The organism is Planctopirus limnophila DSM 3776, assembly GCF_000092105.1.
Lineage (GTDB): Bacteria > Planctomycetota > Planctomycetia > Planctomycetales > Planctomycetaceae > Planctopirus > Planctopirus limnophila.
In genome coordinates this window covers 757,843-815,513 of the sequence record NC_014148.1, presented here as the reverse complement: position 1 = coordinate 815,513, position 57,671 = coordinate 757,843, and the positions used below count along the sequence as shown (strand labels likewise).

40 protein-coding genes and 1 tRNA gene (1 of these 41 running past the window's edge) are annotated in these 57,671 nt (G+C 53.8%); 26 read left to right on the top strand and 15 right to left on the bottom strand.

Translation table 11 applies throughout. The features are described 5' to 3' along the window. A protein-coding gene (locus PLIM_RS03350) for a MarR family winged helix-turn-helix transcriptional regulator (protein WP_013108906.1) crosses the window boundary here: on the bottom strand, nucleotides 1-324 show its 5' portion. Its footprint begins 150 nt before the window's first position; only the first 324 of its 474 coding nucleotides appear in the window; its start codon is at nucleotides 322-324; its stop codon lies off the left edge, out of view. Here PLIM_RS03350 and PLIM_RS24340 point away from each other — a divergent pair. Then, nucleotides 323-484 (top strand): hypothetical protein, encoded by a 162-nt coding sequence (locus PLIM_RS24340; RefSeq protein WP_155523240.1) that lies wholly within the window; start codon nucleotides 323-325, stop codon nucleotides 482-484. The two genes, PLIM_RS03350 and PLIM_RS24340, sit on opposite strands and share 2 nt — an antisense overlap. 259 nt (nucleotides 485-743) lie before the next feature. On the opposite strand, the gene PLIM_RS03345 is transcribed toward PLIM_RS24340, so the two are convergent. Beyond that, entirely contained in the window at nucleotides 744-2,420 is a 1,677-nt protein-coding gene (locus PLIM_RS03345; protein WP_013108905.1) for a family 16 glycoside hydrolase, read from the bottom strand. 311 nt (nucleotides 2,421-2,731) lie between these two features. On the opposite strand from PLIM_RS03345, the gene PLIM_RS03340 reads away from it, so the two are divergent. After that, on the top strand, nucleotides 2,732-5,617 hold the full coding sequence (locus PLIM_RS03340; protein ID WP_013108903.1) for an Hsp70 family protein: 2,886 nt from the start codon (nucleotides 2,732-2,734) through the stop codon (nucleotides 5,615-5,617). Nucleotides 5,618-5,684: 67 nt separating this feature from the next. Here PLIM_RS03340 and PLIM_RS03335 read toward each other — a convergent pair whose 3' ends face one another. Together PLIM_RS03335 and PLIM_RS03330 are read right to left on the bottom strand one after the other, a co-directional pair. Next, nucleotides 5,685-6,101, bottom strand: a complete 417-nt coding sequence (locus PLIM_RS03335; RefSeq protein ID WP_013108902.1) for a PilZ domain-containing protein — start codon at nucleotides 6,099-6,101, stop codon at nucleotides 5,685-5,687. Nucleotides 6,102-6,422: 321 nt separating this feature from the next. Continuing rightward, nucleotides 6,423-7,508, bottom strand: a complete 1,086-nt coding sequence (locus PLIM_RS03330) for a ComEC/Rec2 family competence protein (RefSeq protein WP_230849385.1) — start codon at nucleotides 7,506-7,508, stop codon at nucleotides 6,423-6,425. 871 nt (nucleotides 7,509-8,379) lie between these two features. On the opposite strand from PLIM_RS03330, the gene PLIM_RS03320 reads away from it, so the two are divergent. The 3 genes from PLIM_RS03320 (at nucleotide 8,380) to PLIM_RS03310 (ending at nucleotide 13,522) form a co-directional block, all read left to right on the top strand. Further along, the gene (locus tag PLIM_RS03320) at nucleotides 8,380-11,166 is read left to right on the top strand and encodes a 2-oxoglutarate dehydrogenase E1 component (protein ID WP_013108900.1); all 2,787 of its coding nucleotides are present in this window, start codon (nucleotides 8,380-8,382) and stop codon (nucleotides 11,164-11,166) included. Between the two features lie 201 nt (nucleotides 11,167-11,367). Further along, complete coding sequence (gene odhB, locus PLIM_RS03315; RefSeq protein WP_013108899.1) at nucleotides 11,368-12,621, top strand: 2-oxoglutarate dehydrogenase complex dihydrolipoyllysine-residue succinyltransferase; 1,254 nt, start codon at nucleotides 11,368-11,370, stop codon at nucleotides 12,619-12,621. A 241-nt stretch (nucleotides 12,622-12,862) separates the two neighbouring features. Then, on the top strand, nucleotides 12,863-13,522 hold the full coding sequence (locus PLIM_RS03310) for a leucine-rich repeat domain-containing protein (protein ID WP_013108898.1): 660 nt from the start codon (nucleotides 12,863-12,865) through the stop codon (nucleotides 13,520-13,522). Between the two features lie 302 nt (nucleotides 13,523-13,824). On the opposite strand, the gene PLIM_RS03305 is transcribed toward PLIM_RS03310, so the two are convergent. The 4 genes from PLIM_RS03305 to PLIM_RS03290 all read right to left on the bottom strand — a co-directional run bounded on the left by PLIM_RS03305 (nucleotide 13,825) and on the right by PLIM_RS03290 (nucleotide 18,635). Next, nucleotides 13,825-15,006 (bottom strand): hypothetical protein, encoded by a 1,182-nt coding sequence (locus PLIM_RS03305; protein ID WP_013108897.1) that lies wholly within the window; start codon nucleotides 15,004-15,006, stop codon nucleotides 13,825-13,827. A gap of 283 nt (nucleotides 15,007-15,289) precedes the next feature. Further along, nucleotides 15,290-16,267: a DUF1570 domain-containing protein gene (locus PLIM_RS03300; RefSeq protein ID WP_013108896.1), complete on the bottom strand. Its 978-nt coding sequence runs from the start codon at nucleotides 16,265-16,267 to the stop codon at nucleotides 15,290-15,292. Then, on the bottom strand, nucleotides 16,264-18,078 hold the full coding sequence (locus PLIM_RS03295) for a lipopolysaccharide kinase InaA family protein (RefSeq protein WP_196349521.1): 1,815 nt from the start codon (nucleotides 18,076-18,078) through the stop codon (nucleotides 16,264-16,266). Before PLIM_RS03295 ends, PLIM_RS03300 begins: the two co-directional genes overlap by 4 nt. A 197-nt stretch (nucleotides 18,079-18,275) precedes the next feature. Then, nucleotides 18,276-18,635 carry a hypothetical protein gene (locus PLIM_RS03290; RefSeq protein ID WP_013108894.1) on the bottom strand — a complete coding sequence of 120 codons (360 nt, stop codon included), beginning with the start codon at nucleotides 18,633-18,635 and terminating at the stop codon, nucleotides 18,276-18,278. Nucleotides 18,636-19,031: 396 nt separating this feature from the next. Here PLIM_RS03290 and PLIM_RS03285 point away from each other — a divergent pair, with 396 nt between their 5' ends. The 6 genes from PLIM_RS03285 (at nucleotide 19,032) to ispG (ending at nucleotide 25,657) form a co-directional block, all read left to right on the top strand. Then, complete coding sequence (locus tag PLIM_RS03285; RefSeq protein ID WP_013108893.1) at nucleotides 19,032-19,991, top strand: AAA family ATPase; 960 nt, start codon at nucleotides 19,032-19,034, stop codon at nucleotides 19,989-19,991. After that, a complete protein-coding gene (locus tag PLIM_RS03280; RefSeq protein WP_013108892.1) occupies nucleotides 19,988-21,298 on the top strand; it encodes a DUF58 domain-containing protein in 1,311 nt (436 codons plus the stop codon). Before PLIM_RS03285 ends, PLIM_RS03280 begins: the two co-directional genes overlap by 4 nt. Before the next feature lie 80 nt (nucleotides 21,299-21,378). Then, entirely contained in the window at nucleotides 21,379-22,239 is an 861-nt protein-coding gene (gene nth, locus PLIM_RS03275; protein ID WP_013108891.1) for an endonuclease III, read from the top strand. A gap of 139 nt (nucleotides 22,240-22,378) precedes the next feature. Beyond that, on the top strand, nucleotides 22,379-22,990 hold the full coding sequence (gene dcd, locus PLIM_RS03270; RefSeq protein WP_013108890.1) for a dCTP deaminase: 612 nt from the start codon (nucleotides 22,379-22,381) through the stop codon (nucleotides 22,988-22,990). 256 nt (nucleotides 22,991-23,246) lie between these two features. Continuing rightward, nucleotides 23,247-24,395, top strand: coding sequence for a trans-sulfuration enzyme family protein (locus tag PLIM_RS03265; protein WP_013108889.1), 1,149 nt, complete (start codon nucleotides 23,247-23,249; stop codon nucleotides 24,393-24,395). Nucleotides 24,396-24,499: 104 nt separating this feature from the next. Further along, complete coding sequence (gene ispG, locus PLIM_RS03260; protein ID WP_013108888.1) at nucleotides 24,500-25,657, top strand: (E)-4-hydroxy-3-methylbut-2-enyl-diphosphate synthase; 1,158 nt, start codon at nucleotides 24,500-24,502, stop codon at nucleotides 25,655-25,657. Between the two features lie 450 nt (nucleotides 25,658-26,107). Here ispG and PLIM_RS03255 read toward each other — a convergent pair whose 3' ends face one another. Beyond that, a complete protein-coding gene (locus PLIM_RS03255; protein ID WP_013108887.1) occupies nucleotides 26,108-27,013 on the bottom strand; it encodes a DMT family transporter in 906 nt (301 codons plus the stop codon). A 406-nt stretch (nucleotides 27,014-27,419) separates the two neighbouring features. Here PLIM_RS03255 and PLIM_RS03250 point away from each other — a divergent pair, with 406 nt between their 5' ends. From PLIM_RS03250 to PLIM_RS03230, 3 genes are all read left to right on the top strand, one after another. Next, a complete protein-coding gene (locus PLIM_RS03250; RefSeq protein WP_013108886.1) occupies nucleotides 27,420-28,376 on the top strand; it encodes a YybH family protein in 957 nt (318 codons plus the stop codon). A gap of 82 nt (nucleotides 28,377-28,458) precedes the next feature. Continuing rightward, nucleotides 28,459-30,105, top strand: a complete 1,647-nt coding sequence (locus PLIM_RS03245; protein ID WP_013108885.1) for a hypothetical protein — start codon at nucleotides 28,459-28,461, stop codon at nucleotides 30,103-30,105. 987 nt (nucleotides 30,106-31,092) lie between these two features. Next, nucleotides 31,093-31,163: transfer RNA gene (locus tag PLIM_RS03230), tRNA-Gln, on the top strand. Here PLIM_RS03230 and PLIM_RS22320 read toward each other — a convergent pair. The 3 genes from PLIM_RS22320 to PLIM_RS03215 form a co-directional block, all read right to left on the bottom strand. Further along, nucleotides 31,134-32,075 carry an SGNH/GDSL hydrolase family protein gene (locus PLIM_RS22320; RefSeq protein WP_081440183.1) on the bottom strand — a complete coding sequence of 314 codons (942 nt, stop codon included), beginning with the start codon at nucleotides 32,073-32,075 and terminating at the stop codon, nucleotides 31,134-31,136. The two genes, PLIM_RS03230 and PLIM_RS22320, sit on opposite strands and share 30 nt — an antisense overlap. A 278-nt stretch (nucleotides 32,076-32,353) precedes the next feature. Next, on the bottom strand, nucleotides 32,354-32,950 hold the full coding sequence (locus PLIM_RS03220) for a hypothetical protein (protein WP_041401031.1): 597 nt from the start codon (nucleotides 32,948-32,950) through the stop codon (nucleotides 32,354-32,356). A 213-nt stretch (nucleotides 32,951-33,163) separates the two neighbouring features. Then, complete coding sequence (locus PLIM_RS03215; RefSeq protein ID WP_013108883.1) at nucleotides 33,164-34,774, bottom strand: thiamine phosphate synthase; 1,611 nt, start codon at nucleotides 34,772-34,774, stop codon at nucleotides 33,164-33,166. A 413-nt stretch (nucleotides 34,775-35,187) separates the two neighbouring features. Between PLIM_RS03215 and PLIM_RS03205 the strand changes: the two genes are divergently transcribed. From PLIM_RS03205 to epmA, 6 genes are all read left to right on the top strand, one after another. Then, the gene (locus PLIM_RS03205) at nucleotides 35,188-37,746 is read left to right on the top strand and encodes an ATP-dependent Clp protease ATP-binding subunit (protein ID WP_013108882.1); all 2,559 of its coding nucleotides are present in this window, start codon (nucleotides 35,188-35,190) and stop codon (nucleotides 37,744-37,746) included. Between the two features lie 785 nt (nucleotides 37,747-38,531). After that, the gene (locus tag PLIM_RS03195; RefSeq protein ID WP_013108881.1) at nucleotides 38,532-39,887 is read left to right on the top strand and encodes a DNA-directed RNA polymerase subunit alpha C-terminal domain-containing protein; all 1,356 of its coding nucleotides are present in this window, start codon (nucleotides 38,532-38,534) and stop codon (nucleotides 39,885-39,887) included. A 257-nt stretch (nucleotides 39,888-40,144) separates the two neighbouring features. Further along, nucleotides 40,145-41,563: a SpoIID/LytB domain-containing protein gene (locus tag PLIM_RS03185; protein WP_013108879.1), complete on the top strand. Its 1,419-nt coding sequence runs from the start codon at nucleotides 40,145-40,147 to the stop codon at nucleotides 41,561-41,563. 56 nt (nucleotides 41,564-41,619) lie between these two features. After that, a complete protein-coding gene (locus PLIM_RS03180) occupies nucleotides 41,620-42,801 on the top strand; it encodes an iron-containing alcohol dehydrogenase (RefSeq protein WP_013108878.1) in 1,182 nt (393 codons plus the stop codon). Nucleotides 42,802-42,966: 165 nt separating this feature from the next. Beyond that, complete coding sequence (locus PLIM_RS03175) at nucleotides 42,967-44,292, top strand: PQQ-binding-like beta-propeller repeat protein (protein ID WP_013108877.1); 1,326 nt, start codon at nucleotides 42,967-42,969, stop codon at nucleotides 44,290-44,292. A gap of 32 nt (nucleotides 44,293-44,324) precedes the next feature. After that, complete coding sequence (epmA, locus tag PLIM_RS03170; protein WP_196349520.1) at nucleotides 44,325-45,377, top strand: EF-P lysine aminoacylase EpmA; 1,053 nt, start codon at nucleotides 44,325-44,327, stop codon at nucleotides 45,375-45,377. A gap of 2 nt (nucleotides 45,378-45,379) precedes the next feature. On the opposite strand, the gene PLIM_RS03165 is transcribed toward epmA, so the two are convergent. Both PLIM_RS03165 and PLIM_RS03160 read right to left on the bottom strand, forming a co-directional pair. Continuing rightward, entirely contained in the window at nucleotides 45,380-45,901 is a 522-nt protein-coding gene (locus PLIM_RS03165) for a TlpA family protein disulfide reductase (protein WP_013108875.1), read from the bottom strand. A 90-nt stretch (nucleotides 45,902-45,991) separates the two neighbouring features. Continuing rightward, nucleotides 45,992-47,515: a carboxypeptidase M32 gene (locus PLIM_RS03160; protein WP_013108874.1), complete on the bottom strand. Its 1,524-nt coding sequence runs from the start codon at nucleotides 47,513-47,515 to the stop codon at nucleotides 45,992-45,994. 316 nt (nucleotides 47,516-47,831) lie between these two features. Between PLIM_RS03160 and PLIM_RS03155 the strand changes: the two genes are divergently transcribed. The 3 genes from PLIM_RS03155 (at nucleotide 47,832) to PLIM_RS03145 (ending at nucleotide 50,589) form a co-directional block, all read left to right on the top strand. Then, nucleotides 47,832-48,863 (top strand): alpha/beta hydrolase, encoded by a 1,032-nt coding sequence (locus tag PLIM_RS03155; RefSeq protein ID WP_013108873.1) that lies wholly within the window; start codon nucleotides 47,832-47,834, stop codon nucleotides 48,861-48,863. Between the two features lie 85 nt (nucleotides 48,864-48,948). Further along, complete coding sequence (locus PLIM_RS22315; protein WP_013108872.1) at nucleotides 48,949-49,899, top strand: GGDEF domain-containing protein; 951 nt, start codon at nucleotides 48,949-48,951, stop codon at nucleotides 49,897-49,899. Nucleotides 49,900-50,013: 114 nt separating this feature from the next. Next, a complete protein-coding gene (locus tag PLIM_RS03145; RefSeq protein ID WP_013108871.1) occupies nucleotides 50,014-50,589 on the top strand; it encodes a hypothetical protein in 576 nt (191 codons plus the stop codon). Nucleotides 50,590-50,709: 120 nt separating this feature from the next. Here the strand turns inward: PLIM_RS03145 and PLIM_RS03140 are convergent, their stop codons facing one another. Beyond that, the gene (locus PLIM_RS03140; RefSeq protein ID WP_013108870.1) at nucleotides 50,710-52,134 is read right to left on the bottom strand and encodes a bifunctional folylpolyglutamate synthase/dihydrofolate synthase; all 1,425 of its coding nucleotides are present in this window, start codon (nucleotides 52,132-52,134) and stop codon (nucleotides 50,710-50,712) included. A gap of 154 nt (nucleotides 52,135-52,288) precedes the next feature. Between PLIM_RS03140 and PLIM_RS03135 the strand changes: the two genes are divergently transcribed. From PLIM_RS03135 to PLIM_RS23560, 3 genes are all read left to right on the top strand, one after another. After that, nucleotides 52,289-52,789 carry a DinB family protein gene (locus tag PLIM_RS03135; RefSeq protein ID WP_013108869.1) on the top strand — a complete coding sequence of 167 codons (501 nt, stop codon included), beginning with the start codon at nucleotides 52,289-52,291 and terminating at the stop codon, nucleotides 52,787-52,789. 58 nt (nucleotides 52,790-52,847) lie between these two features. After that, a complete protein-coding gene (locus PLIM_RS24005; protein WP_013108868.1) occupies nucleotides 52,848-53,327 on the top strand; it encodes a hypothetical protein in 480 nt (159 codons plus the stop codon). A 429-nt stretch (nucleotides 53,328-53,756) separates the two neighbouring features. Then, nucleotides 53,757-57,608, top strand: a complete 3,852-nt coding sequence (locus PLIM_RS23560) for a DUF885 family protein (protein ID WP_013108867.1) — start codon at nucleotides 53,757-53,759, stop codon at nucleotides 57,606-57,608. Nucleotides 57,609-57,671: the final 63 nt, after the last annotated feature.

Here is a 57,671-nt window from a genome sequence, read left to right as displayed (position 1 = left end):
GAGGCCCACCAGAATCTGACGTCGATCCATCGGGATCTTCTGGCGATCAACCAGACCCAGTTTTTGCAAACGGTCAATTAATCCTGTCATGGCAGGGACCGGCTGCAACATACGGCGGCCAATCTCCAGGCTGGGCAAGGGTTCACCTTCACCGCGCAGAATCCGCAGCACATTGTATTGAGAATTTGTGAGACCATGCTCTCGAAAAAGTTGTCCGCAGCGGTATTCGAGTCGATCCGCCGTTCGAAGTAAGGTCAAAGCCGCTTCTTCCGCCGGATCTGTGAAGGGCCTACGCTTTCCCAGGAGTTTCTGGAAAGTATTCATGAGTCAGACTTTCGTATCAGCGAATGCTGGAGTCAGTTCAAGACCTGCAAACCCTTTTCCAGTTGATGTGCTGGCAGCATTTCTGCATGAGCCAGCCGACTGGAAAAATGAGTTCGCTGCTTCCGGGAAGAAGCAAACTGACCAGTATCAGAATAGTTAAACATCAGAACAGAAAAGTGAGACAGGACGTCGAAGTGAAGAACCGTTAATCAGTAACCAGAGTGATGAGATCTGAGCAAGAAAATGATGAGCATCGATAACCAAAAGGTTCCATCATCAAGTCGTGATGTCGATAGAAATGGGCGACCCGAAAATCATGTCACCAGTACATAGAAAAATAGAAAACTTAGTCGTTCATCGACCAACCAAAACCAGCAGTCTTGCCAGCGAGGAATCGCTGGCAAGACCAGTAAAATCGATCAATTCCATTCTTTCAGCATGGCTTCAACACGAGCTTTGTTGAAGTTTTCTGGAATCTGCTCATCATGACCGACCAGTAACTCTTCCACGCCGACCTGACCAATCGGGACGCCACCTGCGGGAACATCGACCTGGGCGGTCCAGGCAATCCCATTCAGGAACAGTCGGCGAAACTCGGGATGTCCCCAGTTCCAGTGAACGTGCCCACCGCTGCATCCAAACCCGCGAGCACCATTCGCCCGTTGATGAGCCCACGCCATATGCTGTGGCTCACCTTTGGCAATCGCTTCACGAACTGCCGGGTTACCACTGTGAGGACCATCAGGCCGCTTGAGTGTCTCAGGCCCGGGGAGATCGGTCAGAATTGGTGTGACCCCTTCCATCCCTTCGCGAAATCTCATGTGGTAGTACCACTCGTCGTTAATTCGAAATGGCTTGACCCCTGAAGTAATCGGATGCGCTGGGAAAGCCTTGTAATCCGCTGTCCAGTGAGGATTGACTGACCAGTGAGGCTCGAAGTAGCCACCAGTCCAATCCAGAAAAGCCTGCCCGGGCTTGCCGGCAACAGTTTCAACTCCGTAGTGAATGCAGACAATCCCAGTCCCTCGATCGACCAGTTTCTGCAATTCATCGAGATGGGAATTAAAGGGATGACCGCCCCCGCCGTCGGCATAAATCACGATTGAGTCGGCAGCAGACAGCACCTCAGGTGAGGGCCAACCCTGTGATTGCAGCGAATGCATGGTGGCTTCAATCGGCAAGCCACTCTCATTGAGCAGGCGGGCCAGCAATGTGCAACCAGCCGTATGGTCGTGAGCACCAAAACCATGGCTGCGATTTCCCGCCAGGAGCAGGACTTTCTTCTTGGCCGGTTCCTTGCTGCTGGAGACTTTGTCAGCAGTCGCATCGAGTGTCTTCAAGCGGATATTCTTGAATTGCACCTTCATGGGTGGCCCGGCATGCAATTGCAAAGCCAGAAGCCCCTTGGCGCGTCGATCTTTCAGATCTTCATCAATCACAGAACTCATCAACGTGTCGTTGATGTAATGATCAAACTGAAAACCCCGGGCCACAATCCGATACGAGTTCCAGTCATCTTTCTTGATGGCACTTTGCAGTGCCGCACCTTCGGCAAACTGCTCTTTGACAACCGGCTTATGGTTCTCGCCAATGACGGTTTTCTGACCTCGAAGAGCTAAAATCCCTCGGAAACGTTCGCCGTAATTAATACCGCTGTAAGTGTTTCCGGCTTCAAAGTCGGCCTGATACCCACCGATGACCCAGGGCTGATCCTTCACTTCAAAGCTGCGGTACTGAATACCACTGTTTCCACCTTGAATTTTGTAATCGAGCCGGAGTTCGAAGTCGGCCGTCTCGCCACCGCGCCAGATAATGAAAGTGTTTCCCTTGGTAGGTTTTTCAGCAGTTGTGATGCCGGTAATGGCACCATCCTGCACGCTCCAGAATTCTGGATTTCCATCCCATCCTTCGAGAGTTTTTCCGTCGAAAATCGAAACAAATCCTGTTTCATCCGCTTTGTCTTCGGCCTGAAGCTCACTTCCTGAGCTCACCACACACAACGAGACGCTCGCCAGCCAGAAAAAACAGGCCCAGGCCGAGATGGCGGGCGTCATCATTGGCTTTTGGGCCATAAGAAACTGTAAAAGTCTGTGCATCAAGCACCCTTTCGGAATAAGAGTCCATCAGTTGAGCGTGGGGAGTGTTGCCGCTGGCAAATTGGAGAACAGACAGGCACGGATTCATGAAATCTAACTCAAAGCTGGCAAACTTTAATTCACCAGCAATTGTTTATCTGTTGAGTATTGAACACCTGCGCGGTTCGAAATGCAACAGCGATGAAATGAAAGCCAGCCCCTTCAGGCAAAACCCTGTTCTTGAAAATTTGCCATGGGCAATTCTCGCTGCATAGAAAGATGCCTCACACATCCGCTGCCTGACAGTATAACTGTTGAGAGAAAGCCACTCCGTGACGACGCTATCGCCAGCTTCTCCATCTGCCACCGGGTCCCGATTTGTTGTCGGGATTGACCTGGGTACGACGAATTGCGCGTTGGCATTCATCGACACCCAGACCTCACCAGAGACAGTGCAGATCCTGTCAACTCCACAACTGGTCGCCCCGGGCGTCATCGAGAAGCGGGAAACTTTACCTTCGTTTCATTATGAATTTGCCCCTGGCGAAGTGGCTGCCGCCGATCTGAAGCTCCCCTGGGCACAACCCCCAGGCGATCGGCCTCAGCTATCTGCGGTCGGTGTTCTCGCCCGCGAGCAAGGCGGCTTGAATCCGCAGCGTCTCATTTCCTCAGCCAAGAGCTGGCTTTGCCATCATGCGGTTGATCGAACAGCTGCTATTCTTCCGTGGCAAGGTGATGACGAACTTCACAAGCTTTCGCCAGTGGCCGCCAGCAGCAGGTATCTGGAGCATTACCGTCTGGCCTGGGAGACTCAATGGCCCGATGATCCTCTGGCTGATCAGCAGATCGTTATTACCCTGCCCGCTTCATTTGATGAGATCGCTCGCGAACTCACCATCAAAGCAGCTCGCGAAGCGGGCTTACCCCGGGTGACATTTATTGAGGAGCCACAAGCCGCCTTTTACGCCTGGATTGAACGCCATCGAGTGGACTGGGAAAGCCGCGTCCAACCTGGACAGAAGATTCTGGTCATCGATGTCGGTGGAGGAACCACAGACTTCACTTTGATTCGAGTTCAAAAACGAACCGATGGTTTGTGCGAGTTCCATCGCGTGGCAGTTGGTCAGCACCTGATCCTGGGTGGAGATAATCTCGACCTGGCACTGGCCCATTTTGTCGAGCAGAAATACAACCTCGAAGACAAGCTTTCCCATCGCGAATTCTCTTCCTTAATTCGCAAATGCCGAGTGCTCAAAGAAACTTTACTCGGCCCGAATCCCCCTGAATCTGCCAAGGTGATTCTCGCGGGCAGTGGCTCGAAACTCCTTTCTTCAAGCAGGCAATACGAAGTCACCCGCGAAGAAATCCAGACTTGCCTGGTCGACGGTTTCTTCCCTGTTTGTGAACTGAAAGATCGCCCCGCTGCGCACCCCATGGGCTTTCGAGAATTTGGTCTGGCTTACGCCCCCGATGCGGCCATCACCAGATATCTGGCCCAGTTTCTCGAACAGCACCGCGCCACTTTGAGTGAACTTGAGCAGCGAGCGAACGCCACACTACCCCATCAGACCAGCTTGAGCGCTGATCCTGCTTGCCCGGATCTGATTCTCTTTAACGGCGGCGTGTTCGAATCGACTGTTTTGAAAGACCGCGTTCTGCACACCTTGCGCCACTGGTTTTGCCAGGGATTATCCAGCTCGCAAGCCGCCGAAAAAATCCAGGAACTCGATCATGGTCGGCTCGATCTGGCGGTTGCACGTGGAGCGGCTTACTTTGGGATGGTCAAACGAGGACTGGGAGTCAAGATCGTCGCGGGTCTGGCACGCAGCTACTATCTGCAGCTCGGTGGGAAAACCAACGAAGCTCTCTGCGTTTTGCCAGCCGGTATTGAACCCGGTGCCGAAGTGGATTTGCAGGATCAGCGATTCTGGCTGTTGCTCTCTCAACCCGTCGAGTTTCCTTTATGGTGCTCGAGCACACGACTTACCGATCGGGCCGGGACACTCATCCCGATTGATCGCGAACAACTCACTCCCCTCCCACCCATTCGTACGGTCTTGAAAAGCCGCCGGGAAACAGAAGCCAGTCGGATTCCCGCTCAACTGTCTGCCCGTTTGACAGAATTAGGCACTCTCGATTTAAGCTGTCGAGAATGTGATGGAACCAGATCATGGAATCTGGCCGTTGATGTCCGCAGTGCGACCCATACCGAACTGGCCGCACATCAAGGCCAGGGTGAACAGGCCGGTGTGTTTGAAGATCAACTGCAACAGCAGGCGATGAAATTGATAGAAAACACTTTCCGGCCTACTGACGAACCCCTGCTTCCCCGTGAGTTGATGCCCAGACTTTCTGAAGCCCTCGAAGCGCCCCGTGATTCGTGGTCGCCAGTTCTGCTCAGGTCACTCTGGACAACACTCATGGATGTCGCTGCCCAGCGCAGCCGATCTGCGGCACATGAGGCCCGGTGGCTCAATCTGGTCGGGTTCTGCCTGAGGCCGGGTTATGGCGTCGCCATTGACGACTGGAGAGTTGCCGAAACATGGAAAGCCATTAGTGGCAAGTTAACTCATGCCGACCCTCAGGTTCGAGCTGAAGTGCTGGTTCTCTGGAGGAGAATTTCGGGAGGATTGAATGCCGGCATTCAGCAGGCCATTGCAGCTCCCTATATTTCAATGGTGAAAACGGCTCTCAAACGAGGTCTGGATCACCGGAAATCTGCCAATAAATCGGGGCCGACTTCCCATGAACTCTCAGAAATGATGCGGATGTTCGGTGCCTTTGAAGAACTTTCGAAAACAACTCGAAGTGAATTGGCGGGTCTGGCAGAAGTCTCACTGCAGCAGAAAAACTCACCCATTACGATGGATGCCGCCATCTGGTCGCTGGGCCGGTTTGGCCAGAGAACCCCGGTCTATGGCTCTCTCGACCATGTGCTGAGTCCCGAACGGGTCGAATCGATGCTGGCAGCCTTGATGACTTGTGGCGGGCCGATTGGTCTCGTGGGACTTTCGCTGGCGCAAATCGCCAGACGAACACACGACCGCTATCGCGATCTTCCCCAGGCACTTCGAGAGGAAGTCGTGCAGTGGCTGAATCAACACCCGGAGACGGAAGATCTCGCGAAACTGGTGAAAGAAGGTGGAGAATTCACTCAGGAATCGGCTGGCCAACTGCTGGGAGACCAACTCCCCCCAGGTTTGTCACTGATGTCCTGAACAGAAGCAGAGGCAGCTTGACGCGTCGCCGTTATCACTACCCGGCCATAATCACCAAGTCACATTATTAGCTGGCAGATTCGGTAGTTTTCCGGAAGGAAACGCCATATTCGACAAACGATTCACCAGGAATCTCGCGGACACGCACGACGCGGCCTTCTTTCCAGCGATAATTACCATCAGGAAGTCGCAAGCCAATCTGCAGGGATGAGCTGTCGAAGGCTTCCGAAGAGATCAAACCCACGCCACCTTGAGAAATGTTGAAGGCGACAGCCGTGCGGGCTGAAGGATGATTCGGCCCGGCAATGGGATCATCCGGAGTCAACACACAGACAATCACGTTGGCATGAAAACTTTTTCGCTCAAACTGGCGAACGGCGCCATACAGTTGCTGGTCGCGTTCAGCCATGCGTTCCAGCCACTTCATCATGCGTTCCCACGTCCGAGCCTGGCGGTCAGTGGTGGTTGAAGCATAGGCACTCATTGGCAGAAACCTCATAGCAGAACGAAACGATTGAGGTAAAAACTTTACCTATCGGAAATCTGCCACATGAACAGCCAGCGTCAAATCGTTTTTTCAATCTCCGGAGACTTTACTGAAAGCTGATGCCACAGATGTCGTCACATAGGACTTTTGTGTCTATATGTATACTATTATTTCGCCTTGCGCAACGAACCTTGGCATTCAGCTTTTAGACTAACATGTCGTGCGTTCACCTATGATGAGCGAAATTGGAGCTTGGCCAGCTTCCAGCCAAACTGATCTTCGATCCCGATATTGTCGCGTGCATGAACACGGAAGAGCTCATTTGGGCAAGAGGGTCTTAAACATTTCCGGCTGCTGGCCTTCGACCTGAATACGAAATTGCTTGCCATCGGGAGAGACCGACGCCTTGATGTAATGCCCTTTGCAATCAGCAGTATCGCTGGAATTAGCAATCCGGTGCGGCGGTGGCTGGACGTCATCTCCCAGCTTGATGTTCCGATGCAACTGAAACTGAGCCTTGAGAGTCGGGACCGTCTCAAGTGTCTTCAGAACCGGTAGCATGCCCCCTTTGGTGGGGCCGTTGCAGGTGACAGTGGCGACCGGTTCAATCGCTTTGACCAGCACTGGATTGTTACTGACATCAAGGCCATGGTGAGTCACCATAAAGAGATCGACCTGACCAATCGGGTTATTAGGCGACATCAACCGATGTTCGGTGTTCCACGTCAGGTCACCACAGGTCAGAAAGGCGAAATCCCCCAGTTTGAAGAGCAGACTCAAACTGCGGGCATTGTCGGAAGTGTCCTCAGGTTTCGCGACGTGCTCACTGACAAACGGGTTGGCCGGCCCTTCGTTCGGAATGGTTTTCCCACTCGATGTGATCACCTCGGCTGTGAGTTGCGGGGCACCTTGACCTGATTTAGCATTTTTCAGTAGCAGTTTGTCTCCGGGGGAAAGGGCTGTCGACTTGTTCTGTGAGGCCGCTCGGTACAAGGCGATTCTCTCGGGAAACCCTTTGTCTTCCGCAAGATCTTCCGGAATTCCCCGGTCATAAAAGGCCGTAACGGGAACTTTGCTGACGAGTGCCGCATGATTGCCGTAATGATCCAGATGCCAGTGAGAGACGATCGCTTTGTCGATTCGAGTTCGACCAGCGACCTCTTTCACCACGCGCACAATGCGATTTAAATCCCGGCCGCCGTAATCAGGATAGCCCGAATCGAGGAGAATCGATTCCCCCGCGGGTGTCACCAGCAGCGTGGCAGCTCCCCCCTCGACATCAATGAAATAAATGTCGAGTTCACCATTTTTCTCATCTGCCAAAACACTGTTCCTCGGCAGCCACAACAAGGCAGCCATCGCCAGCACTGTCGCCAGAACACGAAAACTCCGTTGTTCAACCATTCGCAAGCCATTCATAGCCAGTGACTTTCGCAAGAATTGACGATCTTCCCGCTCACGTTCGAACGGCCCTGGCGCGAGCCAGAATTCATCACTTGATGATATAATGAGGGGATGATAAGTGTGCAGACGTAAGATTGCACCTGTTTTCTCAGTCTGTGCACATTCCACGGTCCACCAGAAGCTGTTTCCCAGGCCGATCGATCAACTTTCCAATGGCATCATCGATGGGCGTCAACTGGCAGAAAAGGAAGTTTTCCCGGAGAACTTGTGCAAATCGGACATCTTTTGCGCCATCCGATTGATCCTCTTCGCACCTCACAGCGATCACTACTGAATAAGTCTTATTTGTGCAAAATCACGCCGTTTGACGCCGAGTTCTGCCAATACGCGATGAGGCCAGCAACCTAAACTCAACAAAGCGGCAGAAGATCAGGTTGCCGCAAAATCGATTTGGGATCGAAGAACAGGTTTTGATTCAAGATCACAAATGACTTTTCCTTGATTTCCAACTTCTACCCGACTTCCTGTGTTGCAAAATTGGTAATTCTGCTACGGTTTAACAGATAACCTCGCCAGAACTCGATCCTCCCGTGGCGGGTGGATCATTTTGGTGGAAAGCATCGCCCGGGGCTTTCCACCAGACTTCGGGCGAGCCGGGTTCTCCCTTGAAGTGACTGAGATGAGTCCCTCTGACACGCTGATGGCTACCCCCCGCCCCGCACGTCCTGTTGCTCCTGAAAACTCGACTCTACCCTCTGCGAACAGCCCCAATTTTATGTCTCCTTCCCCAACTGCCAGCACTCGGCAGATATCGACTCTAACTCCTGACACCACAAATGGTTCTCACCAAGCACATCTGACAACAGATGAAATGGTTCGCGAACTCGAAAACGTGGCCAGTTCCAGTCCCTCGTATGTCGAATCGCTCTATCAGGAGTACGTGAAATCTCCTGAGAATGTGGATGTTGCCTGGCGTGAATATTTCCGCCAGATTGCGGAGGTCGCCCGCCAGGCTCCTCATCAGGAAGCTCAGTTCTTCCGTCCACCCACCATGGGCGATTCGAATGTCGTCTCGCCGGTGGAACTTGAAGCTGCGATTTTACAGGAGCGGGTGGATCGCCTGATCCGCAACTACCGGGCTATGGGTCACTATGCGGCCATTATCGATCCGCTGGGCCAGCCGCGCGAGCCAGTCCCGGAACTCGACCCTGCTTCCTGCGATTTCAGCCCCAGCGATCTTGACCGCCAGTTTTCGACAGTCAGTTCCAGCGGCCCCAACGTTCGTACTCTCCGTGAAATTCTCCAGTGGCTGCGAAATACCTATTGCCGGTCGATTGGTGCACAGTTCATGCACATCGATAACGTCAAGGTTCGCGAGTGGCTGCAGGATCGGATGGAAAGCAGCGAGAACCGCATTTCTCTGACAGCTGATCAACAAAAACGAATCCTCAAGCGATTGAGCGACGCGGTCGTCTTTGAAGACTTCATTCTCCGAAAGTTCCAGGGCGCCAAGAGTTTCTCTCTGGAAGGGGGCGAAACGCTCATTCCGCTGCTTGAACTGGCCATTAACAAATCCGCCTCGCAGGGCGTCGAAGAAATCATTCTCGGTATGGCGCATCGTGGCCGCCTGAATGTCCTGGCCAGCATCATGGGCAAACCAGCCCGGGCGATCTTCCGTGAATTTGCCGATCTCGACCCACAATTGCATCTGGGCCGAGGCGACGTCAAATATCACCTGGGCTACAGCAACGATTACACCACTGCGGATGGCAAGAAAGTCCACCTCTCGCTCTGCTTTAACCCCAGCCACCTCGAGTTTGTCAATACCGTGGCACTGGGCCGCGTCCGGGCCAAGCAGGATCGTCGGCAAGATGTCGAACGCCGCAAATCGATGGCACTGCTGATTCATGGTGATGCAGCCTTTGCCGGTGAAGGCATCACTCAGGAAATGCTCAACCTCAGTGAGCTCGAATCCACCCGCACAGGGGGCACTGTGCATGTGATTGTCAACAACCAGATTGGCTTTACCACACCGCCGCATCAGGGGCGTTCGACAGCCTATGCCACCGATGTCGCGAAAATGCTGCAGATCCCGATCTTCCATGTAAATGGTGAAGATCCCGAAGCGGTCGCTCAAGTGGTTGAACTCGCCATGGATTTCCGCTGTGAATTCCAGCGAGATGTCGTCATCGACATGTATTGCTATCGTTTGCGCGGTCACAACGAACAGGATGAACCCCGCTTTACCAACCCGGGCATGTATAAAGCGATTGACCGTCGCCAGCCCATGCGAGTCACTTATTCCAATCACCTCACGAAACTGGGAGGTGTTACTCAGCAGGAAGCGGACGAACTCGTCTCGCAGCACAAGAGTCAGCTTGAATCCGAGTATCAGGTCGCGACAGCCTCTGATTACCAGCATCGCTGGGAACAGCCAAACCAGCTTTGGAAAACCTATCGTGGTGGCAATGAAGACATTGCCCACGATGTCCCGACAGGTGTTCCAGTCGATCGGCTCAAGCAGCTTCTGGAAATCCAGACGCATCTGCCCGATGGTTTCAAACCCCATCCGAAAATTCAGAACATTCTCGATCAAAGGCGAGCCATTTCCCGCGGCGAAAAGCCTGTGGACTGGGGTGCTGCCGAAATCCTGGCTTACGCTTCATTGCTGACAGAAAAGCATCCTGTGCGTTTACATGGGCAGGATTGCGAACGAGGCACCTTTGCTCACCGCCACGCCGTGGTTCACGATATCGAAACGGGCGCCAAATACGTTCCACTGCAGCATCTGACGGTCGAACAGGCTCGTTTCCAGGTCTATAACAGCGCACTTTCAGAAACAGGCGTGCTGGGCTTTGATTATGGCTTCAGCCTCGACTGCCCTGATGGGTTAACGATCTGGGAAGCCCAGTTTGGCGACTTTGTGAACGTGGCTCAGGTGATTATCGATCAGTTCATCACCAGTGCCGAAGACAAGTGGAACCGTTACAGCGGTCTGACCATGCTCTTGCCGCATGGGTTTGAAGGGGCCGGCCCCGAACACTCCAGTGCTCGCCTCGAACGATTCCTCGAAGCCTGTGCCGAAGACAACATTCAGGTCTGCTACCCGACCACGGCCGCTCAGATGTTCCACATGCTGCGCCGGCAGGTTTTGCGACATTGGCGCAAGCCACTTGTCGTGATGACTCCCAAGTATTACCTCCGCTCGCCTCAGGTCGCCGCCACACTCGACGATCTGGCCAACGGATCGTTCCAGAGAATCTACCCGGATGTCCTCACCACGAGGCCTGATTCCGCAGTCCAGCGGATTCTCATGTGTACGGGCAAAATCTATCACGAACTCGCCCAGCGTCGACAAGAACTTGGCCGCTCGGAAGTCGCCATTATTCGTGTCGAACAGCTTTATCCTTTGCCCACAGCGGAGCTTCAGCAGCAACTGAGCCGCTATGCACCACAGACGCCGGTGACATGGGTGCAGGAAGAACCAGAGAATATGGGGGCCTGGCGATTCATTCTGGCTCAATGGGGGCTCAACGTCTTGTCGCAACATCAGTTGCGCTGTGTCAGCCGGCCCGCATCCGCCAGCCCTGCCACAGGTTCCAAGAAGAGTCATGAAATTGAGCAGGAACGAGTTCTTTCAGAAGCGTTTGGCCAATAAAATCGATCGAAGAGCCAGGCATGGCGAGACTGAACGTAATCAGCTTGTCATGCCTGTTTTTCGTTTCGAGTTGAAATCGTATTCGCAATAGATGATATCCAGTTTTGTCGGGCAATAACTTAACGGATGCGAGTTGAGCTGGCTTAGGCCCAATTCAAGTCTGGATCGATTTATATTCAAGAGGGAAGGCAAGAGGCTGTCATGCCGGTCGAAGTGAAGGTTCCCAGTTTCGGCGACTCCATTGTGGAAGTCGTCATTGGTCAGTGGTTCAAAAAAGTGGGTGAAGCGATTTCGCCCGATGATGAACTGGTCGAGGTCGAAAGTGAAAAATCGACACTCCCCATTGTGGCCACTCATGGTGGTGTGCTTCAGGAAATTCTGGCTCAGCCTGGCGAAACGGTCGCCGTTGGGGCCGTTGTCGCGCGACTGGCCGATGCCGGTGCTGTCGTCAGCGCACCTGCTGCTCCTCCAGCCGCTTCCGCCAGCACCCCACCTGCCACCAATGGCACCGGGCCTGCTCCTTCGGCAACAACCAGTGAAACGATTGTGATGCCAGCCGCAGCCCGGGCACTGGCCGAAAAAGGTCTCTCTGCTGCCGATGTCACTGCCAGTGGACCCGGTGGTCGCCTGCTTAAGGAAGACGTCCTGCGGCACAGCGGTACCCCTGCACCAGTTCCAGCACCTGCTGCTCCTAAACCAGCACCTGCACCCGCACCATCCACAATTGTCACGACAACCACTGCACCTGCCGGTGAAAGAGTGGTGCGTCGCCAGCCGCTCACCACCATTCGCAAACGTATTGCCCAACGACTGGTCGAGGCTCAGCACAATGCCGCCTTGCTGACGACGTTCAATGAAATTGATATGTCCGCAGCTATGGCTCTGCGCAAAGAATACCAGGACAAATTCGTCGAGAAATACGGCATCAAGCTGGGCTTCATGTCGTTCTTCGTGAAAGCCACCATCAACGCTCTGCTCGCTTATCCGGCGATCAATGCCGAGATTCAGGGTGGCGATATCGTCATGCACGATTATGTCGATATGGGTATTGCCGTCGGTGGCGGTAAAGGGCTTGTCGTGCCTGTCATTCGCAGTGCCGAAAAGCTCTCCTTTGCCGAGATCGAAATGTCGATCAACAAACTCGCCAAACGAGCCATGGAGAATTCTCTGAAGCCTCAAGATCTCGAAGGCGGGACATTCACCATCTCCAATGGTGGCGTTTACGGCTCATTGCTCTCGACTCCGATTGTCAATCCCCCACAAAGTGGTGTCCTCGGGATGCACTCGATTCAGGAACGGGCGATGGTCGTCAACGGGCAAATTGTGGCTCGTCCCATGATGTACGTCGCGCTCACTTATGATCATCGGATTGTCGATGGCAAAGAAGCCGTCAGCTTCCTCAAGCGAATTAAGGAATGTGTCGAGTCTCCACTCCGGCTGATGCTCGAAGTTTAGTTTCCGCTTGAGTTCAACGCGGTCGTCAGACGACCGCGCCCAGAAATTAGTGACAGGAAGGCAGCTCTTGAGAGTTGCCTTCCTTTTTTAATGCACTGACCATTCCCGGAATTTCAACTCTTCACGAAGAGACTTCTGGAATCACCGACAGACCACTGATAAATTCACGAAGTCAAAGAACTGTCGTATTTCTCTGACGACTTCCAGAATTGACACCTTGACGATGATTGCGGAGTTCACGATGGCTATGCGTCCTGAAGTTCAAAGCCTTGCGGTGGTCGCTCGTATGGGATTCCTGGGTCTATTGACCACGTTCATCTGGTCCAACCCTTTCATCTCCATTGGGGCTGAGGGAACTCCTGCGACAACCGTAAAGCCAGTCACCTACACAGAGGCTCATAAGCAGGTGATCGCTCAGGTGAAATCAAAGGGGGGCCAGGTGCTGGCACTCGCTCAGACGGATGCCCGGCTGGATGTCAGTTTTCACCTCTCAGATCAACCCGTCACCGATGAGCAGTTGGCATTACTCCCAGGCTTACCCGAAGTCGCGATTCTGAATCTCCGTGGAACCAAAATTACCGATGCCGGTCTCGTGCATGTCGGTACGCTCAAAAACCTGCTGAAACTTCATCTGGAAAAGACGGCGATCACTGATGCCGGACTGGCCCATCTTTCTGGGCTCGAAAAGCTCGAGTATCTGAATCTCTACGGAACAAAGGTGACAGGTGCCGGGGTGAAGGGGTTAGCAAAACTTCCGAAGTTACAAAGGCTCTATTTGTGGCAGACAGAAGTCTCCGATGCTGATCTTCAAGAGCTTCAAGTCAGCAGGCCTGAGCTGAAAATCATCAAGGATCTCAAGACTCCACCAACCACTCCGGCCCCGGAAGAACCCAAAAAGTAGCCATTTGACTTACGATCAGGCCGATGTAAGTCGATCACCAGCTAAGAGCTGTACCTCGATCAATCATCGTTTTTGAGGATGATTTCGGGATCGTGTTGAACGATCACATTTCGGGTGCTGCTTCGGCAGGGTGGCAAGGGTCGGATGTCTTCATCCGCCCCTTGGTCAATCGAGTTCACCAGCACGAATGCATCGATCCAGTTCATCCCCATGAAAATTGGGACGAACAAACAGCGTCAAGCAAACTGGGGGCAAACGAGGACGTTTGACCCCAGCCACCCAGTCGTGAACCTGTTGAACAATCACATCTCGGGTGCTGCTTCGGTCGTCTCAATGCTGAAGGAGCCGAACCACATGACAGCTTCATTCAATGGGACACGGAACTTTCCATTCGTCGTGGTGTAGCCGTTCTCAAGTCCATCGGGACCTTTGGGGGTGTATTTGTGACCAAAGGGATTCCAGAAAAGAACCGTGTCCGTCACTTCGTCATATTCGAGGACACCATACGAATGGTTGTAGTAAATCCCTTTAACGAGTGTTTGCGAACCTTTGGGGCCACAACCACCCACCACCAGTCGCTTTTCGGCAAAAGCCCGTTTCAAATCTTCACGCAGAGCAGAAAGGTCCGCAGTACTGCGGCCTGACTCATCTTTAGCTTCTCGATAGGGCTGGCAACTGTGCTTGCGCACTTTGTGGCCAGTGAGAATTTCAAGAGGAACACTCGGTGTGCCACCGACACCAATCAGACTGAGTGGAGTGACGTGTCGGGTGCCTTTCTTGCTGGCGCGTTCCAGCATGACGGTACCGACAGCCTTCTCATAAGTGTTTGTCCAGCAACCTGTGTTCCGAGATGTCGCACCAATGGCCACTTCTCCATCAGTGGGTGCTTCAATGGTCAATTGACGGCCATTGCCCAACGTGACGAGGATTTTTCCATCGGGTTGTTGCTGCATCATCTTCATCAGGCGATCAGGATCGCAATAAGCACAGGTTCCCATGCTGACGAGCAGGAAGCAGTCTCCCAGACGTCCCTGGCTGATCGATTCGAGTTGGGGTGGGCCATCAGCAAAGAGATCGCGTTTTGTGGTTTCGATCTTCTTGAGGGCCGTTTCAAACATCGACTGATACTTGGGAGGAGCTGGTTGAGCAGTGGGCTTCGTAACGACACCTCTGGCGATCTTGTCGAGTGAAAGGGGCGCCAGTTCCTTGTCGCCGCGAACAGCTCTCCGCAGGGACGTGACCGCTGCAGCTTGTGCACTCCGGACGTTCGAATTGTGCAGCGCCAACTCGATTTCTTCGGTGGAGAGTTCCTGATTCTGGTTCAAATCCCACTTGCCAAAGTGTTGCTTGACTTCGCAGAAGAAAGGGCTTTGATCGAGGAGCTTCTGTTCAGCATCGGTCAGTCGAGAAAGAGTTCTTTCAGCTTCTTTCGCTGGCAGATCAGTCAGCAAAACTCCGCAGATCGCTATCGCACAGAACACCATCCCGATTTTCCGAAGCAGATGAACACCACACGGCCTGCTGAAAAACTGAACTTGAGTGCTCAGAAAAAAGACATCGAAACATCTGCGACCGGGCATGCCTGAAACTTTCCATCGAGAAACTGCTCGCGCCTTGGAGAGTGTGGAATTCACAATCTCACCAACGCCAACTCACTGCAATCAGCATGCCTTGCGCCTGACCTCACGATTCTGCATCGGGCCTTGACGCATTGCCGGGAGCGAAGTCCGCCTGAACTCTGAAAATCAGCAGGTTTTCATGCCGGGATTATTCTTCAGGCTGCTGGCCCAGGACATGTTGAATCACGGGGCGTTTTCCTGAGGCCTGCTGAACTTCACCCGGCATACGGATGGTCGCCACATAACTGGCAAACCGGACATTGAACGACGGGATGTCTTCTTGCAGCCGGGCCACGAGACTCCCGGCATCTTTCCGGGTTTGCAGCGTCTTCAAGTATCCCAGAAGGACGGCTCGCGAGTCGTCGCCATCATGCATCATAAAGTGAACCCAGGCCCACGCTTCCTGATAATCACTCCGCTGCATCTGCCCCACGCTTTCGAGTCTTTCCAGACGAGCCATGTCCGGTTCCCAGCCGCTGGCAATGGCTTCGGAAAGTCGCGAGGCATACTCGGGATTGATCTGTCCGGGTTTTCCAGCCAGTTCAAAGTATTCGGCAAGCCCCTCATCCAGCCACAGAGGGACATCTTTGAGCGTGGCATGCAGGATCCCATGCGTGTATTCATGCCGGAGATCTTCCTGCACACGCTCGCCCCAGAAGGTATAGACCGCCAGCTCTTTACTCGAACCCACAAAGTAAGCGCGTCGGGGTGGCAACTGTGGAAAAGAAGAACGCATGTAGTCGCGATAACGCTCTTCGGAGCCAAAGAGGTAAACGACCACCTGTTGCTTTTGTGGCGGAAGATTCAACTCAGTCGCGATCTCATCTCTCAGGTTTTCGAGGTCAACCAGCAGTTCATGGTCTTTGGCCAGCTTGACATCGGAAAGCACCTTCAACCCATCGTTTTTGATGGAGGTCTTTCGGGGCAGGCCCGTGTATTTCGGTTGAGTCTGGCAACCGGAACAGGCAACCATGACCAGCATCAGGTAGCCGACGAATAGTCGCGTGGGGACTCTGCCGGCCAATCGGCGAAGATGAGCAGCACACTCGCGCAACGGCTCTCGACTCACCAGTGAAGTGAGGATCACCATCTTCAGGATCTGCAGCGCCCTGCACTCCCACATCATGCGGCATGCCACTTTCGATAATTTTCGATTCGGTCGCGACGTTGCTTAACGATTTCACTCATAAGCATGCGCCACGTGAGTGGAGGAAGCTTACACGCCACCCGCTTAAGCCAGCGGGCACAGGTGGATGTCCGCAGATTGGTCATCACGATGGTCGCGTCGTGCAGTTCACGCAGCGAGGCGGCGATCTGCTTGAAAGACACCGATTCTCGCTGCTCAAACCGCGAAGGATCAGCCAGAGCAATCAACACGCGGCCATTCAGCTTGATGACGAAAAACTGCTCCAGATCGGTGATTTCCGGCTTAAAACCATATAGAAACAACCGGGCGAGTGTATCCAGAACTCGATGGGCCACCTGAACTTCATCAGATTGTGGCAGGAACGAGAGCCGCCCCTGATCACTGATCCAGTCCGCGATTGTCTTTTGTTTATTGTGATAAGCCCGGGCGAGATATTGCTCCGTCTCAGTCTCCACATAAAGCAGTGGCCCCGGTGTCGAGAACCCCCGCCTCATCAGAGCATAGGCGTTTTCCCACGATCGACGTGCCCAGGAATCATGAGCATCTCGAACCAGAGGGCGAGCCACAAGTTCGGCCTGCATCACCGAACCGGAAACGGGAAGCTGAATGATCGCCGTTTTTTGTAAAGCCGCCCCTTCGGTCGATTGCACCAGATAAGGAGGTGAAAAAAGCTGAGACGGCTTGCTGGTGAGATGTCTCAGCAACTGAGCATCCATACCCGCGACACAGCGGCCGGAGCGTGCACCCACTTGAGCGATATGCAGGCGGCGGTTTCCGCGTCGCCACTTGCGATCCGCCTTCTTCCACGCCTGGATAGAATAGCTTTGCGTCACCTGCTTCAGTTGCACAATCCAGTTTTTGAGCTTTGGCTTCGAAATCTGCAGGCTATGGGGCAGCGATAACTCATTCAGCTTTTTACGCTTTGGGGCAATCAGAAAATCGACAGAATCACCGACAGCCGCAGGATCAGAGGGCTCAGCTTCGGAAATCTCTCCAGCGCCAGCTGCTTGAGGATTCGACAGTTCCGTCAGATAAGCCGCGAGAAATCGCAGCTGGTCGGTACTGGAAAGATGGCGATGCAGAGAATGCCTCAGCATCGCCAGATTGAGCATAATCTGCTGGGGAGAAACCTTCAGCCACTTCTGGCGGATATCACTCAAATCGACCCACCACATCCGCATCGGGCCATGACTTTGAACGGGAGCAATCAGCAGATTTTCTGCCTGCAGATCGCGATGCACAAACCTATTCTTGTGAAGCCGCGCGACCATGCGAGCCACTGTCACACACAGATGCTGCCGACCTCGAATGCCGAGTTTGTCGAACTGCATGACATCGCTGAAGCGCAGCATCAGATTGGCCAGCGACATGGTGGGCTCAATCGCTTCCAAGACCAGAAAACTGCTCTGCGGATCATCAAGAAACGATAAATTCAGCTCAGATGTTGTCGAGGTTTCTGCTGGTGTATCGACTGGTCGGGATCGAGATGTCACTGGCTCACCGATCCCCAGTGGTAAGGGAACCGGGAGATTGGCCGCCTGCATCGCCCGGAGGACAGAAAGCTCTCGCGCCGCTTTAGTTCCCGAAAGCCAGGTCCGCAGTTTTGACTTGCGATCATTCGTCAGGTACTGCTTGATGTACACCGCACGGTCGTTCAAATTCACTCGATAGACAACTCGATGCGGCCCGCTTTTGGCAATTTTCGCAGTGCCATTCAAGATCCACTCGCGGAGTGGCAACGTCCCCTCTTTGAGCTGACTGATCAGTTGAGATGTTGCCGACCATTTCATGGGCACCCCAGAGTTGGTTGGCAACTGCAGCTTTTCGAATGGTTCAGAGGCTGAATTCTGCATCAGTGTGACAGTCACGAAGAAAGACTCCGCCATCGCCAGAAAATCGTTTGATCAATCGGATCGGGACCATTTCCGGTCGTGAGCAGAATCTGTGGTGGAGAGAACAGGCCTGACCAGCAGCAGGGAACTTCCAACTAGAGCCCGGGGGTTGCCGAGAGCATGTTGGCACTCGAATTGACGGGTTTCCCGGTCATTCCCTGGGAGACATTCGAGAAAGCATGATCCACAAAATCACCCGCTTCGTTTCGCAGTGATTTTTCAATAACTTTCTTATGTCCTGCCCCCATCATCGAACGGGTCAGATGCGGATGTTTGAGCCATTCACTCCGGCCCCAGGCACGCACATCGGCAACAGTATCTTTCAGGCTGGGAGCACTTCGCTGCACAATCAGCAGGCGATCTTCCGTCCAGACCAGATGAAAGTTAAACGCACCCCACATGGTAGATGCACCTAATGTGCCGCCAAAGAGGATCAGAATCAGACCACGTAACATGATGCCCCCTGCACTGTTCAATCACTCCATTGATCCAGAGGTCAACCAAGTCTTTAAAGAAGTTGGCCACCCCGAGTGCTTGCATCGGAGTGTTACAGAGATCTGCATTCATCTCAAGATGGCTTTAACAGCAAATAGGCAGGATGGGAGATCTGGCTGAATTGTTTCCGTCGGAAGGCACAGCGTTTCGAGTGAAAGTTGCGTCGCCGGTTCAGGATCGACGATTCGCACTTCGACGATTGCCAGAAAGGATCAATATCAGTGATGACGGGATATAGGGATTGGTCTCTTCGAGACGAGCGATGCTTCCAACAGAATTTTTCTAAGTGTTACCACCCTGGCCTCTAGCGTATGATCTCACAAAACCAGTGGCCAAAGTTTTAGAAGAGAGGTTCCATGTCGGTAGCAGAGGTCGAAGAGGCTTATCGTGCCGTACGCCGTGAAGTGGGCAAAGTGGTGGTGGGTCAGGAGGAACTGATCGAAGCGGTCTTTGTGGCGCTGCTGGCGGAAGGTCACGTGTTGATTGAAGGGCCGCCCGGTCTGGGAAAGACGCTCCTCGCGACGACAATCAGCCGGGTTTTAAAATGTAGGTATTCGAGAATTCAGTTCACTCCCGATCTGATGCCATCAGATGTGACTGGGCATTCGGTCTACAACTTGCAAGAAAGGCGGTTTCACTTCAGCGAAGGGCCGGTCTTCGCCAATCTGCTCCTGGCCGATGAAATCAATCGGGCTCCCGCGAAGACACAGGCGTCGTTGCTCGAAGCCATGCAGGAATGTCAGGTCACTGTCGATGGTCAGACGATGCCTTTACCAAGGCCGTTTATCACGCTGGCAACTCAAAACCCCATTGAACAGGAAGGGACCTACCCTCTTCCCGAAGCTCAGTTGGATCGTTTTCTCTTTAAAATGCTGGTGACCTACCCCACATTCGCGCAGGAAGCCGGCATTCTCAATGCCTACAACGAAGGACGTGACCCTCGGCGTATCCATACGTCGGATGTCCAAAGTGTCCTCGACGATGAGAGTATTCTCCGTCTGCAAGCCTCCGTGCGGGATATTGTCGTCGAGCCTTCAATCATTGATTACATCGTTCGGATCGTCACAGCCACACGCCAACATCCCGCCATCGAGATTGGTGCCAGCCCGCGTTCCAGTGTCGGGTTGTTGGTCGCTTCCCGGGCCTTAGCGGCCTGCCTGGGAAGAACTTTCGTTGTGCCCGATGATATTAAACAGCTCGTGCCCTGGATTCTCAGACATCGCATTCGCCTGGAACCCGAAGCGGAAATTGAAGGCTCCACAATTGAAGTCGTCTTGGGTGATCTTCTCGAAACCACCGAGGCACCGAAGGCATGACACCCCGGCTTCAATTGCTATTGAGTATTCTCGCAGCCGGGATGCTGTACATCCCGGCGTGCTTTAGTTCTTCCTGGGCAACTCTGGGAACTGGCGCCACAGTTTTTGTCATTTTGCTGGCAATCATCGATTGGCTTCGCAGCCCGGCACTTTCCCAGATGGACATCGATCGAAAAGTAGGGCGCGTACTCAGCGTCGGAGCCCGTAACCCGATCACAATTGAGTATCGCTGGAAAGGAAGATCCAGCTGGCAGGCCGAGTTGCATGATGAACCTCCTCATCCGGGAACGTTTGATGGCGTACCGGCTGTTGTGCCTCTGGCACCTGGTCGTTGGCTGAAGCTGGTCTATCACTTCACACCTGCCCGGCGTGGAAATGTCACCTTTCAATCGATTCACTGGCGGGCACGATCCCCCTGGGGATTCTGGCAATTGCACTGGTTGATCCCTTTACCGATGACCACCAAGGTTTATCCGGATGTGCAGGCCATTCGGGGAGTCGAATTGCTCGCCCGGCAGAACCGCCTGGCCGAAAGTGGAGTCCGCATGACCCGGTTGCATGGCAAAGGCTCGGCCTTTGACCGGCTTCGGGAATATCGCCGCGAAGACGAATTTCGTTCGATTGACTGGAAAGCATCGGCGCGGCAGGAGTCGTTGATTGCCCGCGAATATACGATCGAGAAAAATCAGACGATCGTGTTAGTCCTCGACAGTGGACGATCAATGTGTCATGCCGAAGGAGTCGCCACGCATTTTGATCGTGCTCTGAACTCCGCCTTGCTGCTGGCCTACACAGCTCTCAGGCAGGGGGATCATGTCGGGTTGCTGGCCTGTTCATCCAAAGTCCAGGCATCGATCCCGCCCGTGCGTGGGCTGCGAAGTATCGATACGCTCATTCGTAACATCTACGATATTGAGCCTGAATACACATCGACAGATTATCAGCTCATGGTCGATGAATTGCGCCGTCGGTATCGCAAGCGGGCCTTGGTTGTGGTGCTGACCTATGCCCTCGATGATGTCCATCTGGAGCAGATGGCCCGGCAGTTTCGCCGTTTGCGTTCACCTCATCTGGTGATCTGCGCTTTTCTTTCGCCTGAGAGTCTGGTGAAACAGGCTGAAAGTGTGCCGCAAACAGATCAGCAGGCCTTTGAAATTGCCGCCGCCGCCGATCTTCTACAGGGACACCGCATAACACTGCGCGACCTGACTGCGATGGGCTTGTTTGCCATCGAGGCGACACCTGAGACATTGACCAGCCAGCTCATTTCCCGCTATCTGGAAGTCAAAGCCAGATCTTTGATTTAAGGCGTGGATTCTTCCCATCGATCCTAGAATTCGAAAACAGAGCAGATCAGAAAATCAACTGGCTTGGAAGGGGATGGGATATGGCCAAAGGTCGGGAATCGAAGCAAGCTTTCATCGACAGAACCGGGCGGATTCTGGCTCAGCTGGAGCGGACTTACCCGGATGTTGAATGTGCTCTCGAACATACCTCGCCGTATGAACTGCTGGCAGCCACAATTCTCAGTGCGCAGTGTACTGATGAGCGAGTGAATATGGTCACGCCTGGGCTGTTTAAGGCGTATCCAACGCCCGTTCATCTGGCCAAAGCCCGGCAGGAAGATGTCGAAGCGCTTGTGAAATCAACCGGTTTCTTCCGCAATAAAGCGGCCAATCTGATTGGTATGGCCCAGGCCGTCGTGGAAAAGCATCAGGGAGAGATTCCTCAAGCACTGGAAGAGCTGGTCGCGCTGCCGGGAGTGGGAAGAAAAACCGCCAATGTTCTCCTCGGGACATTTCACGGCGTACCAAGTGGTGTGGTCGTCGATACTCATGTGCAGCGCATCAGTCGTTTGTTAGGGCTAGCCAAAGGCAATAATGCCGAAACGATTGAACGCGAACTGATGGCCATTGTTCCACAGCACGAGTGGATCATGCTCTCCCACCGCCTGATTCATCATGGTCGACAGATCTGCATCGCCAGGCGGCCGCAATGCACACGTTGCCCTTTACTGGCAGACTGTCGTCGTGTGGGTTTGCCTGAGCTGGAAATGCCGACTTCTGTGCTCGACGATCCTGCAGAACCTCAGGAAACTCGTCCCTCAAAGAAGCCATCCCGAGGCAAGAAGACAATGACCAAAGGCACACCTTTGAAAGGCACTCACAAGGCGACCACGACCACCACACCTTTGGTTGCAAAGAGCAAGAAAAATATCGCAAAAACCCAGAATCGTAACGGGCACTGACCTCGCCTGTTGCACGCGGGCTGCTGGCTAACTAATCTCGCCATGACCAACTCTCAGAGAGGAATCCTCCCGGAAGGCCCAGAGATGCCCTTCGAGAGGTCTCTTCGTGCCAACCAGGACAACAGGGAACAGGCGACCGATGATTCTCACCGGGAATGAAATTCGTTCGCAACTGGGTCGTAATCTCGTCATCAATCCGTTCGAAGAGCGTCTGCTCAACCCGAACAGCTACAATTTGAGATTGCATGATGAGTTACTGGTCTACGAGGAAATCGTCCTCGATATGCAGCGGCCCAATCGCTACCGCCGGCATGTCATTCCTCCCGAAGGACTCGTGCTTCAACCGGGACAACTCTACCTGGGGCGGACCATCGAATACACGGAGACGCATAACTTCGTGCCCATGCTCGAAGGCCGGTCTTCGGTCGGACGACTGGGATTATTTGTCCATGTGACGGCAGGCTTTGGCGATGTGGGATTCTGCGGTTACTGGACGCTTGAAATGTTCGCGATCCATCCCATTCGCATTTATGCCGGCGTCCCGATCTGCCAGATTTTCTACCATCAACTGGAGGGAGACATCACGGAGTACGCCAGCGATAAGTATCAGAGAAATCACGACATCCAGCCAAGCCTGTTGTTTAAGGAGTTTCGGGAACCCGAGCCTGATCAGCAGCTCAGGCTGGCCTTTGGTCAGGAATGCTCGACCCGTGAAGATGCGGATTGTTCGACTCCCACCGATCGAAAATGATCCATCAGCCAATCATTGAACGTGGTGCTGGGTCGAAAAAAGTCGCTCATGATGGTCGTTCAGCGATTCAACGAGTTCGGTTTGGTCGTGGTTTGAGTGCCATTCTGCGGAAGTCTCGGTAGAATCCTGAAAGAAGGTGTTCTGGCAGCAGTTTTCGGAACGATGGGGGCCCATGATTCCCCAAGTTTTTTCGAGATGATGCAGCCAGAAGAGCAGTCCTGCCAGAATTCGGCAATCGATCCGAGGAAGCCTGAACGTGAAGTTTGAAACCCGCTGTGTTCATACCGGCGTCGATAAAGATGCCACCTACTTGAGTGCCACGACACCGATCTATCCCACATCGACCTTCCGCTGGGACAATCTCGATTCTCATCGAGGTTTTGACTACACCCGCAGCGGCAATCCAACTCGGAAAGCTCTCGAAGAAAATCTGGCGGCTCTTGAAGGAGGCGTCGATTGCCGGGCAACCTGCACAGGGATGTCAGCGATTGTGGCCGCCCTGCAATTGGTGGCGCCAGGCGATCATGTGATTACCGGGCACGACATTTATGGTGGTACTTATCGACTCTTCGATAAAGTGCTGCGAGACCAAGGAATCGATTTTTCGTTTGTCGATATGGGGCAACCGGCTCAGGTCGAAGCGGCCATCAAGAGCAATACGAAAGCAATCTGGATCGAAACACCTTCGAACCCCTTGCTGAATATCGTCGATCTGAATGCCATTGTGGCGATTGCCAAAAAGCATCAGCTGATCACGATGGCCGACAACACATTCCTGTCACCTTACTTCCAGCGCCCTCTCGATCATGGTGTCGATGTCGTCATGCATTCGACCACGAAGTACCTCAATGGCCATAGTGATGTTGTCGGTGGTGCCGTCATCTGCAAGCATCAGCAGCATGCCGAACGAATCAGTTATATCGTGAATGCCATGGGCCTGGCTTGTTCACCATTTGATGCCTGGCTGGTTTTACGCGGGGTGAAGACACTGGGCCCGCGGATGGAAGCTCATCAGCGTGGTGCGGATGCCGTGGCTCGCTTTCTGAATGAGCATCCCGGTGTCGAGAAGGTCTACTATCCCGGTTTACCAACGCATCCCGGTCATGACCTGGCCAAGAGGCAGCAGTTTGGTTTTGGGGCAATGGTCAGCTTTGAACTCAACGGCGGGCGCTCTGCCGTCGAGAAGTTCCTCTCCAAGCTGAAGATCTTCCAACTGGCAGAATCGTTAGGTGGCGTTGAATCACTGATCGATTACCCGGATACAATGACTCACTCGTCGATGTCCAAAGAAGACCGACGGACGGCTGGCATCACCGAGAACACATTGCGTCTTTCGGTTGGTATTGAGCATCCCGATGATCTCATCACCGATCTGGCTGCTGGTCTTTCAGCAGTCAGTCAGTAATCAACCGTTAAAGGGATGACTGGTACTGCGGTCAACTGGGCGCGTTGCCAGATTCAAAGTATTTGCTGTGGTTCACATAAGTTGTCGATCAGCAGGAACAGGCCATGGAATTGCGTCGTAATCCGACACGTGCCGTCCGAGTGGGCAGTTGTACGATTGGTGGTGGCCACCCGATTGCCGTCCAGAGCATGACGGCAACTCACACACAGGATATCGACGCGACTGTGGCGCAGGTGCTCGACCTGGAAAAAGCGGGGGCGGATGTCATTCGGATCGCGGTCGACAGCCCGAAAGATGCGGCTGCTCTCAAGGAGATTCGCAGTCAGGTCAAAGCAAATCTTTCGGTCGATCTGCAGGAGAATTATCGACTGGCCGAACAGGTGGCTCCTTATGTTGATAAGATCCGCTACAACCCGGGGCACCTCTACCATCATGAGCGATCCAAACCCTGGCAGGAAAAGGTCGCTTACATTGCCCAGGTGGCGAAAGATCACGACTGCGCCCTGCGAGTGGGTGTCAATTGTGGCTCAGTCGATCCCGCCAAAAAGGTTGATGATTACGGCGGGGACGAAAACGGGCCACTGCTGGCCAGTGCTTTCGAACACTGCGAGTACTTGGATTCAATTGGTTTCACGCGGTACGTCGTTTCAATCAAAGATTCCGATCCGAAGAATGTCATCGAAGTCAACAAACGATTTGCCTTACAGCGGCCCGATATTCCTCTCCATCTGGGAGTAACGGAGGCCGGTCTGCCACCAGATGGGATTATCAAGACGCGTATTGCCTTCGAGCAGTTAATCAGCCAGGGGATCGGCGACACGATTCGCGTTTCACTGACAGTGCCGAACAATCGCAAGCACGAAGAGATCGAAGCCGGCCGCAAAATTCTGGCCGACATTGCGGCAGGGCGTGTGCGATCATTCGTCGATTTTGGCCTCGATACGTTGAACATTATCAGTTGCCCCAGCTGTTCCCGTGTCGAGAATGAAGCGTTTATTGATCTGGCTCAACAGGTCAAGGAAATGACGGCCTACGCCAAAGATCACAAAATCACGATCGCTGTGATGGGTTGCCGAGTCAACGGGCCGGGTGAAACCGACGATGCAGATCTGGGCCTGTGGTGCGGACCAAATCATGTGAATCTCAAGAAGGGCCCTGTTGAGTTGGGCCACTTCAAGTACGATGAGATTCTGCCCAGGCTAAAACAGGAACTCGATCTGGTCATCGCCGAAAAGAGTGGACAAGCCTTAACGTCGTCCTAATACGTTTTCCATGAAATAAGAGCACTCGATGTGCCATGCTTGCAGCTCTGGGCAAGCATGTTTTCGCGACCAACATCGCGCGACGGGTGGCAGGGGTCGAATGCCTCATTGGCCCCCTGGTCAATTGGCTTCACCAGCACAAATGCATCTGAAGACATGCTTCATGACAGTTGAGACAGTTCGCTAGGGACGATCAAAGTCCAAAGAACTGGGGGCAAACGAAGACGTTTGACCCCAGCCACACATTCTACTGGCGCACCGCAGATCAATAGGCATGCAAAGTTGTCTGTAATAGACAGCCGCTCTGGGCAAACATGTTTTCCAGACCGTTGATGCGATGGTCCTGCCTGGAAAACGTATTAGATTGGATTCATTTCCAGAATATTTGCGACCGTGTGATCACGACCAAAAGCTCTTTGCGTTGAATTGACGGCCACGGGCGAAGAAACTTCAACTTGATTTCTGATCCAGTTGAACGAACACGATCCCTATCGCAATACAGGCACCGGCGATTCCCATCGCTGGGGTCAGTTGATCACCTCTCAGCATTGAGGCGAGTGCAATCCCCATGAGCGGGGTAAGAAAGCTGAAGATCGCAATCTGCGATGCAGAGTGCCATTTGAGCAGCCATGTCTGTAAACCAAAGCAGAGCCCTCCCACCAAAAAACCCTGGTAGACCAGAGCCAACCAGCCAGAAGTCGAGATTTTGTGCCATTCGACATGCTCTGTGCTGAAACTGAGCAGGGCAAACAGCACAACGGCGACCACATCGTGCCAGAAGATCAGTTGCGTCGAACCAATCACTTTGAGTGCCTGTTTCGAGTAGAGCAATTTTGCCGCAAACAGGAAGGCACTGAAGAGCGTCACCAGATCACCAGCCAGTGTCGGCAGATCCTTTTGTTTTGGTTCGCTGGTTTCGATTGAAAGGATTAACCCCGTGACTCCTGCCATCGCGAGCCAGAAGCCGCCCCAGGCATAGTAGCCCAGGCGATACTGGCGAGTGACAAAATGATCGCAGACCACCACAAAAAAAACGTAGCTGTTAATCAGCAGCGATGAGTGGCTCGAACTCGACCAGGCGACGCCGAGAGTAAACGTCCAGATCTGCAGGGCCAGTAATGTTCCTGCGATGAGCACCGGTCGAAACTGTCCGCTTTTGAGTGCCAGTGGAGCTCTTTCGAGTGCGCACCATCCCAGCATAAAGATCGTGGCCAATAAAAAACGAATGCCCGAAACTGCGACAGGAGGGAGCACATCTGTCGAAAAACTGGTCGCTACTGGATTTCCCGCCCACAGAAAAACTGTCAGCATTGTCAGCGAAAAGGTAGTGGCAGTCAGTGGTTGAGATCGCGTCAACGCGGGAAACTCCTGAATCTGGCTACGCCTTGGGACTTGTAGCAAAAAAGCATCAATGGTGGGGAGGAAACCTGAGAATCCGTTGTTTGGGCGAAGTATTTTTCCAGTGGATCACTCAGCACTGAAATCGATGAGCTAGGTTTTAGCTTGATCGTATGGACCCGTCGACTGGCATGCGAAAACTCACATGACTGTTCTGAGAAATTCATTCCATTTTTGTGACCCCGCTCTGTAAACTATTGGTCACTGAGCGTGATTCCCATCATTCAATGAAAGCAAACGGTTCCTGCTCCGATTGAACCGCTCACTGGCTGCGCTCCAGCAAACATGTCCGCAAGTGCCATGTCAGAGCACATCTGTCAAAAAAATCACCCGGGATTTTGAATCGTTTAACACAAGGGTCGCTATGCCTCGTCAATTCTTCTTCGGTCTCAGTCTTCTCTGCGGGATGGGCGCCATCGTGGCCGATGCCCAGTCTCCCACGCCAGTTCGTGTCCCCGCAGCCACGCCAGCCGCTGCCGCTCAGGCGGTATCCGAGAATCTTGAACTTGCTGCCATTCGCCAGACATCATCAGCCTTCGTCGAGGCTTTCAACAAGGCTGATGCGAAAGCGATTGCACAACTCTGGGCCAAAGACGGCGAATATGTCGATGAGAGCGGACAGGTGACGGTCGGGCGATTAAAGATCGAAGAGCTGTATCAGACCTTCCTCGCTGCACATCCGAAGATGCAGATCAAGGTGCAGATCGATTCCTTGCGACTGCTCAGCGACCAGACGGCCATTGAAGATGGTCGCAGCATGCTTTCCCCATCGATTCCTGGAGCTCCCCCCTTTTCTCGCTACACAGCAATCCACGTCAAAGAAGGTGGCTCGTGGAAAATGGCCAGCGTGCGGGATCTTCCCACCGCCAATCCCGCCGCCAGACGTCAACTGGCCGATCTGGACTGGCTGGTCGGCAAGTGGGTGGCCGAAGAACATGGCTCAGTGAGTGAATCGGTCTTCGAGTGGACAGCCGGTCGCAGCTTCCTGAAGCGAACCTACACTGTGACCCATCCCGATCGTTCGATCACTTCCGGTATTCAGATTATTGGTTACAGCCCACTCACCGAGCAGATTCAAAGCTGGAATTTTGGCTCTGATGGATCCGTCTCAATCGGTATCTGGACATCTCAGCCCAATGGCTGGGCGGCAGCAATTCGAGGGCTGACCGTCGAAGGGACGCCAACGTTTGCCGTCAATGTCTTAACACGCATCGATGATCAGGCCCAAAGCTGGAAATCGATTGAACGCCGCATTGGCGACGTTCCATTGGCAGATACGCCCGAGATCATTCTCAAGCGTCAGCCTGCTCCAGGCAAATAGACATTCGAGTGACTTTTGAACCAGATCTGAATAGTACCGATAGCTTATCTCCAGGCAAAAAGCCTGATTCAAGGAACTTAACATGATTCGATACAGTTGGGTTTGTCTCGTCGCAGCCGTAGTTGGCGCGACGGTCGCGGATGAATGCCACGCACGTGGCTTTGGTGGCGGCGGTGGTGGTGGATTCCGCGGCGGCGGAGGGTTTGGCGGTGGTGGTGGCGGCGGCTTTGATCGAGGCGGTGGTGGCGGCGGCTTTGATCGAGGCAGTGGTGGCGGAAGTTTTGGCGGCGGAGGTAGTTTTGATCGCGGCAGCTTCGGTGGCGGCGGAAGTGGAAGTTTTGGCGGTGCTGGTGGCTTTGACCGTGGAGGCATGGGCAGCCAGGGTCTGGGCGGTGGAAGTTTCGATCGTGGAAACGTGGGTGGCCAAGGTCTCGGCGGTGGAAGTTTCGATCGTGGAAACTTTGGCGGCGATTCCTTCAACCGGGGCGATCTGGGAGGCTACGGCAGCGCTCCTTCCCGGAGTTCTTTGAACAGTTTTCTCGGACTCCCTTCCGATGAAGGGATGCATGGACTCAGTTCCTCTGGTGGTTTCGGCAGCAATGCCGACGTCAATCATGCATCGTATGAAGGGCCACGTGGTACCACTGCCAGTGGCACCACTGTCACTGGGCCGGGCGGTAACACTTACGGCCGTGGAGCTGTTGAAGGCCCCAATGGTGGAGTTGCCGCTGGCCGTGGTGTTGAAGGTGCCAATGGAGGTGCAGCAGCCCAGGGAATTGCCGTTGGACCGAATGGTGGCGTCGCTGCGGGTGGTGCGGTCCGAGGGCCGGGCGGTACTGAAGCAGCTCGCGGAGTTGCTGTCGGGCCTAACGGCACCGTAGCGGCTGGCGATGCCGTTCGCGGGCCCAATGGAACAGTAGCCGGTCGCGGGGTTGTTGCAGGGCCCGATGGTGTCGCCGCTGGCCGCTTTGTTTCAGGCTACACGCCCATGTCGCCCACTGGACGGTATACCACCGCCTATGGATGCCGTAACAGTTTCAACAACTACAACTATTACGGCTCTGGCTGGTACGGCGCTCATCCGGGAGCCTGGGCAGCCGCAGGTTGGGCCGCTGGTGCCGCCTGGAGTACTGCCACCTGGGGCTTGGCAGCTCCTTATTGCGGGTTCTACGATGTTCCACCCGTCTACTACGATTATGGCAACAACGTTGTCTACCAGGGTGGACAGGTCTATGTGAATAACCAGGATATGGGAACGTCGGCTGATTACTACAATCAGGCCTCGAACCTCGCCAATACAGGCAGTCAGCTTCCCGTGACGAATCAGGGCGATTGGCTTCCTCTGGGTGTCTTTTTGCTCTCGATGAGTGGGCAGACCAATTCGACAACTTCAGTTCAACTGGCTGTGAACAAAGCCGGCATTATTCGCGGTAACTGGGTTGATTCCAGCACGAACAAAACGCTCCCTATTTCTGGCGCTGTCGATATGCAGACCCAGAAGGTGGCGTTTACCGTCGGTTCGGATACCAGCACAGTGTACGAAACCGGACTTTACAACCTCACCAAAGACGAAGCACCGGCTCTGGTTCATCTTGGCAAAGACAAGACCGAACAGTGCCTTCTGGTTCGGCTGAAGAAACCTCAGGGGGATGCTGCTGGCAATCCCAATGCGACAAGTGACGCCAGTTCCAATGGTGTGCAGATCTCTCCCGGAAACTCAAATCCCTAACCAAGAGAGTTCTATCGGCTGACAGGTTTTCTTCAGAAGTGTGTCGCGTGCCATGCTTGAAGCTCTGGGCAAGCATGCTTTTGCAACTAACGCAGCTGTGTCGGTTGCTGGGAAAAGCATCAGCGTAATCTGACAAAAACCTGTCATAGAAAACATCAAGGCCGTCGTGAGCCCCCCTGGCTGACGACGGCCTTGCGATTTCCGATCATTGGCCATTAGCCGCTGATCGTCCCTCTTTCCCATGGCACTCGAATTGTCCGAAGACGTTGCTGAGCCGTTGGTCTCAGCGATTCGTGGCCTGTCTCTACCGTTCGTGTTGCAAGCCGTCCCCACAGCCCGCAGCGAAAGAATTACTTAAGCAGAACCCGTGCCAAAACTTGATTCGTTGCAAAGCTGACAACAAAAACACCCCAGACTACCCGCCTTGACATATCTTGTTGAAAAACTTGCAACGTTTGCCGAATTGTCGTGTATTTTTTTCAAAACCTCGGCCGGATTCGAAATCCGCAGAGAAGGTTCAGAGTGATAAATCCCGGCTGGTTGATCTTCTCAACCCTGAAAATCTGGGGAGAACCACCCGTACTCCCACTTTGCTCCAGTGGTCGTCATCGAACATCGATCTTCCAACGATTGAGATGGCTGACTACCAATGAAAGATCGATGCCGACCCGTGGAACTCACGAAGAATCTTGTCGTTTTGACAATCTCTCGCCCGAATTTCTGAGGACACAGCCCTGAGGCTTCAATTTTTGGTTCGCCCCAGGTTTCATCGAGAGTGTAAAGGACGACCGGGCAGATAAAATTCGATCCCCAAGATTCGGCCCAGCCTGAACAAGAAAATCGCCCAGTTTGACTTTAGCTGTTCGCCATCCGTGGCTATACTCACTTAAGTCGAGGCGGCAATTTGCACGTCAAAAAGATGTTTTTTGAAAGTTCAGAAGACACCTGAAACTGCAAACCGACTCCTCACCTGGCGAACTCCGCCACTGCCTGATGGTGTAATGGTAGCACGAGTGACTCTGGATCACTTAGTTGAGGTTCGAATCCTCATCGGGCAATTTCTCTGTGTTATCGATCGCTGGTTTCTCAGCTGGTGATTCGCTGGTTGCATTGACGTATGCAGTCTGCACCAGTTGCCACACGCTTTCGGCCATCTGTTGATGCCCCGCCTGCGAAAGGTGGATGCCATCCAGTGTGGCCCCCTGATCTGCGAGCAGCGACAGGAATATTCTCCGTGGAATCAAATGGACACGGTACTTGTGTGCCAGCCTTCGCTGAATGCGTCCAAATTCATGATAGAACGGCGGCAAAGGCAATTCGTACATCACGATCTGCCGCCCGGGTGCACTCAGCCCGTTGAGCAGCGCATCCAGATCTGTTGCGAATTGCTGTGAACTGGTGGAGCCGAGGATGTCGTTGCCCCCGATCTCGACCATCACCACTGGAGCCTGAATCTCCAAGTTCTGGATCCGTTTGAGTGCCGACCCCGCTGTCTCGCCGACATGCGAGAGATCCTGGACCTGCAGTTGATGTTTTCTGGCGATGATCGCCGGCCACGTCTCGGATCGATCTTCACCACCCATCCCCGCAGTGACGGAATCTCCAATCACCGCCAGGCCGCGATTTGCCACAGGCTGAAGTGTCGGAATCAACAGATACGGCAACTCTCCGATCGCAACAGCCAACCAGAAGACAGCGGCAATTATAGCAGCGACTCTCTGCCGGGATGTGTCAGCCCGCAGAAGCCAATACAGCCAGACCAGTGTGGCCATCCCCGCGATCACCAGCAGCCAGAGGGGAATCGCAATCGACGATGCAGCGACCAGAATCAGCCCCAGCACAAACGCCAGCCCCCACCATCGCTTCCAGGCTTTGCGAGATGCCTGTGCGAGTGCGAGGCTGGCAAGTAATAAGACCATTCCAGAAAAGAAGGCCTGCCCGCTCACCACATGGTACACCAGCCCGTTCATGATGCCCCCCGCAATCTCGTCAGTCTCTCATCAGCCCATCAATCGCACTTCAACTCATCGCTGAATATCGACGACCCATTCATTTTGGCGTTGATCTGATCCTGATTCCATGGGCAGCACACTTCCGGCTGAAACTGCGAATTCCACCAGGGCGACCTCCGCCTTGCCGGACTCGCCATGTTTTCCCAATTGCTTCTTAAGGCATTCGCCACCCAGACATTCAAAGCCACGTCTGGGCCATCCTGTCGGGTCTGTTGTTTGTGGTATTATGACACAGCCTAAAGCCCATGTTCACCAGCGCTTGGTTTGGAGCGATTGGGCTCTGAAGATCGCAGCCGCCAGAACCCGTGCGAATCCCAGGAGTGCGGTTCCACCTTTTCAAACAGTTCGTGGATCATACCGACCTCCGCTTCCTGGCCGACAGCAGCCGACAGACAGGCGTCGAACCCGGCCCCATCGAAGAACGCCGCATACGACGGGTGAAAGTCGCTCATCACTGCCACGTCCTGCGACTGCACGAGATCGGCCAGCGACTCGCATGCACCGAGCATAGTGGCCTGCCACCGGGGCTCGGTGAGGAAGAACCGCCACCGGAGCAGATGATAGACGCAGCACACTCCCTGACCGAATGTGAGAAAGAAGCCGTCGACCGTCCGCAGGGCCACCGACAAATCTGGGCCGCGGGGCCGTTTGACCTGCCGGCCGTTGTCGTGGGCCACCCAGCACGCCCGGCCCCAGTCGGACTCGGAAAATTCGTACTCCCGCCAAAGCGACCTCACCTCGGCTGAGAGTGGGACAGTCTGGTTTTCTAGACCGTTAATCGCCCGAACCACCTCGCGGGAACGGCTGTAGCGCATGAGGGCAACGAAATCCATTCCCACCGTCAAATCCTCCTGCCGACGAACAGATATTCGACCACCGAATTCCGAAAGGAAATGAACTCCATCTGGTGGCTTGTTAGCGTTAGAACATTTCATGTCAAAGATCATCGCAATGAAGCCATATCGAAGTGATACAAATCAAGCGATGCGACACCGCAATCATCTCAAGTGCGATGAACCTCTCCATTAGAATGACTAATTTCGAGCCTATGCACCATTCAAAATCTCCATCAAATGGCGTGCTGCATCGTAGGGTTCATTGGCTGAGCAGATGGCGCTGGAGACGGCGAGGCGGGTGGCACCGGCGGCGACTACATCGGCAGCATTTTCAGTGGTGATACCGCCAATGGCATACGCCGGGAGTGCGATTTCCCGGGCCACTTCACGCACATATTCCAGCCCCGCATACTCGGCAAACTCTTTGGTCGTCGTCGGAAACGTCGGGCCCACGCCAATGTAGCTTGCTCCTTCGATCACTGCTGCTTCTGCCTGCTGGAGAGAATGTGTCGATAATCCCACCAGTGGCCTCGGCCCCGTAATCTGGCGGACCTGTGCTATGGTCAACTCTTCCTGCCCGACGTGGATCCCATCGGCTTGAGTCAGAGCGGCCAGGTCAGGACGATCATTCATGATCACAAGGGCATCGTATTCATGGGCCAGATCCAGCACGAGACGAGTGTGATCGAGGAGGCGGCGATCCGACATCGATTTCTCACGGATCTGCACAATTCCCACACCGGCACGCAATGCTTCCCGTAAAGTTTGTCCCACCGGGCGATGGCACAGCTTTTCGGTCAGCAATAAATAAAGCACGCGACCTTCAAGCGTTTTCTGGGAGAACTGCCCGATTCGCACTGCTTTTTCGAGTGTGTATGACTGATAGCGAATCGCTTCGATCCGCGAAGCAAAGTAACCATTGATGATCTTGCCGTATTCTTCGAGCGACCGCAGCGATTCCTGCAAACGTTTGAAAGCAGCCGCAATCACATCGTTGGCAGAACCCCGCATGGTTTCGGACATGGTCGTGATCTGTGTGCCGACATCATTGGGGGTATCTCGACTGGCGAGGAGAGCCTCTTCGGGGAGCATGCGTAAAGCTGTGGTCAGCCGATGCCGGAGTTCTTTGAGTTCACGAGAGAACCAGCCATCGTTGCGCACCATGCGGACGGCATCTTCAATGACACGCAATCCCTCACGAGCTCGATTGCCGGAAGCATCGAGCAGACGGTAAACCGCTGTCAGATTTTCAGGCGGTGCGGTTTCAGGCAATAAAATTTGTTCGTGCTCAAGAGGTGGCCCGCTGGCAGAAGTGGCGGGGCCCGAGATTTCCTCGACAGGTTTCGCCAGTGCGATCTGTTCTTGAGCCAGCCACGCCGTCAGCCAGCCATTCGCTTCAAACAGTGCTCTCAGCAGATGTTCAGTCCCCACTTCTGATCGCGAAACTTTGTGCGCCTCGTGGCGGGCCTGGCGGATCATGCGGTCGAAAGCGGTCGAGAGCGACGACTGCAGATCTGTTTCATCGCCGACGGAACTCGACATGCTGGGGAGAAAACGCTCCATGCGTTGACGCAGGTCATCAATTTCAAGCCCCTGTTCGATCATCCTCAGATGGGCGACGGATTCTTCTTCCAGAAGTGCCCAGAACAAAGCCGCTTCCACCACCTGGTCACTGTTTAACCGGGCCATTGAGTTTAACCGGGTCGCTGAGGCATGTGGCGAAAAGACCTCAGGCATCACAGGAGCCATAACCGTTGCATCAGTCAGACCGCGAGCCGCTTCGATGACACGCAGGGCAGCGGCTGTCAGAAAGTGTTCCATGGCAGGCAGAAACCCTTCGGTTTGGACATTTGGAATTCGGGAATTGTCGAAACAATTTTTCAGAGGAGGAGAATCGTTTCTGCAAATCCAGGCGAAGACTCTCCCGAGCAATCAGTGCACACCCAGCCGAAAACAGTCTTATATCAAAATCGGCATTACACTTCCGTCGTTCAACAACCGGCAAGGTCTAGCTTGTCTGACTCACTGGCCACCACTAGAATCAAAAACACGTCAGAACGACTCCCAACCACGATTCATGGCATGCAAACTGCTGAATTATTAATGGAATCGTTATGAGTGGTCGCAGAAAAAGGTATAACTTGTCTGCCAGCCTGCATTCGCAGGCGACTTGCAGGTTGCCAGCTCTGGCCACGTGACACTGGAGACCTACCCTCCACTATCGGAGAATCGCTGTGTACGAACGTTTTACGGATCGCGCTCGAAAAGTCATGCAGCTTGCCAATCAGGAAGCTCAGCGGTTCAATCACGAATACATCGGGACTGAACACATCCTTCTCGGCTTGGTCAAGGAAGGGTCGGGTGTTGCGGCAAACGTTCTGAAAAATCTCGATGTCGATCTTCGCAAGATTCGGCTCGAAGTTGAAAAGATCGTCCAAAGCGGCCCAGAACTCGTCACCATGGGGAAGCTTCCCCAGACACCTCGTGCCAAAAAGGTCATCGAGTACGCCATGGAAGAGGCGCGCAACCTCAACCATAACTATGTGGGAACCGAACACCTGCTGCTGGGCCTCATCCGCGAGCAGGAAGGTGTTGCTGCTCAAGTGCTCATGAATCTCGGGCTCAAGCTCGAAGATGTCCGCGAAGAAGTGCTGAATCTTCTGGGCCATGGGATTGAAGGGAGCGAAGGGACCAGCGAACGCGGCAACCCTGCGACCGCCGGCGCTGGCTCGTCAACGAGTGGCTCGACCTCTGGCAAAGGCTCTAAAAGCAAAACGCCAGCACTCGACAGCTTTGGCCGCGATCTGACAGAACTTGCGCGGCAATCGAAACTCGATCCGGTGATTGGCCGTGAGAACGAAATCGAACGCGTCATTCAGATTCTTTGCCGACGTCAGAAGAACAACCCTGTGCTGCTGGGTGAAGCCGGTGTCGGCAAGACCGCCATTGTCGAAGGCTTTGCCCAGATGGTGGTGGATGGTGCTGTTCCCGAACTTCTTCGCGACAAGCGGATTGTGGTTCTCGACCTCGCCATGATGGTCGCAGGGACGAAATATCGCGGTCAGTTTGAAGAACGCATTAAAGCGGTCATGAATGAAGTGAAGCGTGCGAAGAACACCATTCTCTTCATTGATGAATTGCACACACTGGTGGGTGCTGGCGGTGCCGAAGGGGCTATCGATGCCTCGAACGTGCTGAAGCCCGCACTTAGCCGTGGCGAACTTCAGTGCATTGGAGCGACCACTCTCGATGAGTACCGCAAATACATCGAGAAGGATGGTGCTCTGGAACGACGCTTCCAGCGTGTGGATGTCGAGCCGCCCAGTGCCACACAAACCGTCGAAATCCTCAAGGGCCTTCGAGACCGTTACGAACAGCACCACCGCGTGCAGATTACCGACGATGCGCTGGCCTCGGCCGTCGAACTTTCCAACCGGTACATCACATCTCGCTGCCTGCCTGATAAGGCCATCGACGTCATTGATGAAGCCGGTGCTCGCGTTCGGCTGAAATCCATGGTGCGTCCACCCGATCTGAAGGAACTCGAAGACGAAGTCGAACGGCTCAATCAAGCGAAAGAAGAAGCCGTTGCGAATCAGGATTTCGAGAAGGCAGCCGCCCTGCGTGATCAGGCCGACAAGCTCAAAAAGAAAAAAGAAAATCTGAATCGTGAATGGCGTGAAAAGTCCAAAGAGACAGATGGCGTCGTCGATGCGGAAGTCGTGGCCGAAGTCGTCTCGAAGATGACTGGGATCCCACTGACACGTCTCTCGAGTGAAGACGCAGTTCGTCTGTTGCAGATGGAAGCCGAGCTGCATAAGCGGGTTGTCAGCCAGGAAGAAGCCATTAAGCAGGTGGCCAAGGCAGTGCGCCGCAGTCGTTCGGGTCTCAAAGACCCCAAGCGACCGATTGGTGTCTTCCTGTTTGCAGGGCCCACCGGTGTCGGCAAGACTTTGACAGCCAAGACGCTGGCCGAATTCATGTTCGGCGAGCAGGATGCCCTCGTGCAGATCGACATGTCTGAGTACATGGAGAAGCACAACGTGAGCCGCTTGATCGGGGCACCTCCCGGTTATGTCGGTTACGAAGAAGGTGGCCAGCTCACTGAGAAAATTCGCCGCCGACCCTATGCTGTTGTCCTGCTCGATGAAATCGAAAAGGCGCATCCTGATGTCTTCAACATGCTGCTCCAGATTATGGAAGAAGGCCATTTGACCGACAGCTTTGGTCGCAAGGTCGATTTCAAGAACACGATCTTCATCATGACGACCAATGCGGGTGCCAAGGTGATCAGCCAGGGGAATACATTTGGCTTTGGCAAGCAGGATGAAGATTCGAGTTACGAGCGGATGAAGCAGCGGCTCATGCACGAGATCGAGCATGAGTTCAAGCCCGAGTTCCTGGGCCGTCTCGATGAACTCGTCGTCTTCCGGCCACTCACTCGAGACCATCTCAAATCGATTGTCGATATTGAACTTTCGAAGGTTCGCGAACGTCTTGCCGAGAAGAACATTCAACTCGTCATGACGGATGCTGCCCGCGAGTTTATCGTCGAGAAGGGGAACGCCACCGAGTACGGTGCTCGTCCACTTCGCCGTGCTGTCGAGAACTACATCGAAGATCCACTCGCCGAAGAGTTACTCAAAGGCTCTTTTGAGGGGAGTAATCGAGTGGAAGTCATCGTCAAGGAAGTGGGAGAACTCAAGCATCTTGAGTTCGAACCATCCCGCGCCGAGACGGAAGAAGCTGCTGTGGCAGTCGCCGAAGTCGCCACTGGTGAAGCGACTGTCTGATTTCAGCAAGGTGGCAAACCGACATTTCAAAAGCTGTCAAGTCCCTGGGCTTGGCAGCTTTTTTGTTAGCAGAGTATGGTTGATTAACGAGAGAAGAAACTCTCTTCAATTAATTGATGGAAACTGCGGCCAGCGAAATCGACAACAAAATTCGACGACTTTGAAATCTTCAGGCAGCTCTACGATTCCGAAATGTCTGGTTTTCCTGGGCCGGCGGAGCGTCTGGAACGTTATTCCACGCGGCCACTCGAAAGAGATGACAGCATCTGTGGCAGCGAGCCATGGTCGTCACGAGCGACAACACGCCCGCTTGTGCCGAGCGGCTGCGATAAACATCTGTTGTTTTACATCGAGGACATTTCATAAAACTTTCCGCACCATTTTTGTTGACGAACAAAACCCCGCCCAGCACCAGCAAAATCAATTTCAAACACTCAAGTTCCATGCCATGAGTGGAGCTTTTTTGAAGAGTGCGAGATACCAGAGAATTGAAACGTTAGGAAAGACAATCTTCTTTCGACAGGATTTTTGAATTCCTCGCCCTCGCTAAACACATATACACACGAACACACACTCTCCTGTCAGTTCAGCGTATCTCCTGAAAGAAGCTTGATTCCAGGCGATTCTGGCGACGGAAACTCTCACTTGGCCAACCGAATGTTGCTGATCGGCTATCGCGCATTCATTGGTCAGAGTTGCAGTCAGCAGTTCGGATTGTTTATTCTTTCGTGTTCGTGGCAATTCTGCCATTAGCCGTAATACATGTGAAAAAGTGCGAGGCGACCTTGAAGTCTTTGGAAGCGGTTGACGTTCGTGCAATTCTGAGTGGTAAGAATTCCTTAAGTGCTGACGATCTGGCTCAGCTTCGCCGGGCGATTGCCGGTGACCAGGTGGCTTCCACCCGAGTTGAGTTGGAAGCCCTGATCCGTGAAGTGGAAGCGGGCAAAGAAGATATCGGGCCCGCTTCACGTGCCGGGATTGGTGCGTGGCTGCTCGGGCAGCATGCGATTGCTGACAAAATTCTTTCCCGTTTGACGACCGACCCTGTGGCCCTTTATGCCCATGGGCATGTTCTGCAAGCACTCGATCAATTCGAGGCCGCTGCTGAAAAGTTCGCTGCTGCAGCAAAGGCTGGTTTCGACCCCGTCGAATGTACCCTGAAACGTGCCGGTGCCATTCGTTTGGCTGGTCAGCTCGATGAAGCCGAAAAAGCTGTCCGTCAATCCGGGACCGAAGGTGCCCGCCGCGCTGAGTATTCGTATCAGATGGGCTGCATTCTCTCAGATCGAGGTGACACCTACGGTGCGATCGAGTATTTCGAGCGTGCTGTCGATATGGATCCTCACCACAGCCAGGCACTCTTCCGCCTTGCTGAACAGAATGCTCTCTACGGCAACGACACTGAAGCGATTCGTTTGTACGAGCAGGCTCTTTCCCGTCCGCCCTATCATCTTTCAGCTATGCTGAACCTGGGCCTTCTGTACGAAGACCGTGGCAACTACGCTTCGGCTGCTTTCTGTTTCCGTCGGATTCTAGCCTTCGACCCCAATCATGTGCGTGCCCGCATGTACATGAAAGATATCGAAGCCACCCAGGAAATGTATTACGACGACGACATGGCTCGCAACGAGGCCCGTATGGCACAGTTGCTCAGCCGTCCTGTCACCGATTTTGAGCTTTCAGTTCGTAGCCGCAATTGCCTGGCCAGTATGGATATCCATACGCTGGGCGACCTGACCCGCGTCAGCGAAAGCGATCTTCTCCAGGGCAAGAACTTTGGTGAAACATCGCTGGTGGAAATCCGCGATCTCATGCAGCAGCATGGCCTCAAAGTTGGCCAGAATCTGCAGCCCACTAAGGCTCGCGACGCCAGCTGGGCCGGGATGCCAGCTTCGGCATTTGCTCCGATTGGTAATGACCTTTCGCCACAGGAGCAGGCACTGCTCAGTCGCCCAGTTTCCGATTTGAATCTCTCGGTGCGTGCCCGCAAGTGTATGGCCCGACTTCAGATTGGTACTCTCGGCGAACTCGTGCAGAAGAGTGCCGACGAACTCCTTGCTACCAAGAACTTCGGGGTGACGTCACTGAACGAAATTCGGGCTCAGCTGACGGAACACAACCTCAAGCTTCGAAACGACTAATTTCTGAGCCCTGCTCTTCATCGAAAGAACAGAGCCAGACCATTTGCCAGATCAGCCCGCGAAGACAATTCTTCGCGGGCTGATTTCGCATCCAGACAGCGATCATCCATCCTGGCCATCGACCAAACTTGTCTGGTTCAAAAGTGCAAAAACGCCTAATCTTGACCGCGGCTTGGCCTCGTTTGGCTCGATAAATTCTTTGAGCAGAACCAGTCCCGTCCATGTTTTGCCCTGCCGGTCACTCGCAAGGATGCGTCATGCCAGCTCAGATCCGCCATCGTAAGGATTCGACAGCCGCTGTTTTGATGATCATTCCCGGCATCTTTCTCCTTGTCATGCTGGCTGGCCTCCATCAGTTACGCAGTCGGTCACCAGAACTGGGGCCTTTAGTCGATGTCGATGTTCGCCGCAGTAGCTTCACCTCCGGAGGGATCCCTGGTTCTGCACCAGCTTCCCGCTTTGAACCGCAGCAGATTCGTGTTGTTTTACACGAGGGTCTGCTCTCGTCAGCCACTGTGGAATGTACCGCACCTTACATCATTCACGATTTCGTCTCCGGTCGGCCACTGGCCCACGGTCAACTTTTGAGAGCCGCCACTATTGAGGCTATGCCCACGGGTTTACGAGTTGGGCCGCATCTGCTCGATACATCCGCTATCCGCATTCTTCCTCAGGGAAATGCCTTGCTGGGCTTCGACAATCATTTCTATCGCGGCTCGATGACAGTTCATCGCACTGGCTCTGAACAAGGCTTGAAACTTAAACCCACGTTCTCTCTCGTGAATCATGTTCCCCTGGAAACTTATGTGGCGACCGTCGTCGATAGTGAAATGCCCGCCACTTTTCCTCAGGAGGCCCGCTGCGCACAAGCGATTGTCGCACGCACCTATGCCATTGCCCGGCATAAGACCGCTCTGCCTTCGGCTTTGTTTGATGTCTACGCCTCAACCCGCAGCCAGAAGTATCTCGGGGCGGAATACATCAATCGCGAAGGTCGTCGCCTCAAAGGAGAAACGGCTGCCGGAATTGCTGCCGCACAAAGCACGGCCGGCATGGTCGTGACCTATGAAGGGCAGATCATCACCAGCTATTATTCAGCCGTTTGCGGTGGCAGAACTCTCGATGGACAGACAATGTCCCAACGCACCGCACCGTGCCTGAAGAGTGTTGTTTGCGAGGGATGCCGCAATGCACCTCTTTACCGCTGGCAGGCCAGTATCTCGGGGCAGGATCTGTTGCAGAAACTCTCAGATTCTCGAAAATCTGCTGACCTCTCGACGATGTCTTCCGCGAACCTCGCGACTCTCATGACCATTCGTATGCGGCAGGATAGCAAAGGGAGTTTACCCACGTTTACCTTGACTGATGGTCGCAACTTCCAGCAGTTATCTTCGATTGAACTGCGTCGTATGCTCGGAAATCGCGAGCTTCCCAGTCCTCAGTTTTCGCTGAAGCTCACCAACGATCAGATCGAAATCGAAGGCCAGGGGAGCGGTCATTGCGTGGGTTTCTGCCAATGGGGGGCGCGTGGCATGGCGCAAACAGGTCTTACCGCTCAAGGCATTGTGCAGCATTACTATCCCGGTGCTGATGTGGTGAAGTACCAGGCACAGCCATTGCACTTTGCAGAAGCTCCCCATGTAGCTTCAGGCACATCGGGTAAGGCCACTCGCTAAAACTCCCCCGAGCCGTACAATCCATAGTCAGGATTGTCGTTTCGGGAGCAGTCAACATGCAGTCATGGCAGTTAAATGGCCCTAAACTCGTCAAGTTTGGGCCCAGGGTGCGAAATGAGGTCATCCCGCTCGCCAAAGCTCTTGCCCGTCGAGCGATTGTTCTTGTGGGAAGTCGGACACTAAGACAATCTTCTCTCTGCCAGCAGTGGCTCGAAGATTTCCAGAAGCAGTTGCCCGTCGAGTGCAGTCTGCAATTGCCTGCACGAGAGCCTCAGGTTGATGATGTCAATCACCTGGCCCACTCACTTCGAGAATTGTCTGCCGGGCCGGACGATGTCGTGATTGTCGTGGGTGGTGGCTCGTCCATCGATATGGTGAAAGCCGCCTGTGGTCTGGCCACACAAAAGGAAGTGAGATCCTGCCAGGATTATCTGGAAGGTGTCGGCACAGGTGCCAAACTGATTCAGGCCCCACTCCGCTGGATCGCATTACCAACTACTGCTGGAACCGGATCCGAAGCCACTCGCAATGCCGTCATTTCTTCAGACGACTCTTCTACCAGCACGCCGTTTAAAAAGAGCTTTCGCTCCGACGAACTTTACGCACAAGCGGTCTTTCTCGATCCCGAATGGACACTCTCACTCCCCCGGCAAGTGACCATCTCGTCAGGGCTTGATGCCTTAACTCAACTACTCGAAAGTGCCATCAGCAGTCGGGCGACGCCCTACACGTTCATGCTTTCCCAGCAGGGGTTGGCCTGGGGGCTCCCCGCTTTCGAGCAATTGTTGCAGGAGCCCGAGAATCTCGATGCTCGCGGCAAAATGCTCTCGGCCGCTTATCTGTCTGGTGTGGCATTGGCGAACTCCGGTCTGGGTGCTGCACATGGTGTGGCCGCCGGTCTGGGAGCGATACTCCCTGTGCCCCATGGTCTCGCCTGTGCTGTGATGTTGCCTCATACGTTGGCTTACAATTTTTCGACCAGTCAGTCAGCACTTGAAATCATGGCCAGATCCGCAGGTCTCTCTGCAACACCCAACACCTCGGCAGCAACCCAGTTGATTGAGCGGATCACTCATCTGGTACACCTGTGCCAGATCCCCCAGCGATTGCGGAATCTTGGTGTTACCCAGGAGATGATCCCACAACTTGTCGAGCTCTCTCAAGGAAACAGCCTGCAAGGCAATCCGCGTCCGATCTCGCCAGCCGAACTCGAACAGTGGCTGTGTTCCATCTGGTAAGCTCGTTTTGATCGCGATTGCCTCGCACGGTTAATGAAATGTGCAGTATTTCAGTTTCATCAAAAAACCATCCTGAGGCCTCTTGATCTCGCCGGTTGAACAGAAGACAACATCAACACAGGTTGATTTCAAAATCACGCGAGCCACTCCGGAAAGAGGAAGCACATGATTCATGGACAATTGCGGAACATCAAGTGGGCAGCTCTTTGGAGATCGGCTCTGAGCTTCTCAATGTTATCGATCGCTGCCCCACTCGCTCTGGCTGCTGAACGAACAACTGACTGGCCCGGTTGGCGTGGTCCCAATCGTGATGCCATCAGTACCGATAAAGATCTCATACCCAATTGGGAAACCAATCAGCCCGAACTGCTCTACCAGGTCGAAGGCCTGGGGGCAGGCTACGCGAGTGTCTCGATTGTCGATGATGTGCTGTATACCTCTGGCAATAAAGGCTCCACACAATCGGTCTTTGCTATCGATCTCAAAACGAAAAAAATCAAGTGGGCTACCCCCATTACCAATGAAGTCCCCAAGCATGGGTACGAAGGCTCACGAACAACTCCCGCAGTCTCCGATGGCAAGGTCTATGCGGTCGCTTCGAACGGGGCTCTCGTCTGCCTGAATGCTGCCGATGGCAAGCCTCTCTGGCGCAAGGATTTCGTCAAAGAGTTCGGCGGCAAAATGATGTCCAGCTGGGGCTTCTCCGAGTCCCCACTCGTTGACGAAGAGCGCGTCCTCTGCACACCGGGCAGCAATAGTGCGATGATCATCGCCCTGCAGAAAAGCACTGGCAAACTCATGTGGAAGTCAGCCGTTCCCGATTTTGGCGAATCGGGTGGTTCCGGCGCTGGTTACTCGTCGATCATTGTCAGCGAAGCAGGCGGTGTGAAGCAGTATGTTCAGCTCGTGGGTCGAGGTGTCATCGGTGTGCGTGCCACCAATGGCCAGCCATTGTGGGGCTACAACCGTGTTGCCAACCCGACGGCCAACATCCCCACACCCATTGCCAGTGGCGACTATGTTTTCGCCTCCTCAGGTTACAGCGAAGGTGGCACCGCTCTGCTGAAGATCACCAAAAAAGGAACAAAATTCTCTGCCGACGAAGTCTATTACAAACCTGCCAATGAACTACAGAACCATCACGGCGGCATGGTCATGCTGGGCGACTACGTCTACATGGGCCATGGCCATAACAATGGTTTTCCGGTCTGTGTCGAATGGAAAACTGGCAAGATCGTCTGGGGTGGCCGTCAGCGCGGTGCTGGTTCACGCTCGGCGGCAATTGTCGCTGCGGATGGCAATATCATCTTCCGTTATGAGTCTGGAGAAGTCGCTCTCGTGGGAGCCACTCCCGATGGCTACAACCTCAAAGGCTCCTTCCGCCCCAATGTCACCAACGAACCCTGCTGGTCGCATCCCGTGGTTGTTGGCGGCAAACTCTACCTGCGTGATCAGGATGTTTTGATGGTCTATAATCTGGCCAATAACTGAACTTCCGCTTTGTGATGGAAAGAACAACCGACGTGCTGGCTGATGACTATCTCCCTTCGGCTTCGATGAGTCTCCTGAAGCTACGTTCCAGCTTAATGGCAGCAGCACGTCAGTTTTTTCTGCAGGCGGGGTACTGGGAAGTGACCACGCCCATTCTGTCATCAGAAATGGTGCTCGACAGCTGGAGTGATCCCTTTATCACGACAGATGCCGTGACGGAAAGACCTCTGTTTCTGCAGACGTCTCCCGAAGCACACATGAAGCGATTGCTCGCTGCTGGCTCAGGGCCCATTTTTCAGTTCAGCAGAGGGTTCCGCAAAGGAGATTTCGGGCCCAGACATAATCCTGAATTCACCCTACTGGAATGGTACTTTCCTGAAGGTGAACTCACTGATCAGATCCAGTTTGTCGAGAACTTCATCCGGCTCTTCTTCTCTGAAGCGACCCGACTGAGAATTCAAACGGCACCCCGAACCCATGATTTTTCACGACCGGTCAGCAGCGGCCGATTGCTCCCCTCAACGGCATTCGAGCGATTAACCTATAGTGCCGCGTTCGAGAGATTTCTGGGTCTGGCTGCTCTGGATGTTCCTGTGGCCGAACTGATTGCCAAAGCCCGGCAACTGCAATTGGATCTGCCCGGCCTCGATGAAGATGACCGCGATGGCTGGCTGAATGATCTACTCGTGAATGCTATTGAACCTCGGCTCGGCTTTGATCGACCGGTTGTTTTGATGGATTATCCAGCTTCACAGGCCGGGTTGGCTACGACGAGGCCGCTCTATCCTGCCGGGCCAGAAGTGGCCAATCGATTCGAGCTTTACATCGATGGTGTGGAGCTCTGCAATGGCTACCACGAACTGACTGATCCAGTCGAGCTGGCTCACCGCGCTCAAACACATGCCCGCCTGCGCGAGAAGGCTGGTCTTCCTCCCATCAACCCACCACAACGTCTCATGTCGGCCATGGCTGCCAATTTCCCATCAGCCACGGGTGTCTCGTTAGGTTTTGATCGACTCGTCATGCTGGCACTGGGCACGAGTACGATTGCCGACGTCATGAGCTTTGCCTGGGATCGCGCCTGAAGTCACTTCACCTCAGCAAGTGCTGTCTCGATAGCTTTCTCGATTCCCTCAGGGTGATGTTCCCGCCAGACAATCTGCCCATCACGTCCCACCACAAGAATAGTCGGGATTCCCTCGACCGACAGCTCATCAAAAAACGACTCGGCACCATAAGCGTTCGGCCACGGAATGGCTGTCTCTTTGACAAACGCTTCACTCTCTTTCAGTCGCTCTTTTCCCTCATTGGTCACTCCCAGAAAGACCACACCCCTAGGAGCAAACGTCTCTTTCAGCGCAATGATTTCTGGCACAGCCCGCTTACAGGGCCCGCACCAGAATGCCCAGAGATCAATAACGAGAACTTTTCCTTTCAGTTCTTCGGCCGTCGGGCCGGGCCCATTGATCCAGCCTTCCTCCGCAAATGCGGGTAAGGCTCCCTGTCTCTGGAACTCTCCCCCGGTTTTTGTGGGAAAGTAAATGCGAGTGAAGATCACCACAGCGATCACCACACCGGCCAGCGTATATAAAAATGCTCGCTGAGACATAATTCTACTCCTCAGTCAGCGGTGATTACCGCCAGTTGATCATCGCGCTTAACCGAAATGGCTGGCCACGATCTGGTTGTTCATAAGGCCCTAAAGTGAATAGATCGCACTGTATTTCGCTTCCAGATGCCGCAAAAGCGGCTCGTGCGTCAGTTTTTGCCCTGTGGCTTTTTCGATCAGGGCCGGGGCGGTGTATCGGCGTCCCCACTGATGAACTTTTTCCTTGAGCCATTCCTTCAATGGCAGAAATTCACCACGGGAAAACTGAGCCTGCAGTTCGCCCAGATCTCGACTGGCCGCTTCAAACAGCATCCCTGCATAAAGATTGCCCAGTGCGTATGTGGGAAAGTAACCAAACAGCCCCGCGCTCCAGTGAATATCCTGCATGCATCCCACTGCATCGTTAGGAGGCACAATCGAGAAATCCCGCTGGAAAGCACTGTTCCAGGCCGATGGCAGATCGGCAGGCTTCAATTCACCAGAAATCAGCTTCAGTTCAATTTCAAACCTCAGCATGATGTGGAGATTATACGTCGCCTCATCGGCCTCGACTCGAATGAATGAAGGCTCCACGACGTTAATCGCCTGATAAAACTCGTCCTGGCTGACTTCCTTCAGCGCCGTGGGAAATGCCTGCACTGCCCCAGGATAAAAGTAATTCCAGAAGGCCATACTTCGGCCCACAAAGTTCTCCCAAAGCCGTGATTGGGATTCGTGAACTCCCAGCGAACAGGCTGTCCCACATCCCAGACCAAACTGATCTTCAGGCAATCCCTGTTCGTAAATGCCGTGCCCCGCTTCATGCAGGACACCAAAAAATGCCGAGTTGAAATGATGATCCAGATATCTTGTGGTCAACCGCACATCACCAGGCCCCACCCCTGAGCAGAATGGATGGGCCGATTCATCGAGCCGGCCTCGCTCAAAGCTGAAGCCAATACATCGAGCCGCTGCCTCGGCAAACACTTTTTGGGCCGCTTTGGGATAATGCCGCTCCGCGATTTCTTTGCCGGGTTTGGTCGATGAACCTTGAATACGCCCGATCAGATCGACAAGCCTTGGTCGCAAGGCTCCAAAGACTTCCTGAATCGAGGCAGCTGTGGCCCCCGGTTCGTATTCATCGAGCAGGGCGTCATAAGGGTGCCCGTTGCCGTAGCCCACAACTTGAGCTTCTTCCCGTTTCAAGAGAACCATCTTCTCGAGCCAGGGCAGAAATGCCGGAAAATCCTGATCTTTGCGGGCCTTGATCCAGGCTTGTTGAGCCAGGCTCGTGGTCTTGGATAACTCTTCGACTAGCCTCCTTGGGAGCTTCTTTGATCTCTCGTAATTGCGACGTGCTTCGCGAACATTGGCTGCGGCAACCGAGTCTTCATCGGCAGTGGCCTGAGACAACTCCTGCAGCAATTCCCCCACACGAGGATGGGTGGCTTTTTCATGCACGAGCCCCGCAATCATCCCCACCTGCTCGGCACGAAACGCAGAACCTTCAGCAGGCATACCAGTCTGTTCATCCCACGACAGGACGGCATTGCATGAACTCAACACTGCGACTTCTCGAAGTTGCTGACAAAGTTCGTCATAAGGGCCGGCAGGTGCTGCAGCAATGCTGGACATCAATCATCCTTGGAAAATTGCGGTTCGAATAAGTCGGTTATCTCTCCATATCGTTTGTTCGCCCGGCCTGATCGTCAAGTGCACCGTCCCAGTTCCCTACGCGAGAAAGCCAGATTGAATTCTGCCTCTGACTCAAATTCCTCGTTTGTCCTCTGGAAAGTCAATCAAAACTTCTCCATGCTTCCGTAAAAGACTATCAGTTGGGGAGGTCGATCGACGAGATCTTCAGTCTCTTGAATGACATCTCCAGTGTGATCATTTTTCAGTCACCTTCGACGCCACATCCTGACTTCGAGTTCCATCGCGGAGAATCCCCATGAACCTGACGACCACCACGACTTCTCCACATTCATCGCTCCGTTCCCGTCCGTGGGGAATCGCCTCGGCACTTTCATACGGAGTCATTTTGTGCCTCCTGTTGAGCCACGTATCCGTATTGAGAGCGGAAGAGCCTCAAAAGTACGAGCACGGGCCTGATTCCGAGCGTAAAGAAAGCGTCCCTCGCGGCAAGATTGAAAAGTTCGAACTGAATGACAGCAAGGTCTATCCCGGCACATTTCGCGAGTGCGCGATCTACGTTCCCACTCAATACAAGGGCGAACCGACAGCCCTCATGGTCTTTCAGGATGGACATACCTACCTGGGTGAGAAAGGTGATTTCCGAGTTCCCGTCGTCCTCGACAATCTGATTCACGCCAAAGAATTGCCACCTATCATTGCCGTCTTCATCAATCCTGGCAATAAGGGCAAACTCCCCGAAACTCCCTGGAAAACTGATCACCGCAGCGTGGAATACGATTCACTGGGCGACACCTATGCCCGCTTCCTGCACGAGGATGTCCTTCCCCGTGTCAAAGCCAAGTACAACATTACGGATGATCCTAACCAGCGTGCCATCTGTGGCATTTCTTCGGGAGGGATTTGTGCTTTCACCGTCGCGTGGGAACGCCCCGACAGTTTCCGCAAAGTCATGACACAGGTCGGAAGCTTTACCGATATCCGCGGCGGTTATGTCTATCCCACGCTCATCCGCAAAACTGAGAAAAAGCCGATTAAAGTCTTTCTGCAAGCCAACGAGTTCGATGTCGATAATCAGTTCGGCAACTGGTATCTCGCCAATAAGCAGATGGCCAGTTCTTTTAAATATAAAGGCTACGATTACAAGATCGTCGAAGGTAAAGGTGCCCACAACGGCAATCACGGCGGTGTCATCTTCCCCGACGCCATGCGCTGGCTCTGGTCAGATAACAACGGCCCTGATGCTGATTATAAAACCGACTCTGCCCCCAAAACCTCCAGCCAGAACAGCAGAAAAAACACCACCAAAACCAACACTTCCAAAAAGTAGCCGTTACGTGCCCTGTGCTTGTCCGGTTCTGCCGAACGGACTTCTGGACAAGCGGATCACTCCACGTCTGGCTGCTTGAGACTTTATGCTTCCCAGTTCATTCACCGAACCGAAAATCGCTCTCGATGCTCAGGATCAACATGGGCATCGTGAGCCTTTCTCGTGGTGGAACCGGTCGGGTAAGTCGCGAGAAAAAAGTGTTTCGCGTTTGAAGACCAGCCATCCCTGGATTCACCAACTGGTTGTCTGGGTGATTGTCGTCGCCATTCTTTTGCGCTGCCTCTTTGCTGCCCCCGGGGAATTCCGCTGGATCTTTCCTGTCGCATTTGCAGCCATCGCTTATTACGCCACAGCCATCTGGCCATGGTTGTTTGCAGGCCTGGGGACTGCCTACATGACGTTTCAATCGATCTGGCGGCCGGGCGTCTCCACCAGTAGTACAATCTCGCTGCTGGCAGTCTGCCTGTTAAGCGCTGTATGGGGTCAACATCTTCGCAATCAACTGATTGCCGAACAGGTTCGCTCACGCCGGGATCCTGTCACAGGTTTGCTGAATGCCCGTGGATTTGAAGAGCAACTTCAAGAGTGGATTCTGATCTCGCGGAAAGAGCAACATCCCTTTGCTGTGGTCTATATCGACTGCGATCGATTCAAGACAGTGAATGATGAACAAGGCCATCAGGTGGGCGATGCTCTCCTTAAAATCGTCGGCGAAGTCTTGAGCCAGAACGTCCGCCAGGAAGATGCCGCCGCTCGATTAGGTGGTGATGAGTTTGCCATTCTCATGGCTGATATGGATGAAATTCAGGTCTTGAGTCTCGTCGAGAAACTTCTGGCGAACCTGCGGGCTCAGATTACCAACGCGCGAACAGCTACGACTTTCAGCGTGGGAGTAGTCTTATTTTCCGAGATGGCCCCCGATCCGCTGACATGCCTGTCGCTGGCTGATCAAGCCATGTATCATGTGAAAAGGCATGGTCGCGACGGGATCCACGTCGAGCGATATCCCCAAAAAATTGACACTTTCGAATCCTGATTAATTTTCGCAATTCAATTGCAATATTGTTTCCAGCAGTTAGATTGACGAACTCCCAACGGGCTTGAACAACGCGTCTTACACCTCTTTCTCTTTTGCAGACTGGAAGCTTCGATGCAAACTTTCAATGGATTCAAACTGGCGGCTGCACTTTGCGTGCTGACAACTTTCACTCTCGGCTGTGGTGGCAGTGGCGATTACAAAACAGCAACTCAGTTAAAGCAGGAAACTGGTCACGACGATCACGGCCACGAACATGGCCCTGCCGGCCCGAATGGTGGCAGCCTGTTCTCGCTCGCCAAAGATTTCAAAGATGTTCAGGGTGAAATTGTGGTCGATGGCAAACGCCATGCACTGATCATTTTCCTTCTGGGCAGCGACGGCAAGACTCCTTACACCACCACCGCCACCGAAGTGGAGCTGGCTGGCGAAGGGGGCGATAAGCTCGTGCTCAAGGCCGCTCCACTCGAAGGCGAGGCCGATGGCAAAACCTCTCGCTATGAGCTCGTTGACGAAGCAAAAATTCATGAACTGATCGAAGCTGGCTTCATTCACGGGACAGCCAAGATCACCATCGATGAAAAGGTCTACAGTCCATTCCTCGATGTCCACATGGATCACGATCACGACCATGATCATGACAGCAAAGAAAAAGCCCCGGCTGAAAAAGCCCCAGAAGAGAAGAAGTAGCCTCGCTTCAAAAAAGCCTTCTGGCAATGGATCTCGACAATCGACAATGATCTTCAGCGGTGCATGGCCTCTTTGGTCATGTACCGCTTTTTCGTTGATCGTCAATGTCCGATCGAGAGATTATTGACCAGCAAGAATCGATCCGCGAACCTCGGCAATCAGATAAAAGGAACCAGTAATCACAATCAGGTCGTTGAATTGATGATCACTGGACTGGCCACAAACGTTTCGAGCCATCGCCAGGGCTTCCATCGGTGTCGCAGCCGTCAGAAAGGGCTGGTCGCTGATCGTGCGGGCGACGATCGAAAGTTCCTGCACGCTGACTCCTCGCGGATTCTCCTGATATTTCGTCAGGATCAGTCGATCCGCATGATGCCGTACCAATCGCATCAGCCCCGAGACATCCTTATCGCGTGTGGTTCCAAAAATCACCGTGAGTCGGCAGTCTTTGAACTCGTCCTGCAGCGTATCAAAGAGCGCATTCATCGATGCCCAGTTATGTGCTGGATCGAGAATAATGGGTGGCTTCCCGGGGATCCGTTCAATCCGCCCTGGCCAGACCGATCTTTCGAGGCCAGCCACCATTCGATCACGATTTCCGTCATCGGAATTCTCTCGTACAGCCAGCCAATTCTGCCCGTCATGAGTGCCTCGCCATTTTTCCCAAGCCAGCAGACCGGCAAACAAGGCGAGGGTCGTGTTCAATTCCTGATGTTTCCCCAACAGCGGAACCTGGCTCAAGACTTCACCGTCACCCCACGGAGCATTCGTCGCAGAGACTGCGATCTGTCGCCTGGCAGGATCATCCGGCGATCTTTCATCGAGGCTGCGGCAGAAAAGCTGCTCTCCCAATTGCCATAGAGGAGCATCACGTTCTTTCGCAATTGCCGCGATCACAGGCCGGGCCAACTCATCCAGTACACCACTCACCACAGGAACACTTGCCTTAATGATCCCCGCTTTTTCCCTGGCAATCAGATCCGTCGTCGCACCGAGTATCTGTGTGTGATCCCGGCTGATGTTCGTAATCACGCAGACCAGCGGCTGGCAAATATTTGTTGAATCGAGCCGCCCACCTAACCCCACTTCCAGCACTGCGATCTGTACCTGCTTGCGGATGTAGTGCATCCAGGCCATGGCCGTCACCGCTTCAAAAAATGTGACATGCCACTCGGGGCCCTCGCGATCCATCTGCTCAATCACGGGAACAAGATCTTCGACCAGTTGTCGAACTTCTTCCTCACAGGGCAATTCGCCATTAACAGTAAAACGCTCTTCGAGCCGGTGAATATGAGGCGATGTAAACAGGCCCACAGAGAGCCCTGCTCCCCTGAGCAGGTTGGCCACCATCGTCGAAGTTGAGCCCTTTCCCTTTGTGCCGGCAATATGCACGACGGGAATCTTCTTCTCGGGATGACCAATCCTTTCCAGCAGCCGCTGCATCCGGCCAAGTTTCAATGTTTCACCCCGCAATGAGTCGGCATGAGCCCGCTCATAATTCACGCGATGGAGCAGAAACTGGATTGCTGCGTCGTAATCGTGCACGGTCTACCTGTCGCTGGAAACTTCCATCATTCCTGTCGATGCAACGAATCCCATCGTCGCAATCACATCGACCAAAGACTCATTCCTTCGGACGGCTTGAGTTTATCCCATGATCATCACAAGATAAGGGCAACACAGCAAAGGACATCTCACCATGCGAACGCCGACCAGTGCCATCCAGGTTTATCAGTCACAACTTGTCTTTGCCCGCACAAAAACGCTTGCCACGCTGGATGAGCTACTCAAGACCGATCCTACAGGTCGAATTCTCGGCTGGCGGCCTGGCCAAGGACGTGCTCACTTCGCCTGGCAAATTCTTCATGTGGGGATTACGGAAGAACTCTTCGCCACAGAGCGTCTCATGGCCCGCCCGGCTGCCTTTGCCGATCTCGTACCACGCTTCAAAGGAGGGAGCACTCCGGATGAAGAGATTCCGGAAGCCGAACTGATTCGCAATGTCCTCAGCGAAACTCGTCAGCACCTCTTCAGCGCTCTCTCGACATTCAATGATGATGATCTGGGTGTGATTCCGGAACCCCTCCGCGATCGCGGCTGGAATCTCGAACGAGTCCTCCAGGTTCTCGCCTGGCACGAAGCCCACCACCAGGGCCAGGCCCACGCCGCCCTCAATCTCTATAAAGCGACTCATGGCTGATTGATCGCAACTCCACTCGAACCGGACGATTTGTGAGCCCAGAGAGTGGCCATTGATCATGCGATCTATCTCCCCTCAAACCCGAAGTTACATCCGCTCGGTCGGTATAAGGGTACTCGTCTGGTACTTTGTATTTCGCCCACTTGTATGGATCGCGTTAGAACTCCCCGGCCCATGGGGCCCACCATTAGATGCTGCTTTACAAGAGGGTTGGCAGCTACAGCTTAAGTGTCGTCGTATTGGCCGAGAGACTGACGAGATCTTGTTTGTCACATCACCGGCGGGTCATCGACAAGAGTTTGTCGTGAATGGTCACCACGCGCTCGACGTTTGGTATGCCACAATCCGCCGAAGTGATCCTCCTGATTGCCGCGTCTGGATCGAATCTCGTGGGGAAGTCATCGCCAGTATCGATCTTCAGACGATGGAATTCTGGTCTGAATCCAATCAGCAACCCTTCTGGGCACAGGCTGGCCAGGGCAAAATTCTCTCTCAGGGTCCCACCAGATACTGGTGGGAAATCCTTTTGCCCATATAAGAAGTTGGTTCATTCACTTTCTGAGATCGATCTATCGGATCTCGTTGCCTCACTCAATCACCTTGGCCTTCCCTTCGAGATCTTCGCGGCTTCGCGCGAGCCCCTCCACATCACTTTCTGACTTGCTGCCCCTTCAGCATCAACCGTCGCAAAATCATCTCTCATCCGCCCGGTTCACTTTGCAGAGCAACGCTATTCTGTCATGATCTTGCACTGTGGAAAACGTCATTTCCTTGTACCAAATACTCGTCATGCATTACGGCTTCCTTAAGAAGATCACTTCTCAGGAAGCCAAAACAACCGATAATTTTCAGGCAGAATTTGACTTAAGCGGTTACTCTTTTTGTTCCTCACAACGATCCTGATGCGGAGAGTTCAGCGTTCATCAGACGCTCTGCATCGGTCTCCCGCAAACTCAGGAATCACGTTATGCCGACAGCCTCTCGACGAGATACAAAATGCCATATCCTCGCATTTCTTTCTCTGGCAATGCTCTGTCTTTCGGGAATGCAATTCATGTCGATTGCTGCTGCTGAAGAGATCTTGTTGAAACCACCCGTGGCAAAAACGGATAACGTTCCCGAAGTCTTTCATGGCGAAACGATCGTCGATCCCTACCGCTGGCTCGAAGATCAAAAAGCTCCCGCCACTCGGGAATGGCTCAGCGAGCAGGCTCAGTACATCACAAGTTCTGCCAGTAGCTGGCCGCAAATTCCTGAACTCAAGGCCCGGTTAGCCGAGCTTCTCAAAGTGGACAGTGTCGGCATGCCGGTCGTTCGTGGAGGTCGCGCTTTCTTCTCGAAACGCACCGCCTCTGCCGATGTCCCCAGCATCTGGTACAGGCCATCGGTGAATGCTCCCGATGAACTCCTGATTGATCCGCAGAAGCTCTCGTCGGATGGAAAAACGACTGTCAATCTGATGGACGTCACTCACGATGGCAACCTGCTCATCTGTGGTGTTCGCACTGGTGGCGAGGACGAAGTCACCCCTCGCCTGTTCAATGTCACCACCAAATCGTTTGCAAAGACCGAGTTCCCGAAAGGTCGCTATTCCAGCCTGTCGTTCTCACGCGATGGCCAGAAGGTCTATCTTTCGCGTCACGATCAGAAGATCGGCCCCCGCGCGTACGTTCGCGACCTCGCTACTGGAAAGGAAACACTCCTGTTTGGCGAGAAGTTCGGCCCGGAGAAGATTCTCGGTGTGCGTCTCTCAGAAGATGACCAATGGCTCATTTATCATGTTTATCTCGGGGCCTCCTCGCAGAATGATGTCTACATTCAGTCGCTCGCCAAGCCCAACGAGCCGATCCTTCCCTTCGCTGTCGGTCTTGAGGCCGAGTTTGAAGTCGATGCCATTGATCATCGTGCGATTGTCCGGACCACCTGGAAAGCACCCCGAGGCCAGCTGCTTCTCGCAGATCTTCGTCAACCGGTCCTTGATCAATGCCCCGTCATTGTCCCTCAGTCTGAGGCATCACTCGAAGGGATCTCACTCGTTGGGGGGAAGCTTTTTATCCGCTGGTTGCGAAACGTGGTCTCAGAACTCAAAGCCTACGATCTCACCGGGAAAGAACTTTTCTCAATCGATCCTCCGACGTTGGGATCGATCTCAGGCGCCTCAGGGGCGTGGGATCAATCCGAACTCTACTATAGTTTCAGCAGCTATATTGTTCCGGGGACAATCTATCAGTTCGATATTCCCACACAGAAAACGACTGTCTGGCATCAATCCGAGATCCCCTTCGATAGCGAAAAGTTCACTGTCCGGCAGGTGTGGTTCCCCTCCAAAGACGGAACGCGCATCCCCATGTTTATCGCTCATCGCAAAGGCCTCGAACTCAATGGCACGAACCCCACTTTGCTCTATGGCTATGGAGGTTTCGCGGTCAATCTCACCCCCGGCTTCTCCACCAAAGCCGCCCTCTGGATGGAACTGGGTGGTGTGTATGCCGTCGCCAACCTGAGGGGTGGCGGCGAGTTTGGCGAAGACTGGCACACGGCCGGCTATCTCAAAAAGAAGCAGAACGTCTTTGATGATTTTTATGCGGCTGCCGAATACCTGATTGCCAACAAGTACACATCGCCCGCCCATCTGGCCATTAATGGTGGCAGTAACGGTGGTCTCCTCGTGGGCACCGCCATGACCCAGCGACCCGAGCTCTTTGCAGCGGTCGTCTGTTCCTACCCGCTGCTCGATATGCTCCGTTATCACCAGTTCCTCGTGGCTCGTTTCTGGGTCCCCGAGTACGGCAGCAGCGAAGATCCCGAAATGTATCCCATTCTCAAGTCGTATTCGCCCTATCACCACATCGACCCGAACGTGAACTACCCGGCGGCCATGTTCATTACCGGAGATGCGGATACGCGAGTTGATCCCAACCATGCCCGCAAGATGGTTGCCCGGCTGCAAGCCGTCCCCGCGCTCAAGCGACCGATCTTCCTGATGTACGATGATGCGCTGGGACACACCGGTGCCCGGCCTGTCAGTAAGACCATCGAAGATCTCGCGATCGAACTCGCCTTTCTGCTGAAATACACACAAGGTGCAGGACCTTCCGGTGGATCAACGTCACAAGAATTGCCGGTCTGCTCGAAAACTGTCGCCGATGCCGAGCTTGAAGCCTTCTTCGATCAGGAGTGGGAACAGACACTCAAGAACTCGCCCACATTTGCCTCATATCTAGGCGATACCCGCTACGATGCCCTCTGGCCAGACATCTCGCTTCCTGCCATCAAGCAGCGTCACGAGCAGATGAAGATCTCTGCCGAAAAGCTGGAACAGATTCGCGGGAAGCCACTCTCGGCCAAAGCTCAGTTCAACGCCAGGCTCTATGCCCGCCAACTCGCGATGAACATCGAAGAAACGAAAACCAAATGGTACCTCGTCCCTCTCACTCAGCGGGAAGGAATCCAGGATGAAAACTCCATCACTGACTCGATTCAGTTTGGCGATCTTGCCAGCTATCAGAACTGGATTGCGCGCATCAACAGTTTTCCTGTCTATATGGATCAGACAATTGCCTTGATGGAAGAAGGGATTCGCGCAGGCCGCCTGCAACCGAAGATCACCATGCAGCGGGTCGTCAAGCAGATTGAGCGACAAATTGTCAAAGATCCGACACAAAGCCTGTTCTATAAGCCCTTTACCAGCATTCCTCAAGATCTCGCTCCGCAGCGGGATGAGCTCCAGCAGGCCGCTCAGGAAGCGATTCGTACCAAGATTGTCCCTGCCTATCAGAAGTTCCTCGATTTCTTTACGAACAAGTATCTACCGGCGTGCTATGCAGGAGCTGGCGTTTCGAATCTTCCTGGCGGCGACGAAGTCTACAAGTTTCGAGTCCGTGAATTTACGACTCTCGATATGACCCCTAATGAAGTTCATCAGATAGGCCTGAATGAAGTCGCGCGCATTCGTGCCGAAATGGAAAAGATCCGCGAGCAGGTTCAATTTCAGGGCGATCTGAAGGCCTTCTTCGAATCCTTACGCACTGATCCCAGGTTCTACTTCCAGAATGAAAAAGAACTTCTCACTGAATACGAAGCCTTTTGTAAACGGGTAGACCCGCAACTCACGAAACTCTTTAAGACGTTGCCGCGAATTCCTTATGGCGTGAAGGCGATCCCCGCCAATATGGCGCCAGATACCACAGCGGCCTATTACTACCCACCATCGGCCGATGGCTCTCGTGCCGGAATGTTCTTTGTGAATCTCTATCAGCCCCAAATGCGACCCAAGTACGAGATTCCCGCGTTGTCGCTCCATGAATCCGTTCCCGGGCATCACCTGCAGATTGCGTTATCAACCGAACTCGAAGGCGTCCCCAACTTCCGCCGCTTCGCTGGATTTACGGCTTTCGTCGAAGGCTGGGCACTCTATAGTGAAAGCCTCGGCGAAGAATTAGGTGTCTATGACGACCCTTATGCCAAATTCGGGCAACTCACGTATGAGATGTGGCGTGCGATCCGTCTGGTGGTCGATACCGGCATTCACTCGAAAGGCTGGACTCGGGAACAGGCCATCCAGTTTTTCCGAGATAACTCGGCCAAGACGGAACTCGATATAGTGAACGAGGTGGATCGTTATATTTCGTGGCCCGGTCAGGCTCTGGCTTACAAGATTGGCGAATTGAAGATCAAGGAACTTCGCAAGAAGGCCAAGGCTCAACTGGGCGAAAAACTCGACCTACGCGAATTCCACGATGTCATTCTCAAGAATGGAGCCATCCCACTGGCAGAACTGGAAGTCGTCGTTGACGACTGGCTCGCCACCAAAAAGTAAGGAGATCTCGCTGAAAAGCGTTCGAGCCAGGTCTCGTATTTCCTAAGGCGGCAAAGATCGTTC

What these genes read in the sequence shown, in the direction of transcription:
- PLIM_RS03280 (WP_013108892.1), top strand. Translation starts at nt 19,988, where the DNA reads ATGACACCCCGGCTTCAATTGCTATTGAGTATTCTCGCAGCCGGGATG.
- PLIM_RS03155 (WP_013108873.1), top strand. Translation starts at nt 47,832, where the DNA reads ATGAACCTGACGACCACCACGACTTCTCCACATTCATCGCTCCGTTCC.
- PLIM_RS22320 (WP_081440183.1), bottom strand. Translation starts at nt 32,075, where the DNA reads ATGAACGGGCTGGTGTACCATGTGGTGAGCGGGCAGGCCTTCTTTTCT.
- nth (WP_013108891.1), top strand. Translation starts at nt 21,379, where the DNA reads ATGGCCAAAGGTCGGGAATCGAAGCAAGCTTTCATCGACAGAACCGGG.
- ispG (WP_013108888.1), top strand. Translation starts at nt 24,500, where the DNA reads ATGGAATTGCGTCGTAATCCGACACGTGCCGTCCGAGTGGGCAGTTGT.
- PLIM_RS24340 (WP_155523240.1), top strand. Translation starts at nt 323, where the DNA reads ATGAGTCAGACTTTCGTATCAGCGAATGCTGGAGTCAGTTCAAGACCT.
- PLIM_RS03245 (WP_013108885.1), top strand. Translation starts at nt 28,459, where the DNA reads ATGATTCGATACAGTTGGGTTTGTCTCGTCGCAGCCGTAGTTGGCGCG.
- PLIM_RS03185 (WP_013108879.1), top strand. Translation starts at nt 40,145, where the DNA reads ATGCCAGCTCAGATCCGCCATCGTAAGGATTCGACAGCCGCTGTTTTG.
- PLIM_RS03165 (WP_013108875.1), bottom strand. Translation starts at nt 45,901, where the DNA reads ATGTCTCAGCGAGCATTTTTATATACGCTGGCCGGTGTGGTGATCGCT.
- PLIM_RS03145 (WP_013108871.1), top strand. Translation starts at nt 50,014, where the DNA reads ATGCAAACTTTCAATGGATTCAAACTGGCGGCTGCACTTTGCGTGCTG.
- odhB (WP_013108899.1), top strand. Translation starts at nt 11,368, where the DNA reads ATGCCGGTCGAAGTGAAGGTTCCCAGTTTCGGCGACTCCATTGTGGAA.
- PLIM_RS24005 (WP_013108868.1), top strand. Translation starts at nt 52,848, where the DNA reads ATGCGATCTATCTCCCCTCAAACCCGAAGTTACATCCGCTCGGTCGGT.
- PLIM_RS22315 (WP_013108872.1), top strand. Translation starts at nt 48,949, where the DNA reads ATGCTTCCCAGTTCATTCACCGAACCGAAAATCGCTCTCGATGCTCAG.
- PLIM_RS03180 (WP_013108878.1), top strand. Translation starts at nt 41,620, where the DNA reads ATGCAGTCATGGCAGTTAAATGGCCCTAAACTCGTCAAGTTTGGGCCC.
- PLIM_RS03295 (WP_196349521.1), bottom strand. Translation starts at nt 18,078, where the DNA reads ATGAAATGGTCGGCAACATCTCAACTGATCAGTCAGCTCAAAGAGGGG.
- PLIM_RS03305 (WP_013108897.1), bottom strand. Translation starts at nt 15,006, where the DNA reads ATGGTGTTCTGTGCGATAGCGATCTGCGGAGTTTTGCTGACTGATCTG.
- dcd (WP_013108890.1), top strand. Translation starts at nt 22,379, where the DNA reads ATGATTCTCACCGGGAATGAAATTCGTTCGCAACTGGGTCGTAATCTC.
- PLIM_RS03175 (WP_013108877.1), top strand. Translation starts at nt 42,967, where the DNA reads ATGATTCATGGACAATTGCGGAACATCAAGTGGGCAGCTCTTTGGAGA.
- PLIM_RS03220 (WP_041401031.1), bottom strand. Translation starts at nt 32,950, where the DNA reads ATGGATTTCGTTGCCCTCATGCGCTACAGCCGTTCCCGCGAGGTGGTT.
- PLIM_RS03310 (WP_013108898.1), top strand. Translation starts at nt 12,863, where the DNA reads ATGGCTATGCGTCCTGAAGTTCAAAGCCTTGCGGTGGTCGCTCGTATG.
- PLIM_RS03160 (WP_013108874.1), bottom strand. Translation starts at nt 47,515, where the DNA reads ATGTCCAGCATTGCTGCAGCACCTGCCGGCCCTTATGACGAACTTTGT.
- PLIM_RS03290 (WP_013108894.1), bottom strand. Translation starts at nt 18,635, where the DNA reads ATGTTACGTGGTCTGATTCTGATCCTCTTTGGCGGCACATTAGGTGCA.
- PLIM_RS03300 (WP_013108896.1), bottom strand. Translation starts at nt 16,267, where the DNA reads ATGATGTGGGAGTGCAGGGCGCTGCAGATCCTGAAGATGGTGATCCTC.
- PLIM_RS03320 (WP_013108900.1), top strand. Translation starts at nt 8,380, where the DNA reads ATGGTTCGCGAACTCGAAAACGTGGCCAGTTCCAGTCCCTCGTATGTC.
- PLIM_RS03330 (WP_230849385.1), bottom strand. Translation starts at nt 7,508, where the DNA reads ATGGTTGAACAACGGAGTTTTCGTGTTCTGGCGACAGTGCTGGCGATG.
- PLIM_RS23560 (WP_013108867.1), top strand. Translation starts at nt 53,757, where the DNA reads ATGCCGACAGCCTCTCGACGAGATACAAAATGCCATATCCTCGCATTT.
- PLIM_RS03335 (WP_013108902.1), bottom strand. Translation starts at nt 6,101, where the DNA reads ATGAGTGCCTATGCTTCAACCACCACTGACCGCCAGGCTCGGACGTGG.
- PLIM_RS03135 (WP_013108869.1), top strand. Translation starts at nt 52,289, where the DNA reads ATGCGAACGCCGACCAGTGCCATCCAGGTTTATCAGTCACAACTTGTC.
- PLIM_RS03285 (WP_013108893.1), top strand. Translation starts at nt 19,032, where the DNA reads ATGTCGGTAGCAGAGGTCGAAGAGGCTTATCGTGCCGTACGCCGTGAA.
- PLIM_RS03250 (WP_013108886.1), top strand. Translation starts at nt 27,420, where the DNA reads ATGCCTCGTCAATTCTTCTTCGGTCTCAGTCTTCTCTGCGGGATGGGC.
- PLIM_RS03215 (WP_013108883.1), bottom strand. Translation starts at nt 34,774, where the DNA reads ATGGAACACTTTCTGACAGCCGCTGCCCTGCGTGTCATCGAAGCGGCT.
- PLIM_RS03345 (WP_013108905.1), bottom strand. Translation starts at nt 2,420, where the DNA reads ATGCACAGACTTTTACAGTTTCTTATGGCCCAAAAGCCAATGATGACG.